59 protein-coding genes and 1 tRNA gene (2 of these 60 only partly in view) are annotated in these 54,949 nt (G+C 71.8%); 21 read left to right on the forward strand and 39 right to left on the reverse strand.

The genetic code is table 11. The features are described from left to right. Positions 1-40 carry the final stretch of a class I SAM-dependent methyltransferase gene (locus tag EUA06_RS13715; protein WP_129476747.1) on the forward strand. The gene continues 785 nt to the left of window position 1, outside the view, so 40 of the gene's 825 nt are visible here — the last part of the coding sequence; the start codon falls outside the window, past its left edge; it ends in the stop codon at positions 38-40. Here EUA06_RS13715 and EUA06_RS13720 read toward each other — a convergent pair. The 5 genes from EUA06_RS13720 to EUA06_RS13740 all read right to left on the reverse strand — a co-directional run bounded on the left by EUA06_RS13720 (position 21) and on the right by EUA06_RS13740 (position 4,553). Further along, the gene (locus EUA06_RS13720) at positions 21-1,337 is read right to left on the reverse strand and encodes a hemolysin family protein (protein ID WP_242498154.1); all 1,317 of its coding nucleotides are present in this window, start codon (positions 1,335-1,337) and stop codon (positions 21-23) included. The genes EUA06_RS13715 and EUA06_RS13720 overlap by 20 nt on opposite strands. 10 nt (positions 1,338-1,347) lie before the next feature. Next, a complete protein-coding gene (gene ybeY / locus EUA06_RS13725) occupies positions 1,348-1,809 on the reverse strand; it encodes an rRNA maturation RNase YbeY (protein ID WP_129476753.1) in 462 nt (153 codons plus the stop codon). After that, the gene (locus EUA06_RS13730; protein WP_129476756.1) at positions 1,806-2,849 is read right to left on the reverse strand and encodes a PhoH family protein; all 1,044 of its coding nucleotides are present in this window, start codon (positions 2,847-2,849) and stop codon (positions 1,806-1,808) included. Before EUA06_RS13730 ends, ybeY begins: the two co-directional genes overlap by 4 nt. Before the next feature lie 112 nt (positions 2,850-2,961). After that, positions 2,962-4,200 (reverse strand): hypothetical protein, encoded by a 1,239-nt coding sequence (locus EUA06_RS13735; RefSeq protein WP_129476759.1) that lies wholly within the window; start codon positions 4,198-4,200, stop codon positions 2,962-2,964. After that, positions 4,200-4,553, reverse strand: coding sequence for an HIT domain-containing protein (locus EUA06_RS13740; RefSeq protein ID WP_129476761.1), 354 nt, complete (start codon positions 4,551-4,553; stop codon positions 4,200-4,202). The genes EUA06_RS13735 and EUA06_RS13740 overlap by 1 nt, the downstream gene beginning before the upstream one ends. A gap of 74 nt (positions 4,554-4,627) precedes the next feature. On the opposite strand from EUA06_RS13740, the gene EUA06_RS13745 reads away from it, so the two are divergent. From EUA06_RS13745 to EUA06_RS13755, 3 genes are all read left to right on the forward strand, one after another. Beyond that, positions 4,628-5,569 (forward strand): Gmad2 immunoglobulin-like domain-containing protein, encoded by a 942-nt coding sequence (locus EUA06_RS13745; protein WP_165354394.1) that lies wholly within the window; start codon positions 4,628-4,630, stop codon positions 5,567-5,569. Positions 5,570-5,638: 69 nt separating this feature from the next. Continuing rightward, positions 5,639-6,181, forward strand: coding sequence for a SigE family RNA polymerase sigma factor (locus EUA06_RS13750; protein ID WP_242498155.1), 543 nt, complete (start codon positions 5,639-5,641; stop codon positions 6,179-6,181). Further along, positions 6,178-7,188, forward strand: a complete 1,011-nt coding sequence (locus EUA06_RS13755; RefSeq protein ID WP_129476769.1) for a GerMN domain-containing protein — start codon at positions 6,178-6,180, stop codon at positions 7,186-7,188. The genes EUA06_RS13750 and EUA06_RS13755 overlap by 4 nt, the downstream gene beginning before the upstream one ends. A 108-nt stretch (positions 7,189-7,296) precedes the next feature. On the opposite strand, the gene EUA06_RS13760 is transcribed toward EUA06_RS13755, so the two are convergent. From EUA06_RS13760 to hrcA, 3 genes are read right to left on the reverse strand one after another with little or no spacing between them, the layout of a single operon-like run. After that, positions 7,297-8,037 carry a 16S rRNA (uracil(1498)-N(3))-methyltransferase gene (locus tag EUA06_RS13760; protein WP_129476772.1) on the reverse strand — a complete coding sequence of 247 codons (741 nt, stop codon included), beginning with the start codon at positions 8,035-8,037 and terminating at the stop codon, positions 7,297-7,299. A 3-nt stretch (positions 8,038-8,040) separates the two neighbouring features. Further along, entirely contained in the window at positions 8,041-9,216 is a 1,176-nt protein-coding gene (dnaJ, locus tag EUA06_RS13765; protein WP_129476775.1) for a molecular chaperone DnaJ, read from the reverse strand. Beyond that, complete coding sequence (gene hrcA / locus EUA06_RS13770) at positions 9,213-10,235, reverse strand: heat-inducible transcriptional repressor HrcA (protein WP_129476778.1); 1,023 nt, start codon at positions 10,233-10,235, stop codon at positions 9,213-9,215. Before hrcA ends, dnaJ begins: the two co-directional genes overlap by 4 nt. Before the next feature lie 80 nt (positions 10,236-10,315). Here hrcA and EUA06_RS13775 point away from each other — a divergent pair, with 80 nt between their 5' ends. From EUA06_RS13775 to EUA06_RS13785, 3 genes are read left to right on the forward strand one after another with little or no spacing between them, the layout of a single operon-like run. Beyond that, on the forward strand, positions 10,316-11,179 hold the full coding sequence (locus EUA06_RS13775; RefSeq protein ID WP_129476780.1) for an MBL fold metallo-hydrolase: 864 nt from the start codon (positions 10,316-10,318) through the stop codon (positions 11,177-11,179). A gap of 46 nt (positions 11,180-11,225) precedes the next feature. Beyond that, entirely contained in the window at positions 11,226-11,909 is a 684-nt protein-coding gene (locus EUA06_RS13780) for a hypothetical protein (protein WP_129476782.1), read from the forward strand. Between the two features lie 53 nt (positions 11,910-11,962). Continuing rightward, positions 11,963-12,310: a hypothetical protein gene (locus tag EUA06_RS13785; protein WP_129476784.1), complete on the forward strand. Its 348-nt coding sequence runs from the start codon at positions 11,963-11,965 to the stop codon at positions 12,308-12,310. A 6-nt stretch (positions 12,311-12,316) separates the two neighbouring features. Here the strand turns inward: EUA06_RS13785 and EUA06_RS13790 are convergent, their stop codons facing one another. Continuing rightward, the gene (locus tag EUA06_RS13790) at positions 12,317-12,634 is read right to left on the reverse strand and encodes a hypothetical protein (protein WP_129476786.1); all 318 of its coding nucleotides are present in this window, start codon (positions 12,632-12,634) and stop codon (positions 12,317-12,319) included. 109 nt (positions 12,635-12,743) lie between these two features. Between EUA06_RS13790 and EUA06_RS13795 the strand changes: the two genes are divergently transcribed. Then, positions 12,744-13,592, forward strand: coding sequence for a DUF3097 domain-containing protein (locus tag EUA06_RS13795; RefSeq protein WP_242498156.1), 849 nt, complete (start codon positions 12,744-12,746; stop codon positions 13,590-13,592). Positions 13,593-13,605: 13 nt separating this feature from the next. Here the strand turns inward: EUA06_RS13795 and hemW are convergent, their stop codons facing one another. The 3 genes from hemW to EUA06_RS13810 all read right to left on the reverse strand — a co-directional run bounded on the left by hemW (position 13,606) and on the right by EUA06_RS13810 (position 17,818). Then, positions 13,606-14,823: a radical SAM family heme chaperone HemW gene (hemW, locus tag EUA06_RS13800; RefSeq protein ID WP_207208371.1), complete on the reverse strand. Its 1,218-nt coding sequence runs from the start codon at positions 14,821-14,823 to the stop codon at positions 13,606-13,608. A gap of 79 nt (positions 14,824-14,902) precedes the next feature. Then, on the reverse strand, positions 14,903-16,723 hold the full coding sequence (locus tag EUA06_RS13805) for an AMP-dependent synthetase/ligase (protein WP_129476792.1): 1,821 nt from the start codon (positions 16,721-16,723) through the stop codon (positions 14,903-14,905). A gap of 162 nt (positions 16,724-16,885) precedes the next feature. After that, the gene (locus EUA06_RS13810) at positions 16,886-17,818 is read right to left on the reverse strand and encodes an aminoglycoside phosphotransferase family protein (protein ID WP_129476793.1); all 933 of its coding nucleotides are present in this window, start codon (positions 17,816-17,818) and stop codon (positions 16,886-16,888) included. A gap of 23 nt (positions 17,819-17,841) precedes the next feature. Between EUA06_RS13810 and EUA06_RS13815 the strand changes: the two genes are divergently transcribed. Then, positions 17,842-18,294 carry an XdhC family protein gene (locus tag EUA06_RS13815; protein WP_129476795.1) on the forward strand — a complete coding sequence of 151 codons (453 nt, stop codon included), beginning with the start codon at positions 17,842-17,844 and terminating at the stop codon, positions 18,292-18,294. 12 nt (positions 18,295-18,306) lie between these two features. On the opposite strand, the gene EUA06_RS13820 is transcribed toward EUA06_RS13815, so the two are convergent. After that, positions 18,307-18,774 (reverse strand): SRPBCC family protein, encoded by a 468-nt coding sequence (locus EUA06_RS13820; RefSeq protein ID WP_129476797.1) that lies wholly within the window; start codon positions 18,772-18,774, stop codon positions 18,307-18,309. A 61-nt stretch (positions 18,775-18,835) separates the two neighbouring features. Between EUA06_RS13820 and EUA06_RS13825 the strand changes: the two genes are divergently transcribed. Next, a complete protein-coding gene (locus EUA06_RS13825) occupies positions 18,836-19,927 on the forward strand; it encodes a winged helix DNA-binding domain-containing protein (RefSeq protein ID WP_165354395.1) in 1,092 nt (363 codons plus the stop codon). Here EUA06_RS13825 and EUA06_RS13830 read toward each other — a convergent pair. From EUA06_RS13830 to lepA, 3 genes are read right to left on the reverse strand one after another with little or no spacing between them, the layout of a single operon-like run. After that, on the reverse strand, positions 19,908-20,762 hold the full coding sequence (locus EUA06_RS13830) for an alpha/beta hydrolase fold domain-containing protein (RefSeq protein ID WP_129476801.1): 855 nt from the start codon (positions 20,760-20,762) through the stop codon (positions 19,908-19,910). The genes EUA06_RS13825 and EUA06_RS13830 overlap by 20 nt on opposite strands. A 46-nt stretch (positions 20,763-20,808) precedes the next feature. After that, on the reverse strand, positions 20,809-21,300 hold the full coding sequence (locus tag EUA06_RS13835; protein ID WP_129476803.1) for a HutD/Ves family protein: 492 nt from the start codon (positions 21,298-21,300) through the stop codon (positions 20,809-20,811). After that, entirely contained in the window at positions 21,297-23,171 is a 1,875-nt protein-coding gene (gene lepA, locus EUA06_RS13840; protein WP_129476805.1) for a translation elongation factor 4, read from the reverse strand. Before lepA ends, EUA06_RS13835 begins: the two co-directional genes overlap by 4 nt. Before the next feature lie 119 nt (positions 23,172-23,290). On the opposite strand from lepA, the gene EUA06_RS13845 reads away from it, so the two are divergent. Then, positions 23,291-24,205, forward strand: a complete 915-nt coding sequence (locus tag EUA06_RS13845) for a DMT family transporter (protein WP_129476806.1) — start codon at positions 23,291-23,293, stop codon at positions 24,203-24,205. Here EUA06_RS13845 and EUA06_RS13850 read toward each other — a convergent pair. Next, a complete protein-coding gene (locus tag EUA06_RS13850) occupies positions 24,181-24,711 on the reverse strand; it encodes a GNAT family N-acetyltransferase (RefSeq protein ID WP_129476808.1) in 531 nt (176 codons plus the stop codon). The genes EUA06_RS13845 and EUA06_RS13850 overlap by 25 nt on opposite strands. A 140-nt stretch (positions 24,712-24,851) precedes the next feature. On the opposite strand from EUA06_RS13850, the gene EUA06_RS13855 reads away from it, so the two are divergent. The 3 genes from EUA06_RS13855 to rpsT all read left to right on the forward strand — a co-directional run bounded on the left by EUA06_RS13855 (position 24,852) and on the right by rpsT (position 27,183). After that, positions 24,852-25,814, forward strand: a complete 963-nt coding sequence (locus EUA06_RS13855; protein WP_129476810.1) for a phosphotransferase — start codon at positions 24,852-24,854, stop codon at positions 25,812-25,814. Continuing rightward, complete coding sequence (locus tag EUA06_RS13860) at positions 25,811-26,755, forward strand: aminoglycoside phosphotransferase family protein (RefSeq protein WP_129476812.1); 945 nt, start codon at positions 25,811-25,813, stop codon at positions 26,753-26,755. The genes EUA06_RS13855 and EUA06_RS13860 overlap by 4 nt, the downstream gene beginning before the upstream one ends. Before the next feature lie 167 nt (positions 26,756-26,922). Next, the gene (gene rpsT / locus EUA06_RS13865; RefSeq protein ID WP_129476814.1) at positions 26,923-27,183 is read left to right on the forward strand and encodes a 30S ribosomal protein S20; all 261 of its coding nucleotides are present in this window, start codon (positions 26,923-26,925) and stop codon (positions 27,181-27,183) included. Positions 27,184-27,252: 69 nt separating this feature from the next. Here the strand turns inward: rpsT and holA are convergent, their stop codons facing one another. Genes holA through leuS form a run of 5 tightly spaced genes read right to left on the reverse strand, consistent with a single transcriptional unit; the run spans position 27,253 to position 34,767 of the window. Then, positions 27,253-28,239 (reverse strand): DNA polymerase III subunit delta, encoded by a 987-nt coding sequence (holA, locus tag EUA06_RS13870; RefSeq protein ID WP_129476816.1) that lies wholly within the window; start codon positions 28,237-28,239, stop codon positions 27,253-27,255. Positions 28,240-28,251: 12 nt separating this feature from the next. Next, positions 28,252-30,516, reverse strand: coding sequence for a ComEC/Rec2 family competence protein (locus tag EUA06_RS13875; RefSeq protein WP_129476818.1), 2,265 nt, complete (start codon positions 30,514-30,516; stop codon positions 28,252-28,254). A gap of 3 nt (positions 30,517-30,519) precedes the next feature. Beyond that, positions 30,520-31,344 (reverse strand): ComEA family DNA-binding protein, encoded by an 825-nt coding sequence (locus tag EUA06_RS13880; protein ID WP_207208352.1) that lies wholly within the window; start codon positions 31,342-31,344, stop codon positions 30,520-30,522. Positions 31,345-31,384: 40 nt separating this feature from the next. Then, on the reverse strand, positions 31,385-32,257 hold the full coding sequence (locus EUA06_RS13885; protein ID WP_129476820.1) for a DegV family protein: 873 nt from the start codon (positions 32,255-32,257) through the stop codon (positions 31,385-31,387). A 26-nt stretch (positions 32,258-32,283) separates the two neighbouring features. After that, on the reverse strand, positions 32,284-34,767 hold the full coding sequence (leuS, locus tag EUA06_RS13890) for a leucine--tRNA ligase (protein WP_129476822.1): 2,484 nt from the start codon (positions 34,765-34,767) through the stop codon (positions 32,284-32,286). A 169-nt stretch (positions 34,768-34,936) separates the two neighbouring features. On the opposite strand from leuS, the gene EUA06_RS13895 reads away from it, so the two are divergent. Continuing rightward, positions 34,937-35,707: a hypothetical protein gene (locus tag EUA06_RS13895; RefSeq protein WP_129476824.1), complete on the forward strand. Its 771-nt coding sequence runs from the start codon at positions 34,937-34,939 to the stop codon at positions 35,705-35,707. Between the two features lies 1 nt (position 35,708). Here the strand turns inward: EUA06_RS13895 and EUA06_RS13900 are convergent, their stop codons facing one another. Beyond that, entirely contained in the window at positions 35,709-36,203 is a 495-nt protein-coding gene (locus EUA06_RS13900; protein ID WP_129476826.1) for a DUF4870 domain-containing protein, read from the reverse strand. 311 nt (positions 36,204-36,514) lie between these two features. On the opposite strand from EUA06_RS13900, the gene EUA06_RS13905 reads away from it, so the two are divergent. The 3 genes from EUA06_RS13905 to EUA06_RS13915 are packed head-to-tail and all read left to right on the forward strand — an operon-like array spanning position 36,515 to position 39,086. Further along, positions 36,515-37,087, forward strand: coding sequence for an ArsR/SmtB family transcription factor (locus tag EUA06_RS13905; protein ID WP_129476828.1), 573 nt, complete (start codon positions 36,515-36,517; stop codon positions 37,085-37,087). After that, positions 37,084-38,328, forward strand: coding sequence for an MFS transporter (locus EUA06_RS13910; RefSeq protein WP_129476830.1), 1,245 nt, complete (start codon positions 37,084-37,086; stop codon positions 38,326-38,328). The genes EUA06_RS13905 and EUA06_RS13910 overlap by 4 nt, the downstream gene beginning before the upstream one ends. Then, positions 38,325-39,086: an SDR family NAD(P)-dependent oxidoreductase gene (locus EUA06_RS13915; protein ID WP_129476831.1), complete on the forward strand. Its 762-nt coding sequence runs from the start codon at positions 38,325-38,327 to the stop codon at positions 39,084-39,086. The genes EUA06_RS13910 and EUA06_RS13915 overlap by 4 nt, the downstream gene beginning before the upstream one ends. A gap of 7 nt (positions 39,087-39,093) precedes the next feature. Here the strand turns inward: EUA06_RS13915 and EUA06_RS13920 are convergent, their stop codons facing one another. From EUA06_RS13920 to EUA06_RS13950, 8 genes are all read right to left on the reverse strand, one after another. Continuing rightward, the gene (locus EUA06_RS13920; protein WP_129476833.1) at positions 39,094-40,353 is read right to left on the reverse strand and encodes a VOC family protein; all 1,260 of its coding nucleotides are present in this window, start codon (positions 40,351-40,353) and stop codon (positions 39,094-39,096) included. 9 nt (positions 40,354-40,362) lie between these two features. Continuing rightward, a complete protein-coding gene (gene rocD / locus EUA06_RS13925; protein ID WP_165354396.1) occupies positions 40,363-41,601 on the reverse strand; it encodes an ornithine--oxo-acid transaminase in 1,239 nt (412 codons plus the stop codon). A gap of 265 nt (positions 41,602-41,866) precedes the next feature. Continuing rightward, a tRNA-Ala gene (locus tag EUA06_RS13930) sits at positions 41,867-41,942 on the reverse strand. 47 nt (positions 41,943-41,989) lie between these two features. Then, positions 41,990-42,613 carry a histidine phosphatase family protein gene (locus EUA06_RS13935; protein ID WP_165354397.1) on the reverse strand — a complete coding sequence of 208 codons (624 nt, stop codon included), beginning with the start codon at positions 42,611-42,613 and terminating at the stop codon, positions 41,990-41,992. Further along, positions 42,610-42,969 (reverse strand): ribosome silencing factor, encoded by a 360-nt coding sequence (gene rsfS, locus EUA06_RS13940; RefSeq protein WP_129476837.1) that lies wholly within the window; start codon positions 42,967-42,969, stop codon positions 42,610-42,612. The genes EUA06_RS13935 and rsfS overlap by 4 nt, the downstream gene beginning before the upstream one ends. After that, on the reverse strand, positions 42,966-43,583 hold the full coding sequence (gene nadD / locus EUA06_RS13945) for a nicotinate-nucleotide adenylyltransferase (RefSeq protein ID WP_277985673.1): 618 nt from the start codon (positions 43,581-43,583) through the stop codon (positions 42,966-42,968). The genes rsfS and nadD overlap by 4 nt, the downstream gene beginning before the upstream one ends. Positions 43,584-43,587: 4 nt before the next feature. Continuing rightward, positions 43,588-43,740, reverse strand: a complete 153-nt coding sequence (locus EUA06_RS22480) for a hypothetical protein (protein ID WP_165354388.1) — start codon at positions 43,738-43,740, stop codon at positions 43,588-43,590. A gap of 33 nt (positions 43,741-43,773) precedes the next feature. After that, complete coding sequence (locus EUA06_RS13950; protein WP_129476839.1) at positions 43,774-45,024, reverse strand: glutamate-5-semialdehyde dehydrogenase; 1,251 nt, start codon at positions 45,022-45,024, stop codon at positions 43,774-43,776. Between the two features lie 38 nt (positions 45,025-45,062). Here EUA06_RS13950 and EUA06_RS13955 point away from each other — a divergent pair, with 38 nt between their 5' ends. Beyond that, a complete protein-coding gene (locus EUA06_RS13955) occupies positions 45,063-46,595 on the forward strand; it encodes a hypothetical protein (RefSeq protein WP_129476841.1) in 1,533 nt (510 codons plus the stop codon). Between the two features lie 65 nt (positions 46,596-46,660). Here the strand turns inward: EUA06_RS13955 and EUA06_RS13960 are convergent, their stop codons facing one another. The 5 genes from EUA06_RS13960 to EUA06_RS13980 form a co-directional block, all read right to left on the reverse strand. After that, positions 46,661-47,614, reverse strand: coding sequence for an electron transfer flavoprotein subunit alpha/FixB family protein (locus EUA06_RS13960; protein ID WP_129476843.1), 954 nt, complete (start codon positions 47,612-47,614; stop codon positions 46,661-46,663). Positions 47,615-47,635: 21 nt separating this feature from the next. Beyond that, a complete protein-coding gene (locus EUA06_RS13965) occupies positions 47,636-48,418 on the reverse strand; it encodes an electron transfer flavoprotein subunit beta/FixA family protein (protein ID WP_242498157.1) in 783 nt (260 codons plus the stop codon). 130 nt (positions 48,419-48,548) lie between these two features. After that, complete coding sequence (locus tag EUA06_RS13970; protein ID WP_129476846.1) at positions 48,549-49,262, reverse strand: Ig-like domain-containing protein; 714 nt, start codon at positions 49,260-49,262, stop codon at positions 48,549-48,551. Between the two features lie 40 nt (positions 49,263-49,302). After that, positions 49,303-49,605 (reverse strand): hypothetical protein, encoded by a 303-nt coding sequence (locus tag EUA06_RS13975; RefSeq protein ID WP_129476848.1) that lies wholly within the window; start codon positions 49,603-49,605, stop codon positions 49,303-49,305. A gap of 59 nt (positions 49,606-49,664) precedes the next feature. Then, the gene (locus EUA06_RS13980; protein ID WP_129476850.1) at positions 49,665-50,441 is read right to left on the reverse strand and encodes an enoyl-CoA hydratase/isomerase family protein; all 777 of its coding nucleotides are present in this window, start codon (positions 50,439-50,441) and stop codon (positions 49,665-49,667) included. Between the two features lie 91 nt (positions 50,442-50,532). On the opposite strand from EUA06_RS13980, the gene glgX reads away from it, so the two are divergent. Next, on the forward strand, positions 50,533-52,716 hold the full coding sequence (gene glgX, locus EUA06_RS13985; RefSeq protein WP_242498158.1) for a glycogen debranching protein GlgX: 2,184 nt from the start codon (positions 50,533-50,535) through the stop codon (positions 52,714-52,716). On the opposite strand, the gene EUA06_RS13990 is transcribed toward glgX, so the two are convergent. Then, on the reverse strand, positions 52,713-53,624 hold the full coding sequence (locus tag EUA06_RS13990; protein ID WP_129476854.1) for a helix-turn-helix domain-containing protein: 912 nt from the start codon (positions 53,622-53,624) through the stop codon (positions 52,713-52,715). The two genes, glgX and EUA06_RS13990, sit on opposite strands and share 4 nt — an antisense overlap. Before the next feature lie 98 nt (positions 53,625-53,722). Between EUA06_RS13990 and EUA06_RS13995 the strand changes: the two genes are divergently transcribed. Further along, positions 53,723-54,088 (forward strand): hypothetical protein, encoded by a 366-nt coding sequence (locus EUA06_RS13995; RefSeq protein WP_129476856.1) that lies wholly within the window; start codon positions 53,723-53,725, stop codon positions 54,086-54,088. 2 nt (positions 54,089-54,090) lie between these two features. On the opposite strand, the gene EUA06_RS14000 is transcribed toward EUA06_RS13995, so the two are convergent. Continuing rightward, complete coding sequence (locus EUA06_RS14000) at positions 54,091-54,417, reverse strand: hypothetical protein (protein ID WP_129476858.1); 327 nt, start codon at positions 54,415-54,417, stop codon at positions 54,091-54,093. 143 nt (positions 54,418-54,560) lie between these two features. After that, positions 54,561-54,949, reverse strand: the 3' portion of a protein-coding gene (glgP, locus tag EUA06_RS14005) for an alpha-glucan family phosphorylase (protein ID WP_129476860.1). The gene runs 2,194 nt beyond the window's last position; the window shows 389 of its 2,583 coding nt (coding positions 2,195-2,583); its start codon lies off the right edge, out of view; it ends in the stop codon at positions 54,561-54,563.

The following is a 54,949-nucleotide window of genomic DNA, read 5'->3' on the forward strand; positions in this document are numbered from 1 at the left end:
GCGGTGGGAGTACGTCGTGGTCAGCGGCCGCCGGAGGTGACGTGGGAGGCGTCGTCGGCGTGCTCGCCCTCCGCAGGTAGCAAGGAGACCAGCACGGTCTCGATCTTGTTGCGGCGACCCGTCGCTCGCTCCGCCTCGAGCCGCAGGCCGTGGCACTCCACGACGGACCCGGGGATCGGGACCTTGCCGAGGTGCTTGGCCATCAGCCCGCCGACGCTGTCGACGTCGTCGTCCTCGACGTCGAAGCCGACGATCTCGTCGAGGTCGTCGACCGGGTAGCGCGAGGAGACCCGGATGGCGCCGCCCTCGAGGTGCTCGACCTCGACCTCGTCGACGTCGTACTCGTCGGTGATCTCGCCCACGATCTCCTCCAGCACGTCCTCGATGGTGATCAGCCCGGCGGTGCCGCCGTACTCGTCGATCACGACGGCGATGTGCTGGCGCCGGGCCTGGAGCTCGGTGAGCAGCGCGTCGACGGGCTTGGACTCCGGGACGTAGTGGACCGGGCGCATCACCTCGTCGACCCGCTGGGTGAACTCCACGTCGGGGGCCTCGAAGTCGCGGCGGACGAGGTCCTTGAGGTAGGCCATGCCGACGATGTCGTCGAGGTTCTCGTCGATCACCGGGATCCGGGAGTAGCCGCTGCGCAGGAAGAGCGAGAGCGTCTGGCGGATGTTCTTGTGGCGCTCGACGTAGACCACGTCGGGTCGCGGCACCATCACCTCGCGGGTCGTGGTGTCGCCGAGCTCGAAGACGGAGTGGATCATCCGGCGCTCGCCCGACTCGATCACCGCGGACGCCTCGGCGAGGTCGACCAGCTCGCGCAGCTCGGTCTCGGTCGAGAACGGGCCCTCGCTGAAGCCGCGACCCGGGGTGATGGCGTTGCCCAGCAGGATCAGCAGCGCGGGGATCGGGCCGAGGATGGTCGTCACCAGCGAGAGCGGGCCGGCGGACAGGAGCGCGACGCGCGCGTCGTGCTGGCGGCCGAGGGTGCGCGGGGCGACGCCGATCACGACGAAGGACACGACCAGCATCACGCCGATCGTGGTGAGGACGCTGGGCACGAGGACGTCGCTGTAGGCGTCGCGCGACCAGATGCTGACGAGCACGATCGCGCTGATCTCGCAGAGCAGGCGCAGCAGGAGCGCGGTGTTGAGGTAGCGCGGCGGGTCGTCGAGGATCTGGAGGAGCCGCTTGGCGCCGGGGCGCCCCTCGGCCCGCAGCTCCTCCGCGCGGGCGCGGGAGAACCCGTTGAGCGCGGCGTCGGCGGCGGAGAAGAGCCCGGCGAGGACGACCAGCAGCGCCGCGGAGCCGAGCTGCCAGATGTCGGCGGTCACGTCTCCCACGTCAGTCGGCGTCTGGGGCGGCGCGCCACTTGTCGAGCAGCTCGCCCTGCAGGTCGAACATGACCGCATGCTCCTCCGGCTCGGCGTGGTCGTAGCCGAGGAGGTGCAGGATGCCGTGGACGGTCAGCAGGTCGATCTCGGCCTCGCGGCCGTGGCCCGCCTCCTCGCCCTGCCGCTCGGCGATCGTCGGCGCGAGGACCAGGTCGCCGAGCACGCCCTCCTCGGGCTCCTCGTTGACCCGGCCCGGGCGCAGCTCGTCCATCGGGAAGGCCAGCACGTCGGTCGGGCCCTCCTTGTCCATCCACTGCTCGTTGAGCTCGGCGATGGTGTCCTCGTCGACGGCCTTGATGCAGAGCTCGGCCTGCGGGTGGACCCGCATCTGGTCGATCACGAAGCGGGCGAGCCGGGACAACCGGCGTACGTCGACGTCCTGGCCCGACTCGTTGAGGACCTCGATGCTCATCGCGGCCCCCGCTCGGCCTTCTTCGGGCCTGTGTGCGGGCGCTCGTCAGCGGCATCGAAGACCTCGTAGGCCTCGACGATGCGACCAACGAGGCGGTGGCGCACGACGTCGGTGCCGGTGAGCCGGCAGAAGGTGATGTCCTCCACGCCGTCGAGGATGCCCTCGACGACCCGCAGCCCGGACTTGGTGCCCGACGGCAGGTCGACCTGGCTGGTGTCACCGGTGACGACGATGCGCGAGCCGAAGCCGAGACGGGTGAGGAACATCTTCATCTGCTCGGGCGTCGTGTTCTGCGCCTCGTCGAGGATGATGAAGGAGTCGTTGAGCGACCGACCGCGCAGGAACGCGAGCGGCGCCACCTCGATGGTGCCGGCGGCGAGGAGCTTGGGGATCGTCTCGGGGTCGACCATGTCGTGCAGCGCGTCGTAGAGCGGGCGCAGGTAGGGGTCGATCTTCTCGCTGAGCGTGCCGGGCAGGAAGCCGAGCCGCTCCCCCGCCTCCACCGCCGGGCGGCTGAGGATGATCCGGTTGACCTCCTTGTTCTGCAGCGCCTGCACGGCCTTCGCCATCGCGAGGTAGGTCTTGCCGGTGCCGGCGGGGCCGATGCCGAAGGTGATCGTGCTGGTGTCGATCGACTCGACGTAACGCTTCTGGTTGAGCGTCTTGGGACGGATCGTGCGGCCGCGGTTGGAGAGGATGTTGAGGCTCAGCACGTCGGCCGGCCGCTCCTGCGTCTCCGTGCGCAGCATCTGGATGATCCGCTCGACGGTCTCGCCGGTCACGCCCTGCCCGGTGCGCACGAGCGTGACGACCTCGTCGAGCAGCCGCTCGGCCATCGCGACCTCGGCGGAGTCGCCGGTCAGCGTGATCCGGTTGCCGCGGACGTGGACCCCTGCCGCGAAGGTGCGCTCGATCAGCCGGAGGTGCTCGTCGCCCGGACCCAGGACGGAGACCATGTCGATGCTGTTGGGGACCACGACGGTGTGCGTCGGCTTGTCCTGCTCGCTGGCGGAGCGCGGGCTGCGGGTGGTGTCAGACATGGATGCCCGTGACGGGCGGCCTTCCGGGTCGGTGGCAGAGCCCTTCCATGCTACCGAGCGAGCGGCGGCGGGCACACCTGAGTAAGGGTGGTGACCCTCCAGCGACGACGGCTCAGGGGCGGGTGACCTGCAGCATGCCGAGGCACATCTCGTCGGTGGTGCCCTCGCCCCACACGACGTAGCGGTCGGGCTGGCCCTCGAAGGCCGGGAGCTTGTCGCGCAGCCACTGGACGTGGGTGCACGTGACCTTGACCTGCTCGAACGGCTGGAGCGTGATCGGCTCGATGGGGCGGCTGCCCTGGTCGTCGAAGTCCCAGACCGGGATGTCGAGGACGGTCTGCGCCTGCGGCGTCCCCGGTCGGACCTCGATCTTGATCGAGCGGCCGAGCAGGTGCATGTGGCCCGCGACGCCGTGGATGGTGATCGGCTCCGACAGGGTGCGGAGGCACGACTGCGTCTGGCCGGGCTCCGGCCTGCCGCCGCACAGGAGGTGGAGGAGGTCGGCGGTGTTGCCCTCGGCGCCGAAGCGCTCCTTGACGTCGGCCACGGCCGCGTCGCGGTCGCACAGTTCGCCGTCGTCGTGCTTCGGGCGGCACGGCAGCTCGACGGGCGCCGGCAGGAGCATGGTGCTGAGGGCCTCGTAGTTCCGGTTCGCGGGTGCGAGACGCAGCTGCGCGGCGGAGGTGTCGGGCTCCTGCCCGGCGAGCAGGTTGTAGTGGACCTGCATGACGATCCGGCTGCCCGTGGCGAGACGGATGCCGAAGCCGGGCTTGGTCACCGACTCCTTGCCGCCCGGTGCCCAGGCGCCGATCCACGGCGACTGGTCGACGTTCTGGAAGCGGTCGAGGCCGGTGCCGCCGAAGCACGTCCAGCCCTCGCCGTCCTCGGCCTCGTCCTTGGCCTCCGCCGCCGCGACCTGCTCGGGCGGGACCTGGAAGAGGATGACGTGGTGCACGACCTCGGGATTGCCGGGCAGGATCTGGGTCCCCGTGAGCCAGGCCGGCTTGGCGAGCTCCGGGTCGAGCAGGAAGCACCGGTAGTCGTCCGTGCCGGTGCCGTAGGGCGCGGACGGCGTGTAGCTGCCGGGCATCGCGATCGTCGTACGCGTCTCGCCCGCACGCAGCGGACGCGCCTTGGCCGGCTTCACCCGGTGGCCGTCATGACCCTGGGTGACCTGCTCGTCGGGGCTGGCCTCGGCGCTGCTGTCTGCGCTCTGCGAGGCGTCGGGAGGCTGGGTGGCGCTGTCGTCGTCGGAGCCGCCTCCGCCCGCGCACGCCGACAGGGTCAGCAGTCCGGTGGCGAGGAGCGCTGCGACGGTGCGGTGGATGGCGGTGCGACGGGTGCGGGACATCAGACCAGGGCCTCCGTCATGCCGGTCGACCCGGCGAGCACGTGGACATGGGTGTGGAACACCGTCTGGCCGGCACCCGCGCCGGTGTTGACGATCATCCGGTAGTCGGCGTTGCCGGCCTCCTGCGCGACCTCGTCGGCGAGCGCCACGACGTGGCCGAGGCTCGCCGGGTCGGCGGCGGCGGATGCCGCGGCGTTCTCGTGGTGGTCGAGCGGCGCCACGAGCACGTGGAAGGGCGCCTGCGGGTTGAGGTCGCGGAAGGCGATGGCCTCGGCGCTGCGACCGAGCACCTCGGCCGGGATGTCGCCCGCGACGATCTTGCAGAAGACGCAGTCGGGCGCAACGGTGCTCATCCTCTCAGCCTAGGGCGTGGGCGCGCGGCGTGTAACCGAATGACTGGCCCGCTCGTCCAACTACCGTGATGAACATGACCTTCCCCGCTCGCCGCCCGTCCGTACGCCGACGGGCGGGCGCGTCCGCCGTCGTCGTCCTGCTCTGCACCCTCGCCCTCGCTGGGTGCGGCAACGACGACACGGTGCCGGCCTCGGGCGACACCAACGAGCCCGCCACCCAGGGCACGGACAAGCCGAAGCCGTCGGCCGAGCCGAGCGAGACTCCCACGTCGTCGCCGACCGACGACGACGGCACCACTGTCCCGATCTACTGGGTCGGCGACGGTCCGGGCGGGGAGCCGCGGTTGTTCCGCGAGTTCCACCGGGTGCAGGGCAACCCGCTGACCGAGGCCGCCCGGCTCGTGATGGGCGACGGCCAGCCCGACGACCCCGACTACCGCACCCTCTGGCCCCAGATGGAGGTCGCCGACGTCGGCGCGACCGACGGGATCCTGCTGGTGCAGGTCCCGGGCGACGGCTTCACCGAGCGCCCGGACGGGATGACGAAGCGCGACGCCGAGCTGGCGATGCAGCAGCTGGTCTACACGCTGCAGGGCGTGCAGCAGGAGCGCATCCCGATCCAGTTCCAGCGCGAGGGCTCGGACGTCCCGCTCCTCGGGCTGGCCTCCGACGTGCCCTACGAGCAGGCGAGCGCGCTCGAGACCCTCAACCTCGTCAACATCACCTCGCCCGAGGAGGGCGCCACCATCACCGACGGCACGTTGACCGTGACCGGGGTGGCCAACTCGTTCGAGGCCGCCGGGCCGTGCCGGCTGCTGGTCGACGGCGTCGAGATGGTGCTCCAGGGCTACCAGTCGGAGGGCTGGATGGAGGACCGGCTCTTCCCGTTCGAGGTGGACTTCCCGCTCGAGGGCATCAGCGGCGAGGTCGTCGTCCAGTGCGAGACCGACGACCCGTCCGGCGGCGCCGAGGGCAACGGACCGGCGATCGACACCAAGACGATCACCGTCGAGTAGCCGTCAACCGGCGGGCTCCCTGGGGCGTCCCACTGCATGACCATCCTGACCGGACGACGAGGGAGGCCCGTGGCCGAGTCCCCGCCAGCGATCGTCCGCCTCGTCGGGGCCGACGCCGACACGGCGGTCGAGCAGCTGTACGCCGCCCACTGGCGCCAGCTCGTCCGCCTCTCCGTCCTGCTGGTGCACGACCAGGCGTCCGCCGAGGACGTCGTGCAGGACGCGTTCGTCGCGATGCACGGCAAGTGGTCGCGGCTGCGCGACCCCGACAAGGCACTCGCCTACCTCCGTCAGGCCGTGGTGAACCGCTCGCGCTCGGCGCTGCGGCACCGCGTCGTCGTGGAGCGGCACGCACGGAACACCGCGCACGCCGACGTCGTCGCCGACGGCCCGAGCCTCGTCGGCTCCCGCCGCGACGCGGTGCAGCAAGCGCTGCTCCAGCTCTCGGACCGGCAGCGCGAGGTGCTCGTGCTGCAGCACTACCTGGACTGGTCGGAGACGCAGATAGCCGACGCGCTCGGCATCAGCCGCGGCGCGGTCAAGGCACACGCACACCGGGGACGCGCCGCGCTGCGCGACCTCCTCGGCGACTGGTGGGAGGACCCGTCATGAGCAGCCCCTCGAACTCGGCCACGATCAGGGACCTGCTCCACGAGGTCACCGATGGCGTCGAGCCCGAAGACCGGCTCGACACGATCCGCGCCGCGACCGCGGACAGCGGACGGCGTACTCACCGGGGGTGGTGGACCGCCGGCGGCGTCGGGCTCGTCGCCGCGTCGGTGGTGACGGCGCTGGCGCTGAGCACCGGAGGTGGACCCCGCGGTTCCGAGCCGGGCCCGGCGGATGAGTCGACGGCCACGTCCACACCGACCGAGCCGAACCCGGCCACGTCGCGTGCCGTGCCCGTCTACTTTGTCGGCGACACCCCGTCGGGGCCGCGGCTCTACCGCGAGTTCCAGCGGGGCACCGGCCCGATGTCGGCGGAGACCTTCGCCCTCGACGCGGCACTGAGCGGCACGTCGCAGGATCCCGACTATCGCTCCCTGTGGCCTGCGGGTGCCGTGTCCGGCGCGTACGAGATGCACGAGGAGCTCATCACCGTGACGCTCGAGGGAGACCTGCACGACCGGCCGGCGGGGATGACCGAGGCCGAGGCCTGGCTGGCGATCGAGCAGGTCGTCCGCACCGCGCAGGGCTCGTTCGGCCAGGGCCGGATCCCTGTCCAGCTGCTGCTCAACGACGCCCGCACCGACCAGGTCCTCGGCGTGCCGACCTCCGAGCCGCTGGCGGCAGGGTCAGACCTCGAGGTGCTGGCCCACGTCTCCCTGTCCGAGCCGTCGGAGGGGCGGACGATCCGCGTGGGGAGGGCTCTCACCATCGCCGGCGTCGGCCTCAGCGAGGACGATCGCATCTCGGTCCGGGTCAAGCTGCGGGAGGGCACCCCCGTGCTGCGCGACGTGAAGTTCGACCTCGACCCGGCCGACTCCACGCTCTCACCCTTCAACGTGGACCTCTACCTCGGCGACATCCAGCCGGGCGTCTACGACGTCGTCGTCTCCGTGACCAACCCCGACGGGACGTTCGACACCGACACCCGGCGGATCACGGTCGTCGACTGACCCGCTCCTCGGTGGTTGAGGTGCGAGCGCAGCGAGCCTCGAAACCACGGCCGGCACTGGTTTCGAGGCTCGTCGCTGGCGCTCCTCGCACCTCAACCAGCGAAGTAGTCAGCGCCAGCGGTCGGTGCGCGAGAGCAGCGCGGCGACGGCGACGACGCCTGCGGTCGACGTGCGCAGCACCTCGGCGCCCAGTCGTACGCTCCGCGCTCCCCCAGCCGTGAGGGCCTCGAGCTCCGCGGGCGAGATCCCGCCCTCGGGGCCGACGACCACGACGATCCGGCCGGAGGTCGGCACGTCGACCGCGCTGAGCGGGTCGGTGGCGTCCTCGTGCAGCACGACCGCGAGGTCGGCCGCCTCGACGAGCGGTGCGAGGTCGGCGGTCGAGGCCAGGGTCGTGACGGTCGGCAGCCACGACCGGCGCGACTGCTTCGCCGCCTCGCGCGCGGTGGCCTGCCACTTCGCGTGCGACTTCGTGGCGCGCTCGCCCTTCCAGACCGCCACCGAGCGCGACGCTGCCCACGGCACGATGCGGTCGACGCCGACCTCGGTCAGCACCTCGACCGCGAGCTCGCCGCGGTCGCCCTTGGGCAGGGCCTGGACGACGGTGATCGCCGGTGCGGGACGGTCGTCGTGCGTCACCGACTCGACGGTGACGGTGAAGACGCGCTTGCCGGTCGACGCGACCGAGCCGGTGACGGAGGTCCCGAGCCCGTCGGTCAGCACGACCTGCTCGCCCTCGCGCAGCCGGCGTACGGCGACCGCGTGGTGCGCCTCGTCGCCGGTGACCTCCACGACCGAGCCGGGCGCGACGCCGGCCAGGGACTCGACGAGGTGGACCGGCAAGGACATGGCTCAGCCCTGGAAGGCGTCGCGGAGCCGGCCGAACATCCCCCTGGTCGGTGCCTCGTTCTGGCCGTCCGGCGACTCCTCGCCGCGGATCGCGGCCAGCTCGCGGAGGAGCTCCTCCTGGCGCGGGTCGAGCCGCGTCGGGGTGTCGACCTTGATGCTGACCACGAGGTCGCCACGACCACCGCGGAGGCTCGGCACGCCGAAGCCGCGCTTCACCTGCTCGCTGCCCGACTGGGTGCCGGGACGGACCTCGAGGTCGTACGTCGTCACCGGCTTCTCGCCGTCGGGGGTCTCTGCCGACGACGCCAGGTCGGCCTCGAGGAGCGGGAGCGTCAGCTGGGTGCCCAGCGCGGCGGCCGTCATCGGCAGCGAGACCGTCGTGTGGAGGTCGTTGCCGTGGCGGGTGAAGGTCGGGTGCGGCTCGACGTGGATCTCGACGTAGAGGTCGCCGGCGGGACCGCCGCCGGGGCCGACCTCGCCCTGGCCGGCGAGCTGCACCCGCGTGCCGTGGTCGACGCCGGCCGGGATCTTGACGGTCAGCGTCCGACGCGAGCGGACCCGGCCGTCGCCCGAGCACTCGCGGCACGGGTCGGGAATGATCGAACCGTAGCCGCGGCACGCCGCGCATGGGCGGAGCGTGCGGATCTCGCCGAGGAACGAGCGCTGCACGACGGCGACCTCGCCCTGGCCGTGGCAGGTCTCGCAGGCGATCGGCGAGGTGCCGGGCGCGGTGCCCTCACCGTGGCAGGCCTCGCAGGTCAGCGCCGTGTCGACCTTGAGGTCGCGGGTGACGCCGAAGGCCGCGTCGGCCAGCGCGACGTCGAGGCGGACGAGGGCGTCCTGGCCGCGACGGGCCCGCGAGCGGGGACCGCGCGAGGCGCCGCCGGCGGCCGCACCGCCGCCGAAGAACGCGTCCATGATGTCGGTGAACGAGAAGCCCTGGCCGGCACCGCCGAAGCCCTGGCTGAAGGCGTCGCCGCCCCGGTCGTACGCCGCTCGCTTCTGCGGGTCGCTGAGCACCTCGTAGGCGCGCGAGACGTCCTTGAAGCGCTCCTGCGTGTCCGGATCCGGGTTGACGTCGGGGTGCAGCTGGCGGGCCAGCTTGCGGTAGGCCTTCTTGACGTCGTCGGCGCTCGCATCGCGGGAGACGCCGAGGATCTCGTAGGGGTCCTGGGTCACTGGTTTCCTTCATCGAGGATCCGGGAGACGTAGCGCGCGACGGCGCGTACGGCAGCCATGGATCCGGGGTAGTCCATGCGGGTCGGTCCGACCACGCCGAGCGAGCCGAGGTGCAGCTCCTGCGGTCCGTAGCCGGTGGCCACGACGCTGTTAGAGGCGAGCTCGGAGTAGGGGCCCTCGTGCCCGATGCGCACCGTGACGGCGTCGACGCCCGACTCCCCCAGCAGCTTGAGCAGCACGACGTGCTCCTCCAGCGCCTCGAGGAGGGGGCGCACGGCGGTGTCGAAGTCGCCGTAGCGCGCGAGGTTGGCGGTGCCGCTCACGGCGACGCGCTCGTCGCTGCGGTGGTCGGACATCGCCTCGGCCAGCACGGTCACGACCGCGCGGGTGGTCTCGCCCTGCTCGGGGCGTACGACGTCGGGCAGGTCAGCGAGCGCGGCCGCGGCGGCGGCGATCTGGACGCCGGCCGTGGCGCGGTTGACCGCGACCCGGAGCTCGGCGAGGTCGGCCTCGGCGAGCGCCGACTCGAGCTCGACGAGGCGCTGCTCGACCCGGCCGGTGCTGAGGATCAGGATCAGCATCACCCGCGTGGGCGTGAGGGCGACGAGCTCGACGTGGCGGACCGTCGAACGGGACAGCGTGGGGTACTGGACGATCGCCACCTGGCGGGTCAACTGGCTGAGCAGCCGGACCGACTTCTGCACGACGTCGTCGAGGTCGACGGCGCCGTCGAGGAGGGTCGAGATCGCGCGGCGCTCCGCCGTGCTCATCGGCTTGAGGGTGGCGAGCTTGTCGACGAAGAGCCGGTAGCCCTTGTCGGTCGGCACCCGCCCGGCGCTGGTGTGGGGCTGGTGGATGTAGCCCTCCTCCTCCAGCGCCGCCATGTCGTTGCGGACGGTGGCCGGCGAGACACCGAGGCCGTGCCGCTCCACGAGCGCCTTGGAGCCGACGGGCTCCTCGGTCGCGACGTAGTCCTCCACGATCGCGCGCAGCACGTCGAGCTTGCGGTCGTCGACCATGGGAACCCTCCTTGCTCGCGATCGCTGGCACTCGTGTGATCGGAGTGCCAACTCTACAAGCAGCCCGTAGGGTCCGACGCATGCCCGACACCAGCTCCCGGTTCACCGAGGTCGCGCCGCGGGTCTGGGTGGCCCACTACGACTGGATGCACGTCAACATCACCCTGGTCGGCGGCTCCGACGGGCTGCTGATGGTCGACACGCACGGCTCGGCCGAGGCCGCACGCGTCGTGGCGGACGACGTACGACGACTGGGCGCAGGCCCGCTCACCGGGCTGGTCAACACCCACGAGCACTGGGACCACCACTTCGGCAACGCGACGATGGTCGAGCAGTTCGGCGAGATGCCCATTCACGCCACCGAGTGGGCGCGCGACCACATCGAGGCCTCCGCCGGCCGCACCTTCGAGCACTACGAGCAGGCCACCGACCACCCCCGTCGCGAGGAGATCCTGGCCACGACGCTCCACCTGCCGACCCACCCCTTCTCCTCGGCCGTCCAGCTCGACCTCGGCGACCGCGCGGTCGAGCTGATCCACCCCGGCCGCGGGCACACCTCGGGCGACCTCGTCGTGAGGATTCCCGACGCCGACGTGCTGCTCGGTGGCGACCTCGTCGAGGAGTCGGACCCGCCGTTCATCGGTGACGACTCGTGGCCGCTCGAGTGGCCCACGACCCTCGACCTGGTGATCAGCCTGATGACCGACGCGACCGTCGTGGTCCCGGGCCACGGGCAGGTCGTCGACAAGGACTTCGTGCAGGCCCAGCGGGTCGAGCTGGGCGTGATCGCCGAGACCATCCGCGACCTCGCCTCCCGCGGCGTGCCCCAGTCGCAGGCCCTGGCCGAGGGTGAGTGGCCGTGGGACCGCGCCCTGCTGGAGAGCGCCGTACGCCTCGGCTACGAGCACCTCCCGCGCAGCCAGAAGCGGTTGCCCCTCATCTGAACGAGCACCATGAGTTAGGGTTGCCTTACCTAACCATGGAGGATGCATGATCCCCGTCGACGCGGCCCGATACGCCCGCAGCGTGCTGTCCTGCCCCGAGGCGATCACCCTGCGGGTGAGCAGCCAGGCCCGGACGCTGGACGACGAGGACTACGAGGTCACGTGCGACGTCCACGGCTCCCCGGTGTTCAGCGCCTCCGACACGTCCGCCCTGCTCACGGCGACCCGCAGCGGCGCGACGGGGGTGGTCGAGGTGACCAGCGCGCTCGCGACCGCGGCCTCCGGAGGACGCCGGCTCGAGCTCTACCTGCAGGGTGCGCTGGTCCGGCGCGGCACCGGCTGCACCTGCTGCGGCGACCCGCGGTCGCTCGTCGCGCTCGAACCGTCACGGGTGACGCTCTTCTGTGACGACCGACCGGTGACCGTCGAGGTGGCGAGGTACCGCGACCGCGAGCACGTGCTCAACCCCGGCTACCTCCAGCGCACGGCGGAGCACGCCAGCGACGCGCACGAGCAGGAGCTGCGCACGGCCCTCACCGCCACGCTGGGCCTTCCGCTCCAGACCCTGCTCGCGGCCAGCCTGGTGCGGATCGACCCGTCGGGGGTCGACGTGTCCTGGCTCGACGACGCCGGCGCCCACGTGCAGCGGCTCGACTTCCTCCGCACGGCCTCCTCGCCCGAGGAGCTCGGCGCTGCCCTGCGGTCCCACCTGCACGCGGGCCTCTGCTGAGCCACACCCGGAGGGGGCTGGACGCCCCTTGCGGGGGTCGGTAGGACTGGTGCATGAGCGAGAACCCCCAGGATCCAGACAGCCAGTCGACCGACACCCCGACGTCCTCCAGCACCACCAGCGAGGCCGACGCCGACCACTCCGGTGGCACGCAGTCCCCCGACGAGGCGACGCTCGGCGGGATCTCCGACGACCAGCTGCCCGAGGACCTCCAGCCGGGCGAGGACAACCCGCTGGCCGAGCCCCTCGACCCGGACGCGGAGGAGACCAAGGACCGCGACGAGCTCGAGATGGACGCGACCCAGGAGGACCTGGGGAACCCGCCGGTCGAGTCGTCGAGCGACTCGGACGAGGACGTCGACGACGAGTCTGACCAGTCCGACGGACCTCCCGCCGGCTGACCCGCGTCAGCGCGTCAGGGCGAGGAAGGCGATGAACGCCGCGTAGCCGCCGACGAAGACGAGCACGATGGCGATCGCGACGAGGAGCTCGTAGGACGGCAGCAGCCGCCCGACGCGGAAGCGGTTCTCGTCGGCGTACTCCTCGTAGTGGTTCGAGGCGTCGTCCCACGACTGCCGGGCAGCGGACCGCTCCCAACGGCTCATCGACCGGCCCTGCGGATCCGACCGGTCGCGGCGGTCGAGCTCCTCGGACACGAAGCCGCTGCGACCCCCGAACGCTTTGCCGATCGCGGACTGCTGGGTGGGTCGTCCAGTGCGCGCCACGGGTCAGCGCCCCTGAGTCGTGGTGCGGTGCGTGGTGTCCTGCATGGTCGCGCGCGTGGTCACGGCGTGGCCTCCCCCGAGATCGTGTGTGGATCCCTACCGTAGTGCGGTGCCTCTCGATCGCTACGGAACCGACGTCCTCTCGGGTGACTGGAAAGCCCCGCGCAACGGTCGTGCCGTGGAGGTGCCGACCGCGATCGGCATGGTCGTCGAGGAGATCACCACCGACTGGTGCGGCGAGGTCGTCGCCGTCGACCGCGACATCGACACCCTCACGCTGGAGGACCGCCGCGGCAAGCGGCGTACGTTCCCGCTCGGGCCGGGCTTCCTGCTCGAGGGCAAGCCGGTGATCCTCACCCGACCGGTCCGCTCGGGCGCACCTGCGGCGCCCACCCGTACGGCGTCGGGGTCGGTCGCCGTGCACGGCGCAAAGGCACGCGTCGCCCGCGCCAGCCGGATCTTCGTCGAGGGCCGCCACGACGCCGAGCTCGTCGAGAAGGTCTGGGGCGACGACCTGCGGATCGAGGGCGTGGTCGTGGAGTACCTCGGCGGCGTCGACGACCTCGCCGACCACCTGCGCGACTTCAGGCCCGGCCCGCAGCGGCGCGTCGGCGTCCTCGTCGACCACCTCGTGCCGGGGTCGAAGGAGGCGCGCATCGCCCAGGGCATCGCCCGCTCCCCCGTCGGCAAGCACGTCCTGGTCGTCGGGCACCCGTTCATCGACGTCTGGCAGGCCGTGAAGCCCGAGCGGCTCGGCATCGCGCAGTGGCCGGCGGTGCCCAAGGGCATCGACTGGAAGACCGGCACCTGCCAGCAGCTCGGCTGGCCCCACCGCAACCAGGCCGACATCGCCCGCGCATGGAAGCACATCCTCGGCCGGGTGACCTCGTTCGCCGACCTCGAGCCCGCCCTGCTCGGTCGGGTCGAGGAGCTCATCGACTTCACCACCGCGCCCTGACGGGCGCGCTGGTTCAGTCGACGAGGTCGCGGACGATCGCGTCCGCGAGGAGCCGCCCACGCAGCGTGAGGACCAGCCGCTCGGCGACGAGGTCGACGAGGCCGTCCGCGACGAGGCGGGCGATGTGGGAGCGGCCGGGGGCGTCGAGCGCGGTGACCGGCAGCCCCTCGACGAGGCGGATCTCGAGCAGGATGCGCTCGACCTTCTGGTCGCGGTAGCCGAGGACCTCGCGGGCCAGGGCGGGCGAGACGCCGCGGGCCAGCCGCTCGGCGTAGGCCGCCGGGTGCTTGACGTTCCACCAGCGCACCCCGCCGACGTGCGAGTGCGCGCCCGGGCCGACGCCCCACCAGTGGCCGCCGGTCCAGTAGAGCTGGTTGTGCCGGCACCAGTGGTCGGGCGAGGTCGCCCAGTTGGACACCTCGTACCACTCGAGCCCGGCGGCCGAGAAGCGCTCGTCGGCCAGCAGGTACTTGTCGGCCAGGTCGTCCTCGTCGGGCATCGGCAGCTCGCCGCGCGCGACCTGCCGGCCCATCGCGGTGCCCTCCTCGACGATCAGGGAGTAGGCCGACACGTGGTCGGGCTTGCACGCCAGCGCCGCCTCGACGGAGGTCTCCCAGTCGGCGACCGACTCGCCGGGCGTGCCGTAGATGAGGTCGAGGCTGACGTCGTCGAAGCCCGCCTGCCGCGCCCAGTCGACGACGGCAGGGACGCGCATCGGGTCGTGGGTGCGGTCGAGGGTGCGCAGCACGTGGTCGACCGCCGACTGCATGCCGAAGCTGATCCGGTTGAAGCCGGCGCTCCGCAGCTCCTGCAGGTCCCACGCGGCAACGCTGTCGGGGTTCGCCTCGGTCGTGATCTCGACGTCGTCGGCCAGGCCGAACTCGGCCGCCGCGCTCGCCAAGACCGCGCCGAGGTCGGACGGCTTCAGCAGCGTCGGCGTACCTCCTCCGAAGAAGATCGTGTCGATCTTGACGTCGCGGTGGCCCAGCACGTGGCGGGCGAACCGGATCTCGCGGATCGCCGCCTCGGCGTACGACGACCGGCTGGCGCCGACCTCGTCGCCGAGCTCGTGGGCGGTGTAGGTGTTGAAGTCGCAGTAGCCGCAGCGCACGCTGCAGAACGGCACGTGCACGTAGAGGCCGAAGGGCCGACGGCCGAACTCGGCCCACGCCTCGTCGGGGAGCAGGCCGTCCTCGGGCGCGACGTCGCCGTCGGGTTGGGCGGGGGGCACGGTCGTCATCCAACCACGCAGACGCGCAGCGGGGGCCGGTGGTCACCCACCGGCCCCCGCGCGTGTCGTACGTGGTGCGTCAGGCGTACATCCCGTCGATCAGCGCCTTGTGGTTGTCCTCCACGACGTTGCGCTTGACCTTCATCGAGGGGGTGAGCTCACCGGACTCGATGCTGAGGTCGTGGTCGAGCAGCTTCCACTTCTTGATGGTCTCCCAGCGGTTGAGCCGGCCGTTGAGCTCGTCGACGTAGTCGCTGACCATCTTGTGCACCTCGTCGCTCTGGACGACCTCGGTGTAGGACTTGCCCTCCATGCCGTTCTCGGCGGCCCAGCCGGCCATCGCGTCGGGGTCGAGCGTGATGAGCGCGACGACGTAGTTGCGCTCGCTGCCGAAGACCATGAACTGGCCGGCGTAGGGGCAGATCGCCTTGAACTTCGACTCGATCGCCGGGGGGGCGATGTACTTGCCGCCGGAGGTCTTGAAGAGCTCCTTGATGCGACCGGTGATCGTGAGGTAGCCGTCGGCGTCCAGCGAGCCCTTGTCTCCGGTGTGCAGCCAGCCGTCGGAGGTCAGCGTCTTGGCCGTCTCCTCGGGCAGGTTGTGGTAGCCCTCCATGACGTGCGGGCCGCGGAGCATGACCTCGTCGCCCTCACCGATCTTGACCTCGGCGCCGGGAAGCGCCGGTCCGACGGTGCCGATGCGGTTGCGGTCGGGGTGGTTGACCGTGGCGCCCGCGGAGTTCTCCGTCATGCCGTAGCCCTCGAGGATCACGATGCCGGCGGCGTTGAACCACTCGGCGATCTCCCGGTTGAGGGCGGCGGAGCCGGAGATGAAGAAGCGCACCCGTCCCCCGAAGCGCTCGCGCACCTTGCTGAAGACGAGCTTGTCGAAGAGGCCGTGCTGGAGCTTGAGCGGCAGCGGCACCGACTTGCCCTCGCGCTTGAGCCGGTCGACCTCGAGGCCGACCGCGAACGCCTTGTGGAAGATCTTCTCCTTGGCGCCACCCTCGGCCGCCTGCATGGTCTGGATCCGGCCGTAGGCCTTCTCGAAGATGCGCGGCGCGGCACCCATGAACGTCGGCTTCACCGCGGCGCAGTTGTCGACGATCTTCTCGACGCGACCGTCGACGGCGGACGCGAAGCCGCAGGCGAGCTGGGTCGAGAGGAGCACCTTGCCGAACGAGTGGGCCATCGGCAGCCACAGGAACTGCAGGTCGGACTCGTCGAGGATCTTCTGGGCCTTGATGGCCTCGCCCTCGTAGACCCACGACTTGTGGCGCAGGCGGACGCCCTTGGGGCGGCCGGTGGTGCCGGAGGTGTAGATCAGGGTCGCGAGCTGGTCGGGTGTGACCGCCTCCGACGCCGCCTTGACGACGTTCGGCTCCTCGGCGAGCTTCGCCGCACCGAGCTCGGCCAGGTCGTCGAGCGTGATGACCCAGTCGCCGTCACCCTTGCCGTCGAAGGTGACGACCTTGGAGATGTGCGGCAGCTCGGCGCGGTGGTCGGTGAGCTTCTTGATCTGGTCGTCGTCCTCGGCGAAGACCACCCGGCTCTCCGAGTCGCCGAGGATGTAGGCCACGTCCTCGGCGTTGGTGCTCGGGTAGACGGTCGTGGTGGCGCCCGCGGCGCACATCACCGCGAGGTCGGCCAGGATCCACTCGTAGCGCGTGCCGGAGGCGATCCCGACGCGCTGCTCGGGCTCGATGCCCAGCGCGATCAGGCCTGCGGCGAGTGCCTCGACCTTGTCGCCGACCTGCTTCCAGGTGACGGACTCCCATGCCTCCCCACGCGGGAAGCGGAAGGCCTCGGCGTCCGGCGTCTTGGCGACGCGGTCGAAGAACTGGACGGCCACGTTGGCCGGCATCGTGTCGAGGAAGGCCGTGTCGATTGTGGTCGGCATCTGTTACCTACTCATTCGTCGGAGCGTGGCGCGACAGCGACACACAGCGGGGGCGTACTGCTGACTTGGCTGTAACCTAGATCACTAGCGTTACCGGGTGGTAGCAATCGCCGCCAATTGGCTCGAAACACGTCGAAGGTTGCGACTTTCGGCCCAGCCGACCTAGTCCTGCACGGCCTTGGTGATCGCGATGCACTTCGTGATCCAGTCGCGCTCGTCGGCGTCCAGCGGGCGGTCCGCGCGCCTGGCGTCCTGCACCGACCAGCCGGCGTTGACGACCATCCGTACGACGACCCAGTCCCGCGCCCGGTCCTCGTCGAGGCCGGCCGCGTCGAGCAGCGCGTGGAAGCGGCGCCTCAGCCCGTCCCGCACCGAGCCGACCGCGCCGGGGCCACTGAGCTCGTCCATCCGGTTCCAGAGCATCGGCGCCGGCTCGTAGTGGGCATCGCCCGCCATCGGCTTGGGATCGATGGCCAGCCACTCCCCTGCTGCGTCGGCCATCACGTTGGCGTAGTGCAGGTCGCCGTGCACCACCACCGACGGTCCGGGGTCGGCCAGCAGGTCGGACCCGAGGCCCAGCGCCTGCTCGACGTAGCGTCGCGGGATCGGGATGTCGCGGCCCAGCTCGTCGAGCTCGCGCAGCCACCGTTCGACGTACGACGCGACGGTGGCCAGCTGCGGGAGCGCCGGGAGGTGGAGACGGGGGTAGAGCGAGCCGACGACCTCGCAGGCCTCGACGTCCCACGCGTCGCCGAGGTCGGGCCCGGGCAGCCAGTCGAGGAGCAGGGCGCGGCGATGCGGGTCCGAGCGCCGCAGTCGCACGGCACCGCGCCCACCCCAGTGCTGGAGCGCCAGGCCCTCGTGCAGCGACTCGTCGTCGCCGTCGAAGGTGACCTTGAGACCACCCGGCACCCCGTCGGCGTCCACCACCGGGACGACCAGCGAGCAGTACCCGTGCAGTGCGTCGGCAACGGCCGTCAGCCGCCAGTCGGCGAGCAGGTCGTCGGCCAGGCGCGGGAGCCCGTGCAGCCAGCGCGCCCAGTCCTCGCCGAGGGCCTGCTGGGCGAGGAGGCCCGGAGGGATGGTGACAGGCACGCCCTGACCCTAGGCTGGCACGCATGACGGAACGTCAGCAGGCGTGGATCCCCGAGCCGGTGCAGCGGGGGCGGGTGCTGGTCCTCAGTGACAACCCCATCGCCCGGTGCATCGCCGCCATCGCCTCGACCGTCGGGCGCACCGTCCTGGTCGAGTCGGCCGACGACGGCGGCCCGGGGCTGCACGTCCAGCAGGGCGACGCCGTCGTCCTCTGCGACCACGACGCCCCGGACGCGCCGGCGGTGCTCAGGGCCGCCCTGGCCTCGGAGGCGGTCTACGTCGCGATGATGGCGAGCCGGTCCCGTGCGGCCGGCCTGGTCGAGGAGCTCGTGGCCGAGGGCGTCGACGTCAGCACGCTGCACGTGCCGGCCGGCCTCGACCTCGGCGGCAAGGCCCCGGGCGAGATCGCGCTGTCGGTGGTCGCCGAGATCGTCGCCGAGTCCTACGGCCGCTCCGGCGGCGCGATGCGCGGCTGACCCGCTCTCCGCTCAGCCGGCGAGCAGTGCCTTCTCGACCTCCTCGAGGGCCTGACGCGCGTAGCCCTGCCACATACGGCCCAACGCCGGCATCACCAGGACGCCGGCCCGTGTCGGTTCGAGGATCCACTGCCAGGACACCTCGACCCCGTTCCCGGCCGGGGCGAACGACCACAGGCCCTGCGCCGCGACGACGAGCGGCTTCAACGGACCGGTGACCGGGGTGATGTCGTAGCCGAAGCTGGCGCCGGGCGTGACGCTCGTCAGGGTCTCGCGCATGGTGCCGCGGTCGGCCAGGACGATCGTGCGGGTCTGGCCCACCGTCCCCCACTCGCCGTCCTGGTCGCGGACCTCCTTGATCGGCGGCAGCGCCAGGTAGCGACGACTGAAGACCATCGGCAGGGGCATCGGCAGCACGGCGGCGTACGCCTCACCGACGGGGACGGGGATGCTGCGGCTCGCGCGCAGGGTGAGGGCCATGTCCCCAGTCAACCGCTACCGGGGGTGTCCCCACCATCCTCGTGCCACTAGCGTGCAGCGGGTGGTGCTCTCGTGGGACGACCTGGCCGGGCGGGCCCTGGGGAGGCAGTTCCCGGAGGCGGTACTCGACGTCACGGCCGCGGTCGGCGCCGTCGGCCCCATGCAGACCCAGACCGCGCGCTCGGCGTTCCTCGGCCTGGCCGCCCGCTTCCCCGGCACGACCCATGCGCAGGTCACCGAGGCGTACGCCGCCGGGGCGATCGTGCGCGGCAGCACGATCCGCGGCACCGTCCACACCGCGAGCCCGGAGCACTACAGCGTGCTGGCCGAGGCCACCCGCGTCGGGCAGCACCCGCGCTGGGCGCGGGTGCTCGGCATCACCGACGACCAGATCGCCGACCTGTGGGACTCGATGGAGGACCACGCCCGTGAGTGGCGCACGCCCGAGGAGCTGCGGCTGCACCTCGTCGCGTGGCTCGGCGAGCACTCCCCCGCGACCCAGGACGCGGCGGAGACCGCACCCGGCCGCTACCTCGCCTTCGGCCACGGCGGGCTCGTCCGGCGCCCGGCGTCGGGCGAGAAGTGGGAGGGGCAGGGCAAGCCGCTCTACGCCACCTTCGACCGCACGCGAACGGCCACGATGGCCGACGTGGTCCGCCTCCACCTGGCCAGCCACGGACCGTCGTCGCGCCAGGACGTCGCCTGGTGGTCGGGAGTGCCGCTGCGCGTCGTCGAGGAGGCCCTCGACGGCCTCGACCTCGTCGAGGAGGACGGACCCGAGGGGCGCGCGTACGTCGACCTGCCCGGCGCGCCGCCGCCGCGGGACCTCCCCGGCGTACGCCTGCTGCCGGAGTTCGACGCGCTGCTGTGCGGCTACGACTCCAAGGCGCGCGACCGCTTCGCGACGCCCGAGCACCACCGCCGGCTGTGGAACGAGACCAACGGGATGCTGCTGCCGCCGATGCTCGTCGACGGGCGGATCACCGGCTACTGGCGGGCCGCCGGCACCGCACGCACGCGACCGCTCGACGTCACCTGGTTCTCCCGCACCCGCCGGCCCCGCAAGGACGAGCTCGACGAGCCCGTAGCCGCGCTCGAGGCCGTCCTCGGCATCACCGTCTCGTCGGTGACGATCACCCGCGAGCTGGTGTAGTCGCGCGGATCTCGGCGGCGACCATCGCCATCGTCGTGCGGGCCCGGACCGGGTCCTCGGTGAGGAAGTAGTGGTCGACGCCGGGGGTCACGTCGTGGACCACGCGCACGCCCGCGGCGCGCAGGCGGTCGGCGTACGCATCGCCCTCCGCCCGCAGGACGTCGCGCTCCGCCGTGAGCACCACCGCCGGCGGCAGACCGTTGAGGTCCGGCGCGAGCAGCGGCGAGGCGTACGGCTCGAGGCGGGTCGCCGGGTCGGGGAGGTAGACCCGGCGCACCAGCCGGCGCAGCGCGGGCGAGATCATCCCGGGGTCGCCGTCGCGCGGCTCGGCCGACAGGTCGAGGGCCGGGATGCCGAGCACCTGCAGCGTCGGTGCGAACGACCCGGAGTCGCGCGCCTGCAGCGCCACCGAGGCAGCCAGTCCGCCGCCCGAGCTGAAGCCGCCCACCGAGACGGGCGTGCCGTCGGCGGCCAGCGCCGCCGCGACGTCGTGCGCCTGGTGCTGCGCGACGGGGTAGGTCACGCGCGGCGCGACCTCGAAGTCGACGTTGGCCACCACCACGCCGGCCGTCGCGGCGACGTAGCGGCACCACCAGTCGTCCATGGCCGGGTGGCGCATCAGGAACGCGCCCCCGTGGAGGTGCACGTGGACCGGGAGCGGGCCGGGCGCCGGACGGTAGAGGAAGACCGTGACCCTGCCGTGCCGCGTGGGCACCCGGATCCGCTCGGGCGCCGGCAGCTCGCGGCCGGCGAACCCGAGGTCGTCGCCGTACGACACCGTGAAGCGCGCGGTGGCACGCATCAGCTCCACCCGCAGCCGGTCGTCGAGGCGCATGCCGGTGCTTCGCTGCCGCCGCGGCAGCGGATGGGTCAGGGACAGGTCAGGCGCGCTCGAGCGTGACCACGGCGACCGTGCAGCGCCCGACCACCTCGCCAGGCCCCTGCAGCAGGCAGCCCGCCTGCTCGCCCGTGAGGACGTACGACGCCTGGTCGGTGGCGAGCGGCAGCGCCGAGCCGCGGCCGAGCTCGAGGACCGTCACGAAGGGCCGCACGACCGCCGGGTCGACGACGACGTTGAGCGCCTGCACCGGCCCCTCGGGCACCGATGCGACGACTCTGGCGTCACCGGAGAAGGCGAAGGGTCGCTGCGGCTCGACGACGTGGGGCTCGCCCTCGACGTCGAGGTCGAGCACCGGGCCGTCGACGACCGTGAGCACGCGGTGCCGGCCGGCAAAGACGGAGAAGGGACCGTCCGAGCCGATGTCGGTCAGGCTGATCCGCCACGAGCCGTCGTCGGCGCGCGCGAGCTCCCGCGTCGTGCCGCCGCCGTTGGCCCAGGGCTCCGCACGCACGTCGGCGGCGCGGACGATCACTTCTTTCCGGACTTCTCCGCCGGCTGCGTGGTCGCGAGCGCGGCGACGAACGCCTCCGGCGGGACCTCGACGGAGCCGATGTTCTTCATCCGCTTCTTGCCGGCCTTCTGCTTCTCGAGCAGCTTGCGCTTGCGGCTGATGTCGCCGCCGTAGCACTTGGCCAGGACGTCCTTGCGGATCGCGCGGATCGTCTCGCGGGCGATCACGCGCGCACCGATGGCGGCCTGGATCGGCACCTCGAACTGCTGGCGCGGGATGAGGTCCTTGAGCTTGCCGGCCATCATCACGCCGTAGGAGTAGGCGGCGTCCTTGTGCACGATCGCGCTGAACGCGTCGACCGGCTCGCCCTGGAGCAGGATGTCGACCTTGACCAGGTCGGCGGCCTGCTCGCCCGAGCGCTCGTAGTCGAGCGAGGCGTAGCCCTTGGTGCGCGACTTCAGCTGGTCGAAGAAGTCGAAGACGATCTCGCCCATCGGCAGCGTGTAGCGCATCTCGACTCGGTCCTCGGAGAGGTAGTCCATCCCCTTCAGGTTGCCCCGCTTGAGCTGGCAGAGCTCCATGATCGTGCCGATGTAGTCGGACGGGGCGAGGATCGTCGCCTTCACGACCGGCTCGCGCACCTCGGCGACCTTGCCGTCGGGGTACTCGCTCGGGTTGGTCACGACGTGCTCGGTGCCGTCGTCCATGACGACTCCGTAGACCACGTTGGGCGCGGTCGAGATCAGGTCGAGGTTGAACTCGCGTTCGAGGCGGTCGCGGGTGATCTCCATGTGGAGCAGGCCGAGGAAGCCGCAGCGGAAGCCGAAGCCGAGTGCGCTGGACGTCTCGGGCTCGTAGGTCAGGGCGGCGTCGTTGAGCTGGAGCTTCTCCAGGGCGTCGCGGAGCGTCGGGTAGTCGTCGCCGTCGATCGGGTAGAGCCCGGCGTAGACCATCGGGTTGGGGTGCTTGTAGCCGCCGAGCGGCTCCGTCGCGCCGTGGTGCTGCGAGGTGACGGTGTCGCCGACCCGCGACTGGCGGACGTCCTTCACCCCGGTGATGAGGTAGCCGACCTCGCCGACACCGATCTCCATCGCCTTCACCGGCTCCGGGCTGATCACGCCGACCTCGAGCATCTCGTGCACCGAGTTGGTCGACATCATCTTGATCCGGTCACGGTGGCTGAGCTTGCCGTCGATCACGCGGACGTAGGTGACGACGCCGCGGTAGGTGTCGTAGACCGAGTCGAAGATGAGGGCCCGCGGGGGCTTGTCGGCGTCGCCGACGGGCGGCGGGGTCTGCTTAACGATCTCGTTGAGCAGCGTCTCCACGCCGACGCCGGTCTTGGCGCTCGTGAGGAGGACATCCTCGGGCTCGCAGCCGACCAGGCCGGCGAGCTCGGCGGCGTACTTCTCCACGTTGGCGCTCGGCAGGTCGATCTTGTTGAGCACCGGGATGATGTGGAGGTCGGCGCCCATGGCGAGGTAGAGGTTGGCGAGGGTCTGTGCCTCGATGCCCTGCGCGGCGTCGACCAGCAGCACGGCGGCCTCGCACGCCTCGAGGCTGCGCGACACCTCGTAGGTGAAGTCGACGTGGCCGGGGGTGTCGATCATGTTGAGGACGTACATCCCGGCCTCGGCGCCCTCGGCGTTGTCCGCCGGGACGGTCCACGGGAGGCGCACGGCCTGGCTCTTGATCGTGATGCCGCGCTCGCGCTCGATGTCCATCCGGTCGAGGTACTGCGCGCGCGACGACCGCTCGTCGACGACGCCGGTGAGCTGGAGCATGCGGTCAGCCAGCGTCGACTTGCCGTGGTCGATGTGCGCGATGATGCAGAAGTTGCGGATGATCGACGGGTCGGTCGAGCCAGGCTGCGGCGCGTTCTTGAGGCTCACGGACTGCTTTCAGCTGTACGGCGGCGGGGTCTCGGCATTCTCCCACGCGGGTCGTGGCTCACCGAACCGGCGACGGCGCCGCCGGTCGGTCGCTCGTGGCCGGACGCTAGCGTGCAGCGGTGGCCCCTCGGACCGGAATGACCCTTCCCCTGGTCCCCGCAGCGGCCTTCGTGCTCGTCTGGTCCTCGGGCTACATCTCCGGCCCGGCGGCCGTGCACGCCGCGGCCCCCTTCTCCGTGCTGGGCTGGCGCTTCACGATCGCGGCGGTGCTCGCGGCCGGACTGGCGATCGCGCTGCGCCGGCCGTCCCGGATGGACCGCGCCACGCTGGTCCGCGTCGCCGCGGTGGGGCTGGTGATGAACGCGCTGATGTTCGGGATGATGTACGTCGCCTTCGACCTCGGCCTCGGCGCCACCCTCGCCTCGCTCTTCCACGCCCTCAGCCCGGTGCTGACCGCGCTCTTCGCCGCGGTCCTGCTCGGCGAGCGCATCTCGCCGCTGCAGGTCGGCGGCTTCGTCCTCGGCGTCGTCGGCGTGCTGATCGTCCTCGGCTCCGACCTCGGCCACGCCGGCGGCCCGTGGGCGGTCCTCATCGGCGTGCTCAGCATGCTCACGCTGAGCCTCGGCACGCTCGGCCAGCGGTGGATCGGTGCGCAGCCCGACCTGCTGTGGTCGGCGGCCGTGCAGTTCGCGGTGTCCGCCCCTCCCCTGCTCGTCCTCGGCTGGACGACGGAGGGCGCGTGGCCGGTCACCGACACCCGCCAGGCGGTCGTGTCGGTGCTCTTCCTGGCGATCGTCAACTCGATCGTCGGCCTCGTGCTGCTCGCCCTGCTGGTCCTGCGCGGCGGCTCGGGCGCCGCGGCGAGCCTGTTCTTCCTGAGCCCGCCAGTGACGGCCGTGCTCGCGTGGGTGGTGCTCGACGAGACGCTGTCGATCACCCAGCTGGTCGGCCTGGTCGTGGCGGTGATCGGCGTGGGTGCCGCGACCCGGACCCGGCGTACGCCCGTCCCTCAGGAGCCGGTCGGCACCCAGTAGCGCCGCTTGGTGCCGCGGACGTCCTCCATCACGCCGCTGGCGGCCTCGATCACCAGGATCGAGCCCACGTTGTCGTCGTCGCACGTCACCAGGGCGGGGTCGATGCCGAGGTCACGCGCCCACGGCAACGCTCCCCGCAGCATCGCGGTCGCGTGGCCCTCGCGGCGCCGCGTGGGGCGGACGTCGTACCCGATGTGCCCGCCGACGTCGAGGAGGAAGTCGTTGAGGGTGTGGCGGATCGCGATGCGGCCGAGGTAGTCCTCCCCGTCGACCCACCAGAGCGTCGTGCACGGCACGTGCCAGTCCGGTCGCGGGTTGTCCAGCAGCGCGTCGGCCTTCACGGCCTCGACGAAGGTCTCGAACGCGGCCGGGTCCTGCCACCCGGGCGCGTTGTGCTCGATCCACGCGGCGGTCTGGCTGTTCTCCGCACCCTCGGCGACGAACTCGTCCATCGCCCCCAGGAAGGACTCGTGGACGGACGTGGTCGGCAGGACGAGCTCGGGCATGGCGCCATCCTGCACGGTCGCTCCGGTCGGCTTCCACGCGATATCTGAGGACGGCATGAACGGGATCGGGGTGAAGTCCGACCACGGCGTCCTCAGATATCGGGTCGTTGTCGTCGTGGCGCGTGGGGAAGGATGCCGCCATGTCCACGACCCCGCGCGTCGCGCCGTACCCGCCTCCCCACGGGAAGACCGCGCGACGGCTGGAGTGGCCGTTCCTCCCGCCGCACCTGCGGGCGTGGATCGAGCGCCGGTGCGGTTCCCCGGTGGTGTCAGCGCTCACGCAGAACAGCGGCTTCACGCCCGGCTTCGCGTCGGTGCTGGTGTGCGAGGACGGCTCGCGCCACTTCGTGAAGGCCGCATCGGTCAAGGCCCAGCGGGTGTTCGCCGACTCCTACCGCGAGGAGGCCCGGAAGCTCGCCGCCCTCCCGCCGGAGGTCCCCGCCCCCCGCCTGAAGTGGCACCTCGACGACGACTGGGTGGTCCTCGGCATCGAGTACGTCGCCGCCCGCACGCCGCAGCGACCCTGGGTGCTCGAGGAGCTCGACGCCCTCCTCGACTCGCTCGAGGAGGTCGCCGACGCGGTCACTCCTCCGCCGGACGGGCTCGCGCTCGAGACCGCGGAGTCGGAGTTCGCGCCGCTCGTCGAGGGGTGGCCCGCGATCCGGTCCGCCCGCACCGACCTCGACGCCGCCCACCTGGCCGAGGCCGAGGCGCTCGCGCGCCGCTACGCCGAGGTGGTCGGCGGCGACACGCTCGTCCACACCGACATCCGCTCCGACAACGTGCTCATCGACCCCGAGGGCCGCGCCCTCGTCTGCGACTGGAACTGGCCGGTGCGGGGGGCGGCGTGGTTCGACTCCCTCGCAGCCCTGATCGCACCGCGCGGCGAGGGCATCGACGTCGATGCGGTCATCGCGTCGCGCCGACTGCTCCGCGACGTCGCGCCGGAGACCTTCGACATCAACCTCGCGCTCTACGTCGGCTACTTCTTCGCCCAGGGCGAGCTGCCCTCGCCACCCACCTCGCCGCACCTGCGCGACCACCAGCGCTGGCAGGGCGAGGTGTGCTGGGCCTGGCTGGCGGAGCGCCGGGGCTGGTCGTGACCGCTCCGCGCGCCGTCGGCGTGCGGATCGGGTACGCCGCCGTGCCGGCCGCCGTGCGCGCCTGGGTCGACGAGACCCTCGGGTCCCCCGTCGTCGCGACCGCCGAGCAGGTGGGCGGCATGTCGCCGGGCTGCGCGACGCGGGTGACCTGCGCCGACGGCACCCGCGCCTTCGTCAAGGCGGTCGGCGCCGAGCTCAACGCGGAGAGCCTGCGCCTCTTCCGGCGAGAGGTGGCCGTCCTCGGCCACCTCGGCGAGCACGACCTGTGGGCCCGCCTGCTGGCGTCGTACGACGACGGCGCGTGGGTCGCGCTGCTGATCGAGGACGTGGAGGGCCGGCACCCCGACTTCGCCGACGACGCCGAGCTGGAGGCCGTGCTCACCGGGGTCGACCTCCTATCGGGAGTGCTGCGCGAGCGCGGCGTTCCGGCCGCAGTCGACCTCATCGGGGTGTCCGACGTCTTCCGCAAGTGGGCGGCGTCCCTCGAGGCGCTGGCCGACGCCCCGCCCGGGACGCCCGTGCCCGGCTGGCTGCGGACCGACCCCCACGACTGGGCAGGCGTGCTGCGCGAGCACGCCGAGCGGCCGATGCCGGACCCCGTGCACTGGGACATCCGCGTCGACAACCTGCTGCGGCGTCCGGGCGGCGAGATCGTCTTCCTCGACTGGGGCACCACGGCCCGGGGTCCCGCCTGGGTCGATGCGCTGCTGGCACGGCTCGAGCGGGTCGACGAGCCGTGGTTCGACGTCGCCACGAGCTCGTGCCCCGCGCTCGCGGAGGCGGGCGACGACGCGGTCACCGCCTTCCTCGCCGGCTTCGGCGCACACATGGCGGTGCGGACGGTGATCGCCGTCGACGTCAACCTGCCCACCCTCAACGATTTCCGGATCACGGAGTCGCGGCGCATGCTGGCCGCAGTCACCCGTCGCACCGGTCGATGAGGGCATCACCACGACCATCAGACGATTTGGGCGCTCAGCGCGCCTGCCGGTAGTGTTTATCCCTGCGTGTCCGGCACCCGACCCTCTCTGCTCCGACTGAGGGGTTGCCAGGCAGCCGACAGCACCAGACTTCCATTCCAGACCAGTTCGAGCATCCGAGGATCAACGTGGCGAACATCAAGTCCCAGATCAAGCGCAACAAGCAGAACGAGAAGGCGCGCCAGCGCAACGCGTCGGTCAAGTCGCGTCTCAAGACTGCCGTGCGCAAGTTCCGCGAGGCCGCTGAGGCCGGCGACAAGGACACCGCCGTGACCGCCGGTCGCGACGCGATGAAGGCGCTCGACAAGGCCGCCTCGAAGGGCGTCATCCACGCCAACCAGGCTGCCAACCGCAAGTCGTCGATCGCCAAGAAGGCCGCGTCGCTCTGACCCCGCCCTGATCAACGCTTCACCAGCAAGCACCCGCCCACGTGGCGGGTGTTTCGCATTTGAGGAGAGTCAGCGGCTGTCGCGCAACCCCGCCACGGTGAGCACCAGCCGCTCGAGCGTGTACGACGCGTCGTGGGCCTGGCCCTTGATGTCGGCGTCGGCGTTCGCGACCGCGCGGACGGCCGCGGCGATGCCGTCGGGGCTCCACGAGCGCGACTGGTCGCGGACGGTGCGCACCTTCCACGGCGGCACGCCGAGGTCGCGGGCGAGGTCGGCCTCTCGTGCCCCCCGGGGCGAGCCGAGGTAGCGCGCCAGGCTGCGCGCGGAGGCCGCCATCGCCGAGGTCACCAGCACCGGCGACGTACCGGCGTCGAGGGCCCAGCGGAGCTCCTCCAGCGCCACGGCCCGCTTGCCGGCAAAGGCCGCGTCGGCGACCGTGAACGACTTCGCCTCGGCGCGGCCGCCGAAGTACCGCTGGACCTTCTCGACGGTGAGCTGCTCGCCGTGGAAGTCGTTGGTGAGCTGGTCGGCCGCCGCGGCGAGCGACCGCAGGTCGTTGCCCACCGCCTGCACGAGGAAGGCCGCGGCGTCGGCGTCGATACGCGCGCCGTGGGAGGCGACCTCGGAGCTGACGAAGCCCGGCAGCTCGCTGGCCCGGACCTCCTCGGACTTCACCTCGGTGACGGCGGCGAGCTTGCGGAGCTTGGTGAGCACACCGCTCCCCTTGGCGCCGCCCGAGTGCACCAGCACGAGCGCGACGTCGTCGGCCGGAGCGCCGCAGTAGGCCAGCAGGCCGTCGACGGACTCGTCGGGGAGGTCCTCGAGACCGCGCACGACGACGCAGCGGATCGAGGAGAACAGCGAGGGTGCGGACATCTCCCCCAGCGAGGCGAGGGTGAGGTCACCGCCGGCCGACTCGGCGATCTCCGCCTCCGCGTCGTGGGCGCGCACGGCGTCACGCACCGACGCGACGGTGCGCGCGGAGACGAACTCCTCCTTGCCCGTCACGAGGACGACGTGGCCGAGGACCTGAGCGGCGGAGGGGGTGCGTGCCATGGTGCGGCAACCCTAGTCGCGTGCGACGACACCGACCTCTCCCTCCCGCACCACCACCACGACGTCGCCGGACGTGTCGGTGCGCCACGTGCGGACCCCCGCGGCGTCGAGGGCGGCGAGCAGGTCGGGAGCGGGGTGGCCGTAGTCGTTCTCCGCGCCCACCGACACCACGGCCACCCTGGCGCCGAGCGAGGTCAGCCAGTCGAGGTCCTGGTGGCGGCTGCCGTGGTGGGGCACCTTCAGCACGTCGACCCTCAAGCCCGCGAGGTCACGCGCGAGCGCTGCCTGCGCTGACGGCTCGACGTCGCCGGTCAGCAGGATCCGTACGCCGCCCACCTCGGCGAGCAGGACGACGCTGGCGTCGTTGGGCGCGCTCTCGTCAGGATCGATGCGCATGCCGGGTCGCGGCCACACGACCTGGAGCGTGACCTCGCCCACCGTCCGCGTGCTGCCGTACGCCGCCAGCCCTGGGTCGCGACCGAGCGCGTCCCCGACGTCCCGCACCCCGTCGACCGGCTCCAGCAGTCCGGTGCCCTCGACCGCGCCGACCTCCCGGCCCTCGAGCACGCCGGCGACCCCGTCGACGTGGTCGGCGTGGAAGTGGGTCAGCACCAGCAGCGGCACCTCAGCGATCTCGAGGCGGTCGAGGCAGGCGTCCATCGCGGCAGGGTCGGGCCCGGCGTCGACCACCACGCCGGCGTGCAACCCGGCACGCAGCACCAGTCCGTCACCCTGCCCGACGTCGCACGCCACCAGCACCCATCCCGCCGGCGGCCAGCCGGGCGACGGCGGTCGGACGAGCATCACCACGACCAGCAGGCCGGTGCAGGCGAGCGCCGAGCCGGGCCGGCGCAGCACCCGCGGTGCCAGCGGGACGGACGCCACGCAGGCGAGGGTCAGCAGGATGAGCGGGACCGGCCCGGTCCCCCAGTCCACGGCAGCGCCCGGCACGTCGGCGCCCCACCGGGCGACAGCGATGATCCACTGCGCCGACCACGCCGCCGGTGCCGCGACCGCCACTCCCGCCGGCGACCAGACGAGCCCGGCCAGCCCGCCGCCGAGGCCCAGCACGGTGGCGGGCGCAACGGCAGGCGCGGCCAGCAGGTTGGCGGCGACGGCGACCAGGCTGACCTGGCCGGAGAGGGCGGCGACGACCGGCGTGCAGGCGACCTGCGCCGCCAGCGGGATCGAGACCGCCTCCGCCACCCACCGCGGCATCCAGTGCAGCATCGCGTCGCGCCAGACGGGCGCGAGGAGCAGGATCCCGGCCGTCGCAAGGACCGACAGGGCGAAGCCCGCCGTGGTCGCGAGCCGCGGCCACAGCAGCAGGAGGCCGAGCACCGCGACGCCGAGACCACGGGTGCCGCGCGAGCGACCGTTGCTGCCCATCCCGACCAGCGCGACGGTGCCCATCGCTGCCGCGCGTACGACGCTGGGCTCGGCGCGGGCGGTGACGACGAACCCGACGATCCCGGCCGCCGCCAGCAGGCGGAGCCAGCGACCGCGCACGCCGCACCAGCGGCCGAGGACCAGCAGGAAGCCGACGACGAGCGTCAGGTTCGTGCCGCTCACGGCGAGGAGGTGGGTGAGCCCGGTCGTCCGGAAGTCGTCGGCGAGTGCGGGGTCCAGCCCGCCGTCGTCGCCCACCACGAGCGCCGGCACCAGCTCGCGCGCATCCGCGTCCCGGCCGGCGACCGCGGCGCGCACCGAACGGCGTACGGCAGCAGCGGCGTCCCACCACACGTCCGGCTCCGCGACGACACGGGGCTCGCCGGTCGGCCGGACGAGCGCGGCGACCTCGTCGTCGCCCGGCACCAGCCGGGCGGTGGTCTCGATCGTCGTGCCGAGCGGCACCCGCGGCCAGTCGGCGTCCGCCATCAGCACGACCGGCGCGTCGAGCGACCACGCACTCCCCCGGCCCTCGACCCGCGACACGTCGGCCTCCGCCACCTGGAGGTCGCCGTACTGTCCGGCCACGGTGCGTACGTCGCTGGTGATCTCGAGCCGGAGATCGACGACCGCGCCGTCCCCGGCGAGCGCGGCGAGCGGCGAGGTCGCGACAAGGGTCTGCTGGAGCGCGGCCACGCCCGCAACGGCCACGAGGGCGGCAAGCGGGCCCAGCCAGCCGGGCGCGACGATCCCTCGCGCGACCAGGCCGGCGCCGACGACGGCCCCGAGCAGGACGAGTGCCAGCGCAGGGCGACCCGGCAGCACGAGCACCAGCAGCGCGCCCACCCACGCACCGGCACCCAGGGCGAGTGCACGCAGGTCCGGCACGGGTCAGAGCGTCACGAGCGGCGCGAGGTCGTCGAGGGTGGCCTCGCCGATGCCGTCCACCTCCAGCAGCTCGTCGACGGAGGTGAAGCCGCCGTTGTCGGTGCGCCACGCGAGGATCGCCTCGGCGGTCACCGGCCCGACGCCCGGGAGGGTCTCGAGCACCGTCTGGTCGGCGGTGTTGAGGTTCACCAGAGACGCACCCTGCGGCGGCGCGGTCCCGAGGTCGCCCGCGACGCCCGGTGCCGGCGCGACCCCGACGAGGATCTGCTCACCGTCGACCACGAGCCGGGCGAGGTTGAGCGCGGTGAGGTCGACGCCGCGCCGCGGTCCCCCGGCCGCGTCCAGCGCGTCGACCACCCGCGAGCCCGCGGGGAGCACCGCGATGCCCGGACGGCGCACCTTGCCGGCCACGTCGACGACCAGGTCGGCGCCGTCGTCGGCGGCCGGGGACGACGACGGCAAGGGTGCCAGCGGTGCGGCTCGTTCAGAGGTGACCGGCGTGGCCGGCACGATCTCGGCCTGGTCGCGGACCGCCCACCACGCCGCGAGCCCGACCGCGGTCGCGGCCACCACCGCAACGACGGCGAGGTGCACCGGCCCGAGGTGCAGCCCGCCGATCCGCATCCGCCGTGATGCATGGCGGCCCGGCACCGGCAGCACCACCGGCACCGGTACGTCGTCGGGGCGGGCGCGGACCCGGGTGTGGGCCGAGTCGTCCCAGCCGTCGCCCGACGGCTCGCCGCGGACCGCCGCCAGCTCGGCGCTCAGCGTCGCCAGCCGCCGCGACACCGCCTCGGCGTGCTCGGACGAGGACTGGGATCGGCGCATCCCTCCACGCTAGGAACGCGCGACACCCTCCCGACAGGGGTCAGGAGCGATCTGTGGACAGCCGGGGCGAGACGCAGACCGCCACCATCCCCGGGCCCACGTGCGCGCCCAGCACCGCACCGAGCTCGCCGCACATCACGTCGCGGCCCTCCAGCCCAGCGGCCAGCCGCTCGGTCAGCGCGGCAGCGAGCTCCTCGGCGCGGGCGGAGTTGGCCAGGTGGGAGACGCAGACGTCGACCGGCTGGTCGCCGGCGGCCTCGACCGCGAGGTCAGCGAGCCGGGCGAGGGCACGCGAGGCCGTACGCACCCGGTCCCGCGGCTGGACGCGGCCGTCGACGATCTCGAGCAGCGGCTTCACCGACAGGGCACTGCCGAAGATCTTGGCGGCGGCGCCGATCCGGCCGCCGCGGCGGAGGTACTCGAGGGTGTCGACGTAGAAGAGCGAGGTCGCGGCCTCGCCCCGCGCGAGCGCGGCCTCGGCGGCCTCCTCGGCCGTGCCGCCCGCGTCGAGCACGTCGCAGGCGGTCAGCGCCGCGTAGCCCGTGGCGATCCCGACCTGGCCGGAGTCGACGACGTGCACCGGCATCTCGAGCTCGAGCGCGGCGAGCTGGGCGGACTCGAAGGTGCCGCTCATCTCGCCCGACAGGTGCACCGAGACGATCTCCTCGACGCCCTCCGCCTCGAGGGAGCGGTAGAGCTCGGCGAAGAGCGCGGGCGCCGGCCGGGACGTGCTGACGGGCACGAAGTCGCGCAGCGCCTCGGCGACCACCTCCGGCGTCGCACCGTCGGGCCCCTCGTCCAGGACGCGGGCGCCGATCACGACCTGCAGCGCCACGACCCGGATGCCGCGAGCCTGCGCCACCTCGGTGGGCAGGCTCGCGGTCGAGTCGGTGACGACGACCACGCGAGGCATGGAGCCGACCCTATAGAGACGAGCGATCAGACGACGATGTTGACCAGCTTGGGCGCGCGGACGATCACCTTGCGCACCTGCGCTCCGTCGATCGCCCGCTGCACGCCCTCGTCGGCCAGCGCGGCGGCCTCCAGGTCGGCGTCGGACACGTCCGGCGAGACCTCCAGGCGCGCGCGCACCTTGCCCTTGACCTGCACGACGGCGGTGACGGTCTCCTCGACCAGCAGCGCCTCGTCGACCTCGGGCCACCCGATGCGGGAGACCGTGGGCTCGTGTCCCAACCGCTCCCACATCTCCTCCGCCGTGTAGGGCGCGACCAGCGACAGCAGGATCGTGACGGCCTCGGCCGCCTCACGCACCGCCGGGTCGGCGGGGCCGACGCCGGAGTCGATGGCCTTGCGGGTCGCGTTGACCAGCTCCATCACCCTGGCGACCATCACGTTGAAGCGGTAGACCTCGACCAGCTCGGCCGCGTCGTGCACCGTGCGCGCGGTCGTACGCCGCAGCGCCTCGTCACCGGTCGTCACGTCGACGCCCGGGGCGGAGGTGACGTCGCCCGACAGCCGCCAGGCCCGCTGCAGGAAGCGCAGCGACCCCTCCGGCGACATGTTGGCCCAGTCGATGTCGTCCTCGGGCGGGCCGGCGAAGACCAGGGTCAGCCGCACGGCGTCCACGCCGAAGGCGGACAGCTGCTCGCCCAGGTTGACGCCGTTGCCCAGCGACTTGCTCATCTTCTTGCCCTGGTTGATCACGAAGCCCTGGTTCAGCTGAGCCGACCACGGCTCGCGGAAGTCCACCAGGCCCATGTCGTTGAGCACCTTGGTGAAGAACCGGCCGTACAGCAGGTGCAGCACGGCGTGCTCGACGCCGCCGACGTACAGCTGCGAGGGCATCCACGCGTTGACCAGGTCGCTGTCGAACGGGCGCTCGGCCTCGTGCGGCGAGCAGTAGCGGAACATGTACCAGGACGAGTCGACGAAGGTGTCCATGGTGTCGGTGTCGCGCGTGGCCGGGCCGCCGCACGTCGGGCACTCCACGTTGACCCAGTCGGTCGCGCCACCCAGCGGCGAGGTGCCCTTGGGCTTCAGGTCGCTGCCCTTCAGCATCGGCAGCGTCACCGGCAGCTGGTCCTCCGGCACCGGCACCTCGCCGTCGACCGGGCAGTGGATGATCGGGATCGGCGCGCCCCAGTAGCGCTGGCGGCTCAGCAACCAGTCGCGCAGCCGGAAGTTCACCGTGCCACGGCCCACGCCCTGGCCCTCCAGGAAGGCGATCGTCGTCGACTTCGCCTCGGCGACGCCCATCCCGGACAGGTCGATCTCGTCGTTGGCGGAGTTGATCGCGGGGCCGTCGCCGGTGAAGGCGTCGCCGTCGAAGTCCTCCGGCGGCTGCACGGTGCGGATCACCGGCAGGTCGAAGACCTGCGCGAAGTCCCAGTCGCGCTGGTCCTGCCCCGGCACGGCCATGATCGCGCCGGTGCCGTAGTCGGCCAGCACGTAGTCGGCGGCGTACACCGGGATCTGCGTGCCGGTCAGCGGGTTGGTGGCGTGCACGCCCAGGAAGACGCCGGTCTTGGGCCGGTCGGTCGCCTGCCGCTCGATCTCGCTGCTCCTGCGCACCTCCTCGCGGTAGCCCTCGAACGCCTCGCGCTGCTCGTCGGTGACCAGGTCGGCGGCCAGCGCGGCATCGGCCGCGACGACCATGAAGGTCGCGCCGAACAGCGTGTCAGGGCGCGTCGTGTAGACGGTGATCGGCTCGTCACGGCCCTCGATGACGAAGTCGACGTGGGCGCCCTCGGAGCGACCGATCCAGTTGCGCTGGGCGGTGACGACGCGGTCGGGCCAGGTCTTCTCCAGCTCGTCCAGGTCGTCCAGCAGCTCCTGGGCGTAGTCGGTGATCTTGAAGTACCACTGGGTCAGGTTCTTCTTGGTCACCTCGGCCCCGCACCGCTCGCAGGCGCCGTTGACGACCTGCTCGTTGGCCAGCACCGTCTGGTCCTGCGGGCACCAGTTGACCGGGCTGTTCTTGCGATAGGCCAGGCCCCGCTTGAAGAACTCCAGGAACAGCCACTGCGTCCAGCGGTAGTACTCCGGGTCGCTGGTGTTGAACGTGCGCGACCAGTCGAACGAGGCGGCGTACTTGCGGCACGACTCGATCGACTTCGCGATGTTGGCTCGCGTGTAGGTGTCGGGGTGCTCGTCGTTGCGGATCGCCGCGTTCTCCGCGGGCAGGCCGAAGGAGTCGAAGCCCATCGGGTTCAGCACCTCGTAGCCGCGCTGCCACCAGTAGCGCGCCACCACGTCGTGCAGCGCGAACACCTCGGCGTGGCCCATGTGCAGGTCGCCGCTCGGGTAGGGGAACATCGTCAGTGCGTAGCGCTTCTCGCGCGGGCTCGCGTCGTCGGCGCGGAACTGGTCGAGCTCCTCCCAGACCCGCTGCCACTTCGTCTCGGTGGCGGCGATGTCGTACGTCGCGCGCTCTCCGTCGTGGGCTGCTGCGTCCTGGCTCATGATTCTGTCCTCGGTGCTGGGTGTGCGGTTCGGGCATGAAAAAACCCCTCGCATGGAGGGGTGGCCGCGTGTCGGTCCTCGTGGGTGGAGGACTCGATCAGCGCGGCTGACGAAGAAGGAGCTGCTTCTGCACGGGAGCAGCATAACGCCTTTCGTCGATACTGCTCGGATGGCCGCTGACCTGACCAGGTACGACGACGTCCTCGCCCTCCTCACCGCGCTCCCCCGGCGGGTGCCGGCGCTGCAGGTGGTGGTGGTGAACGGGTCCGCGGTCACCGGCGGCTGGGACGACCACTCCGACCTCGACGTCGAGGCCTGGTGCAGCGGCGACGCCGCGACGACGTACGCCGCCGTGCTGGCGCTGCTGCGCGACGAGCTCCCGGTCGACAGCGTCTGGGAGCTGCCGGAGGCCACGTGGCCCGAGGGGCGGCAGTGCTTCGTCCACCTCCAGCCCGACGCCGCCGACCTCGGCCGGCCCACCCGGCTGCTCGACCTCGTCATCCTGACGACGCCCGAGCGGCTGACGATGGACACCCGCCGGCACGGCACACCGATCGTGCTGCACGACCCGGACGGTCTGCTCCACCTCGAGGACGACGACGAGCGCGAGATGGAGGCGGGGCGCCGACTGGCCGTCGAGCAGACCGCAGCCCGCCGGCAGACGGCCGCGTGGCTGGTCGAGCGGGCGATCGCCCGCGACGACCTCGCCGAGGCGACGCTCCTCCACCTGCGTTTCGCCGTGGAGCCACTGGTGAGGCTGCTGCGGATCAAGCACTGCCCGGCCCGCTGGGACTTCGGGCTGCGCTACCTGCGCACCGACCTGCCCGACGGGTTCGCGGAGCGGGTGGAAGCAGTGCTGCCCGGGCCGGACCTGGCGGTCCGGTCCCGGACAGCGTTCGCCTGGCAGGACGAGGTGCTGGCTCAGCTCACTTCACGCTGAGTCACTTCACGAACTGAGGCGTGAAGGGCGGGTTCCACCACTCGCCGTTGTAGGCCTTGATCGCGCCGACGACGTGCAGGATCCCGGCCACGACGAAGGCCGCCACGAGGGCCGGCACCATCACGATCAGGCCGAGGCCGAGGGTGAGCAGCGCGATCGGGATCGTCAGGATGCCGAGCACGACCAGCCAGATGAACATCGTGATCTGGATGTTGAGCGAGTTGGCCGCGTGCGCCCGGACGAACGGTCCGCGGTCCTTGTGGACCACGTAGACCGCGACCGAGGCGAGGAAGCCGAGGAACCCGGCCGAGCAGATCATCGCGACGACGGCGCCGGCGTGGCTGACCGCTCCCCAGGTGCGCTCGTCCTCGGCGGACATCGTCGACGGCTGCGCCGGGTAGGCCTGCGTGGGGTGCGGCTGCGTCCCGTAGCCGGGCTGCTCGTACGCCTGGGTCGGGTCCGCGCCCTGCGGGTGCTGCGGGTACTGGTCGGACATCTCACTCACTCCTCGGTGGGCACTGTTCTCGGGCCCGGGCCCTGTCGATGACACCTACTCAAGCACGCCGCGCGCGCCCGATCATCCCGTTCCGGGGTCGAGTCAGGGTCGGGTCAGGGACCGTTCCGGGGCGGTGCCGGGCGGACCTCTCCCCCGCCCTCCCGGGGTAGTCCAGTGGGCAATGGCTGTCTGGAAGCGCTCCCAACAACCAATTCCCACTGGACTACCCCGACAGCCGACTGCCCAATAAGTGTTTGACAGTTGCGGAGATGCTAGGCACACTCACTCCCCAAGAACTCTTGGAGGGTGAGATGGCGGACGACACGAGCGACCCGGGCGACGTGGCCCGGCTGCGGGCGACCGCCCACCCGGTGCGACTGCGGATCATGTCGCTGCTGACCGCGGAAGCGATGAGCGCGGCGGAGGTGGCCCGCTCGCTGGGCATCACGCACGCCAACGCGTCGTACCACCTGCGCCAGCTGCACGACATCGGCGAGCTGGTCGTGGAGAGCGAGGAGAAGATCCGAGGCGGCGTGGCCAAGCGCTACCGGTACGACGCCACCCGCGAGGTGGCCGACCGCTCCCATGCCATCGACGACCGGATCGCCTACGCCCGGGCCAACGCCGTGGAGGTCGAGCGACGGCTGCGCGACGCCGCGCGGGGTTCGGGCTCGTCCAGCGACCTCGAGGCCTGGGTGCCGGTCGAGGCGTGGCACCGCGCGCTCGACCTGCTCCACGAGGCCTCGCACCTCCTCCACGCCGCCGCCCTCCCTGCCGGCACGCCCGACACGGTGCACATCAGCGCCACCACCAACGCCTTCACGATGGAGGGCGGGCTCACCGGCGACGCCGCCCGCTGGATCCCCGCGGAGGTGGCGCGATGAGCCGCAGCACCTCCCTCGCCCCGCTCGGCGAGCGCAACTTCGCGTGGTACTTCTCCTCGCGCCTGGTCAACACCCTCGGCGTGATGATGGCGAACATCGCGCTGACCTTCGCCGTGCTCGACATCGATGGCCGCGCGATCGCGATCGGCTACGTGCTCGCCGCGCACACGATCCCGATGATCCTGCTGCTGCTCTGGGGCGGGGTGCTCGCCGACCGGTTCCCGCGCGCCCTCGTGCTGCAGGTCTCCAACGTCGCGTCCGCCCTGTCCCAGGGCGTCATCGCCTACCTCGTGCTCTCCGGGCGGGCCGAGCTCTGGATGATCGTCGTGCTGACCGCCTTCCACGGGGCGGTGTCGGCGGCGTCGATGCCTGCGATGGCCGGGATGGTCCCCCAGCTCGTGCCGCGCGAGTCGCTCCAGCAGGCCAACGCGCTGCTGTCGCTGACCCGCAACGGCCTCATGGTGCTGGGCCCCTCCCTCGGCGCCTTCCTCGTCGTGACGGTGGGACCGGGCTGGGCCCTGGCGGTCGACGCCCTCACCTGGGCGCTCGCCGCGCTCCTCCTGCTCCCGATGCAGATCCCGCCGCGCGCCCCGCGGGCAGAGGCGACCTCGACCTGGGTGGACCTCCGCGAGGGCTGGACGTTCTTCCGCAGCGTCACCTGGCTCTGGGCGGTGGTGCTGGGCTTCAGCGCGCTCAACATGATCCACAACGGTGCCCTCTTCACCCTCGGCCCCGTGGTCGCGGAGGACACGATCGGCCGCCAGGCGTGGGGGTTCGTGCTCTCCGCCGAGGCCGCCGGACTTCTGCTGATGGCAGTCATCCTGCTGCGCTTCCGGCTCGAGCGTCCCCTGTTGTGGGGCATGGCTGCGATCGCCCTCAACGCGCTGCCGATGCTGATGCTCGGCATCGACCCCGTCGTCGTGGCACTCGTCGCCGCCGCCTTCATCGGCGGGATGGGCATCGAGGTCTTCTCCCTCGGGTGGAACCTCGCGATGCAGGAGAACGTGGACGACGACATGCTCAGCCGGGCATCGTCCTACGACATGCTCGGCTCGTTCATCGCGATGCCGGTCGGCCAGCTCGCGTGGGGACCGCTCGGCCTCGCCTTCGGCAACGAGCGCGTGCTCGTCGCGTCCGGAGTGGCGTACGTCGTCATCTGCGGGCTCGTGCTCTGCTCCCGCTCGGTCCGCACCCTGCCGCGCGCCCCGGTCGAGCCAGCCGCGGCTACTGTCTCGCCATGACCCTCATGGACCTCTTCCGACTCGACGACAAGGTCGTCATCGTCACCGGCGCCTCGAGCGGGCTGGGCGTCGCGTTCGCCCACGCGTTCGCCGAGGCCGGCGCCGACGTGGTGCTCGGCGCCCGCCGGGTCGAGAAGCTGGAGCAGGTGGCCGAGTCCGTCCGCTCCACCGGCCGGCGGGTGCACACGGTCGCCACCGACGTGGCCGACCCCGAGCAGTGCCAGCGGCTGGTCGACGAGGCGATGGCGACCTTCGGCCGGGTCGACGTGCTCGTCAACAACGCCGGCATCGGCACCGCCGTCCCGGCCACGCGCGAGACGCCCGAGCAGTTCCGCGGCGTCATCGACGTCAACCTCAACGGCTGCTACTGGATGGCCCAGGCGTGCGGCCGGGTGATGGAGCCCGGGTCGAGCATCGTCAACATCTCCTCGATCCTCGGCATCACGACCGGCGGCCTGCCGCAGGCGGCGTACAGCGCCTCCAAGGCCGGGCTCGGCGGCCTCACCCGCGACCTCGCGCAGCAGTGGACGGGCCGCAAGGGCATCCGCGTCAACGCGCTGGCACCGGGGTTCTTCGAGTCGGAGATGACCGACAGCTATCCCGAGGGCTACCTCGACCTCGCGATGATGCGCGTGCCCGCCGGCCGCAAGGGCAACCCGCGCGAGCTCGCCGCGACCGCCGTCTGGCTGGCCTCGGACGCCGGTGGCTACGTCACCGGGCAGATGATCCCGGTCGACGGCGGCCTCACCATCGCCTGACGTCGCGTCAGAGCCAGGCGTCCCCGGCGACGACCCCGTCCGTACGTCGTCCGGCGGCGGCCTGCTCCAGCCACTGCTCCTGCTCGCCGTCGGCGAAGCGGCCGTGCGAGGACAGGCCGTTGAAGTGCCGGACCACTGACCGGCGTCGGCCGCGCACGGCGTAGACCCCGCCGCTCAGGGCATGCACGAAGGCGTCGTCCACGAACCCGACCTGGCGCACCCGGCTCTCCGGGCGCAGGCCGACGGGCTGGCGCTCGATGACCTCGACGGGGTGACCGACCCCGATGACGACGACGTCGCGGTCGTCCACCGGGTGCCTCCCGCGCACGACCGTCACGGGCTGCGTCCCCGGCGGGCCGTCGAGCCGGGTGGCGCTCACCACCTCGAGCGCGGGGACGTCCGCCCAGGTGACCTCGACGTCCCTGGCGGTGCCGATCCCCGCACCGACCACGGCGCGCACCCAGGCGTCGGCACGCTCGGTCGCCGAGCCGGGGCCGTCCTCGGGGCGCAGTGAGGCAGCCGTGAACTGCCGGCGATCCGGCCACGTCAGCACACCGACGCCGTCGAGGTCGTGGTGGGTCGTCGCGCCGGACGGCGTCCGCAGCACCAGGGAGGCCGCCGGCTCGTCGGGCGTCTCCCAGCCCATCGTCCACGAGACCTTCCCGACGGGCCGGCCGACGGGAGCGACAGTGACGCGGACCCCCGCGGAGTCCTCGAAGACCCGCCGCGGCCAGAGCGGATCGGGCTCGAACCCGAGCGCGAGGAGCAGGTCGGCGACGCGCTCCGGGTCGGGCGGGACGATCGTGAAGCCCTCCACGACCGGCCCGTCGCCCGGCCCTGCCGGCATCGGCGTCGTCCACTCGATGAGGAACGGGAGCGAGCCGTCGTACGGCCCCGGGCCGACGTCGCACACGCGCCAGGCGACCTCGTCACCGTCCGGGGTGCGGCGCGATCCCGGCACCGGCTCGTCGGGCTCGAGACCAGCGGCCACGAGGGCCGTACGCGCCGCGTCGAGGTCGTCGACGGCGACCGCCCACGAGATCGGTCCGCGCGCCGAGCGAACGCGGTCCAGCCACGGGTTGGAACGATCGCTGCCGGCGGCGATCAGCTCGACGTAGGCCGGCTCCGGGCCGCGGATGAGGACGTTCTCGGTGCCGACCGGGTGCCGTCCGCCGCGCTCGGCGGGGATGCCGGCCGCGCGCCAGCGCACGGCCGCCTCGTCGAGGTCCTCGACCGCGACGACCAGGTGGTCGAACCGGGCGCCCACGGGCTCAGCTCAGCGGCCGGCGAGGATCTCGGTGACCGCGGTGACCAGGCCGGCGATGTCCTCGTCGCTGGCGACCAGCGGCGGGGCGAACCGGACGGTCGAGCCGTGGGTGTCCTTGGCGAGGATCCCGCGCGCCATCAGGGCCTCGGACATCTGGCGGCCGGACATCAGCGTCGGGTCGATGTCGATGCCTGCCCAGGCACCGCGGACGCGTACGTCGGAGAGGCCTTGGCCGACGAGCGGCGAGAAGCCGGCCTCGAGCTGGCGGCCGATCTCGGTCGAGCGAGCCTGGAAGGTGCCCTCCTCGAGCATCGCGACGACCTCGGTGCCGATCGCGGCGGCGAGCGGGTTGCCGCCGAAGGTCGAGCCGTGCGAGCCGGGCGTGATGACGTCCATGATGTGGCGGTCGGCAGCGATCGCGGAGACGGGGTAGATGCCGCCGCCAAGGGCCTTGCCCATGATGTAGATGTCGGGGACGACGTCCTCGTGGTCGCAGGCGAAGGTCTTGCCGGAGCGGGCCAGGCCGGACTGGATCTCGTCGGCGATCATCAGCACGTTGCGCTCGGTGCAGAGCTGGCGCAGGTCCTTGAGGAAGCCCTCGGGCGGCATGACCACGCCGCCCTCGCCCTGGATCGGCTCGAAGAGCACGGCGACAGTGGTCTCGTCGATCGCGGAGGCGACGGCCTCGACGTCGCCGTACTTCACGCCGCGGAAGCCCGTGGTGAAGGGCGCGTAGCCCGAGGTCGCGACGTCGTCGTCGGAGAAGCTGACGATCGTGGTCGTGCGACCGTGGAAGTTGCCCTCCATGGTGATGATCGTGGCCTGGCCGGCGGGCACGCCCTTGACCTCGTAGCCCCACTTGCGGCTGACCTTGATGGCGGTCTCGACGGCCTCGGCGCCGGAGTTCATCGGCAGGATCATGTCCTTGCCGGTGAGCCGCGTGAGGGCCTGCGCGAAGCCGCCGAGCTGGTCGTTGTAGAACGCCCGGCTGGTCAGCGTGAGCTTGCCGAGCTGCTCGCGCGCGACCGCGACGAGGCGCTCGTTGGTGTGACCGAAGTTGAGCGCGGAGTAGCCCGCGAGGCAGTCGAGGTAGCGCTTGCCGTCGACGTCGATGACCCACGCGCCGTCGCCCTGCGCCAGCACCACCGGGAGCGGGTGGTAGTTGTGCGCGGCGTACTTCTCGGTGGCCTCGATGTGCGCCTCGGTGCCCTCGAGGATGGTGCGGGGGGTGCTGTCGGTCGCGGTCATGAGCACATGGTGCCACCGGCCCTCGCCGAACGCCGATTTCGCCCGTGGTGGGTGCTCTGGACCGGAGATCCTCCGGCATCCACCCGCGAGCGGGGCGCGAATGCGAGAAGCCCGGTGCAGTGCACCGGGCTTCTCGTTGGTGGAGCTGAGGGGACTCGAACCCCTGACCCTCTGCATGCCATCGCCCAGGAATGATCGAGCCGCTACCAGCTGCGCCACGGCGCACACACGAAAGAGGCCCGGTGCAGTGCACCGGGCCTCTCGTTGGTGGAGCTGAGGGGACTCGAACCCCTGACCCTCTGCATGCCATGCAGATGCGCTACCAGCTGCGCCACAGCCCCAACAGCCGAGAACATTAGCCGACCGGATCGCGCAGGTGAAATCGGGGTCAGGCGATGCGGTTCCAGGCGATGAGACGCCACTGCTCGACGCCACCGGTCCACGTCGAGGAGGAGTGCTCGAGCACCACCCAGCCGCAGTTGGCGAGCACTCCGAAGGACTCGCCGGGGTCGCCCTCCCACCCGAGGAACGCCGGCACGGACACCCGCAGCGCGGCACCGTGGGAGACGACCAGGGCGGTCTCCCCCTCCCCCAGCGTGTCGACGTACGACGTCAGCGCGGGGACGAAGCGCGCGAGCACGTCGTCCCGGGACTCGCGGCCGGGGATGCCGGCGATGTCACCGGCGAGGAGGGCGGCGTGCTCGTCGGGGAACTGCTCGGCGTACTCGTCCGAGGTCAGTCCCACCCGGTTCGGGCCGATGTCGAACTCCCGCAGCCGGGGGTCGCGGACGGCCTCCAGGCCGCACTCGGCGGCGACCGCGTCGGCCGTCTGGGAGGCGCGGGCGAGGTCGGAGGTCCACATCGCGATCGGCGCGAACGCCGCCATGAGCGGCGCGACCTCCTTGGCCTGGGCCAGCCCGATGTCGTCGAGCGGGACGTCTGCATGGCCCTGGGCCCTGCCGGTGTCGTTCCAGGCGGTGCGCCCGTGGCGCAGGAGGACCAGGCGCCTCACGTGAGCGTGAGGGGGATGACCGGGCAGTCGCTCCAGAGTCGCTCGAGCGCGTAGAACATCCGCTCCTCCTCGTGCTGCACGTGGACGACGATCTCGCCGTAGTCGAGCAGCACCCAGCGCCCCTCCTTGTGCCCCTCGCGACGGATCGGCTTGGCGCCGGCCTCGCGGAGCTTCTCCTCGATCTCGTCGACGATCGCGCCGACGGCACGCTCGTTGCTGGCGCTGGCCAGCAGGAACGCGTCGGTGATCGCGATCTGCTCGCTCACGTCGAAGGCCAGCACCTGGTCGGCCTTCTTGTCGTGGGCGGCCTGGGCCGCCACCTCGACGAGCTCGACGGCGTGGTCGGTGGCAGTCATGAATCGTCCTTGCTGGTTGCGGGTGAGGCATAGAGGTCGTGCTTGGCGATGTACTGCACGACGCCGTCGGGCACGAGGTACCAGACGGGTTCGCCGCGGCGCTTGCGGTCGCGGCAGTCGGTCGAGGAGATCGCGAGGGCCGGGATCTCGACCATCGTGATCCGGTCGGACGGGATCTTGGCGAGCGCCTCCGGGTCCATGGTGTAGCCGGGGCGCGTGCAGCCGACGAAGTTGGCGAGCTCGAAGAGCTCGTCGGCGGCGCGCCAGGTGAAGATGTCGGCGAGTGCGTCGGCGCCGGTGATGAAGAAGAGCTCCGCGCCGGGCATCTCGGCCTTCAGGTCGCGCAGCGTGTCGATCGTGTACGTCCTGCCCTCGCGGTCGATGTCGACGCGCGAGACGTTGAAGCGCGGGTTGGCCGCCGTCGCGACCACGGTCATCAGGTAGCGGTGCTCGGCCTCGGTGACGTCGCGCTCGCTCTTCTGCCAAGGGTCGCCGGTGGGGACGAACAGGACCTCGTCGAGGTCGAACCACGACTGGACCTCGGAGGCGGCCACGAGGTGGCCGTGGTGGATGGGGTCGAACGTGCCGCCCATCACCCCGACGCGACGCACCACGGGATCAGCTGTGCTCGCGTCCGCCACCGAAGGAGACGACTGCGGCGAGGAGGACGAGCAGCAGGGCGAGCGCGATGGCGCCGATCACGTAGGGGTGGACGGCGGGCTCGCCGTGCTCGGAGGTCTCGGCGGCCAGCGTGATGGCGGTGCTCAGCATGTCGGCGATCCTATCGCCTGCGTGCGGCCGGGCTCACCGCACGTGCCCGTCACCGACGACGACGTACTTGCTGGAGGTCATCTCGGGCAGGCCCATCGGTCCCCGGGCGTGCAGCTTCTGCGTCGAGATGCCGATCTCGGCGCCGAAGCCGAACTCACCGCCGTCGGTGAACCGGGTCGAGGCGTTCACCACCACGGCGGCCGAGTCGACGGCCGCGACGAAGCGCCGGATGGTGGCCTGGTCGCGAGCGAGGATCGCCTCGGTGTGGCCGGACGAGAAGCGCCGGATGTGCTCGATCGCGCCCTCGACGTCGTGCACGACGGCCGCCGAGATCTCCCTCGCCAGGAACTCCGCCCTGTGGTCCTCGTCGGTCGCCGGCACCACGTCGTCGTACTCCGCGAAGGCAGTGTCACCGTGCACGAGCACGCCGGCGGCCTGCAGCGCCTCCACGACGATCGGCAGGAACTCGTCGGCCACGTCCTCGTGCACGAGCAGCGACTCGGCGGCGTTGCACACGCTGGTGCGCTGGGTCTTGGCGTTGAGCACGATCGCGAGCGCCTGCTCGAGGTCGGCCGACGCGTCGACGTAGACGTGGCAGTTGCCCACGCCCGTCTCGATCACCGGCACCGTCGACTCCTCGACGACGCTCCGGATCAGGCCGGCGCCGCCCCGCGGGATGAGCACGTCGACCAGCCCGCGTGCACGCATCAGCGCCTTGACGCTGTCGTGGGTCTCCCCCGGCACGAGCTGTACGACGTCCTCCGGCAGGCCGCTGCCGGCCAGCGCGCCGCGCATCGCCTCGACGATCGCGGCGTTGCTCGACCGCGCGCTCGACGAGCCACGCAGGAGCACCGCGTTGCCGGCCTTGACGCAGATCCCGGCCGCGTCGGCGGTGACGTTGGGACGCGCCTCGTAGATCATCCCGACGACCCCGAACGGCACCCGCACCTGTCGCAGCTCGAGGCCGTTGGCGAGCGTGCTGCCCCGCAGCACCTCCCCCACCGGGTCGGGCAGGCCGGCGACGTCGCGCAGGCCCTGCGCCATGGCGGCGAGCCGGTCGTCGTCGAGCCGCAGCCGGTCGACGATGTTGGCGGGCGTGCCGCCCGCCTCCGCCCGATCGACGTCGTCGGCGTTGGCCGCCAGGATCGCCTCCGACGAGGCGAGCAGGGCGTCGGCCATCGCGTGCAGCGCGGCGTCCTTGGTCGCGCGCGTCGCGGTCGCCAGCTCGTGGCTGGCGGTGCGTGCCCGCCCGGCGACCTCACGCACCGTCTCCTCGCTGCTCATGCGGTCCAGCGTAGGTCCGGCTGACCTAGGGTGGCTCCATGTCTCGCATCACGGGGGTGATCGTCGCGCTGGCGACGGCAGCGGCTGTCCTGTCCGGCTCGACCGTGAGCGCGGAGCCCGCGCCGGCTGCACCGCCCGCGGCCGAGCTGCCGAAGGAGATCCCCGGCGGGGTCGAGCTCACCCTGGCGGATGGCGACCTGCTGCGGGTGTGGGCGGCGGACAACTACCGCGCGGTCTTCTCCAGGCGGCTCGACGCCGCCACGGGTGCGTGGGGGCCGCGACTCGAGGTGCTGCGCCGCCGGAACCTCTACTGCGGAGAGGTCGAGGGCCGCACCGCCAACGGCGCGGTCGCCCTCCTGGCGCAGTGCGACGAGGGCGGCTACTACGAGGACACCGCCCCGGTCTCCTCGCAGGCCATGTGGTCGCCCGACGGCGTCACCTGGACGTCGTACACCCTCGACGGGGAGGCGTACGAGGAGCCCGGCATCTCTCCCGACGGCCAGAACGCCGTGTGGCCGATGCACCAGCGCTACACCATGCGGACCGCGGCGGGCTGGACCGACCACTCCCTCCGGGCCGACGGCCAGGAGTACTCGGTCACCGCGACCATCACCGACACCGCACAGGTCTCGTTCGTGTACGGCACCTGCGCCGGTCGTCCGTCGCGACTCGTGGTGCAGACGCGCACCGGCGATGCCGCACCGACCCGGCAGGAGGTCCGGGTCCCCTTCTCCTGCACCGAGGGCGACCTCGCCAACGTCGACTCCGACACCGTCTGGCTGGGCACTCTCGGCGAGCCCGCGGGTCGGGCGGTCGTCTCCCGCCCGGACGGCGCATCTCCTTGGGCCGTCACGCGCATCGCACCCGTCGACGCACCCGGGCTCTTCCAGACGTGGCGCGCCCTCGACCGGCAGTTCGTCACCGCGCCGGGTCGTCCGCTCTACGCTCTCGGGTCCAGGAGCCGTCGCCGGGTGCTGGCCCAGTCCTACGACCCGGAGGCGCAGGCGTGGCGCCCGCCCACGACGGTGTTCTCCGCACGTGAGCGGTGCAGCTGGTCGGACAACTGGACGGCCGAGCCGCTCGGCGTGCTGGCCATCGGTCTCGTGTGCGGTGACAACGAGGTCGTCCTGACGACGCAGGACGGCGCGACGTGGCGCGCGGTGCGCGGCGACTGGCACAGGCGGGGGCTGTCGCCAGACGGGACGTACGTCGCCCTGCCGTCGCGCACCAGGACCTACGTCATCTCACCCGAGCGGGGCGTCGTCACGTTGCCCGGCGGAGTGCCCGGCCGCTGCGACGTGGTCGTCCCGGACGGACCGGGCGCCGCCGTGCTGCTCACCGCGGGTGGCCGCCACCGCGGCTGGCCCACGGTCCTCCAGCACTCGTCGCCCGACGGCTGGACCCGGTTGTCCACGACGTCGCTCCCGACGCCACCCCCGGTCTGCCGCGCGGCCCGCGCATCGACGTACGACCTGCCGTTCCGCTTCGACATCCGCAGCGGGCAGCAGGGCTACACGGTGCAGGTCGTCGAGCGCGACGGCGCGTGGACGGTCCGTCGCAGCCGCTACTGACCCCTCACGACGTACGAACGCCCCCGACCGTGGTGGCCGGGGGCGTTCGTACGTCTTGCAGGGTCTCAGCCCTTGCGCTCCTTGACCTTCTCGGTCGCGGCGGGCAGGACCGTGTGCAGGTCGCCCACGACGCCGAAGTCGACGAGCTCGAAGATCGGCGCCTCGGGGTCCTTGTTGACCGCGACGATCGTCTTCGACGTCTGCATGCCGGCACGGTGCTGGATCGCACCGGAGATGCCGTTGGCGACGTAGAGCTGCGGGGAGACCGTCTTGCCGGTCTGGCCGACCTGGAACGCGTGCGGCATCCAGCCCGAGTCGACCGCGGCGCGCGAGGCACCCACGGCTGCGCCGATCGAGTCGGCGAAGCCCTCGACGGGCTCGAAGTTGCCGCCCGTGCCACGACCGCCGGAGACCACGATCGCGGCCTCGGTCAGCTCGGGGCGCCCGGTGGACTGGCGCGGCTGGGTGGCCACGATCTGCGCACCCTTGGCGGCATCCGAGATCGTCGCGGCGAAGGCCTCGACGGTGCCGGCGCCCTCGGACTCCTCGGGAGCGGCCGAGTTGGGCTTGACCGTGATGATCGGCGTGCCGGTGGTGACCTTGGCCTGCACGGTGAAGTTGCCGGCGAAGACCGACTGGGTCGTGACACCACCCTCGGCGACGTCGACGGCGTCGGTGATCAGGCCGGAGCCGATCTTGATCGCCAGGCGGGCCGCGACCTCCTTGTTCTCGAAGGTCGACGGCAGCAGGATCGCGGCCGGGCTGCTCTTCTCGGCCAGCTGCTGCAGCGCCTCGGCCTTCGGCGCGACGAGGAAGCCCTTGATCGGTGCGTCGTCGACGACGTAGACCTTCGCGGCGCCGTACTTCTTGACCTTCTCGGCCACGGCGTCGCCCTGCTCGGGCGAGCCGAAGAACACGGCCGACGGCTCGCCGAGACGCTTCGCGATCGTGAGCAGCTCGTAGGTCGGCTTCTTGACCTCGCCGTCGGCGTGGTCGATGACAACAAGAACCTCAGACATCTCTACAGCTCCTCAGCCGACTCAGATGAACTTCTTGGACGCGAGGAAGTCGACCAGCGCGCCGGCGCCGGATCCGTCCTCGTCGGTGACGATCTCGCCGGCAGTGCGCGGCGGGCGGGCCTCGGTGTCCTCCACCTGCGTGTAGGCCACCGAGAGGCCGACCTGGTCGGCGTCGAGACCCAGGTTGGTCAGCGACCACGTCTCGAGCGGCTTCTTCTTCGCGGCCATGATGCCCTTGAACGACGGGTAGCGGGCCTCGCCCGACTGGTCGGTCACGCTCAGCACGATCGGCAGCGTCGCGCCGATGACCTCGGTCGAGCCCTCGTTGTCGCGCTTGATGCGGACCTGGTCGCCCTGCGACTCCACGACGGAGGCCAGCGTGACCTGCGGCAGCCCGAGGCGCTCGGCGAGCATCGCCGGCACGACGGAGCCGGAGGCGTCCGTCGAGGCCATGCCGCACAGCACGAGGTCGACGCCGGCGTCGGCCTTGATCTTCTCGATCGCCTTCGCGAGGACCAGCGAGGTGCCGAGGTAGTCGGAGCCCGCGATCGCGTCGTCGACGACGTGGACACCGGAGTCGGCACCCATCTGGAGCGCCTTGCGCACGGCGTCGACGGCCTTCTCCGGCCCGACGGTCAGCACCGTGACGGTGATCTCCTCACCCTCACGCTTCTCCCGGAACTGCAGGGCCTGCTCGACGGCGTACTCGTCCAGCTCGGACAACAGGCCGTCGACCCCGACGCGGTCGACGGTGTTGTCGTCCTCGAACTTGCGGTCGGCCGTGGCGTCCGGCACGTACTTCACACAGACAACAATGTTCATGGTGGTGTGGCCTCGCGGCCCCTCCTGTGGACTCGGATGTGCGTTCGAGGTTACTAGCCAGTCACCCCGGACCGGAATGCCGTTCCGGGTGGAGTGGCTCACAGGCAGCGGGTCAGCGCTGGCGGACCGTGAACTTCTCGGTGTAGCGCGCCGCGAGGTGCTGGGCGTCACCGGCGTACGTCACGCGCAGGCGGTAGCGGCCCGTCCGCAGGACGCCGAGCCGCGCCGTCGCAGCGCCGGGCGGGTCGAGCGTCCGCTCCCGGCGGGTGACCTTGCCCGTGCGCAGGTGACGCGCCGTCACGGTCACCGGGCCGGTGGGCCGGGTGCCCCAGTCGCCGATCGCGCCGATCACGACGCCTGTCGGGACGTGCGCACCGCGGCCCGTGATCCGCGCCTGCAGGAAGGTCTGGGCCTTCGAGACGACCCAGGTGGTGGTCGCGGACGTGCTCGGGTCCTGACCCGGGAGGCGCGGGACGAACGACGCCGTGACCGCGTGCTCGCCGACCGCCGTCTGGCGCGGCAGCGTGACGCGCGCCATGCCGCCGCTGATGTTCGCTCTCACGGAGAAGCCGTCGACCGAGAAGACGACGTCGCCGTCGGCCGGGCCGGCGGTGGTGACCTGCGCCGTGGCCGTCACGGAGTCACCGTAGGACGAGGTCGAATCGCTGAGCACGAGCGTCGTCTGGGACGGAGCGGCGGCGTGCGCCGGCACCGCCCACCCGCCGCCGGCGAGGGCGACGAGGGCGGCGACCGCGGCTGCAGTGACGCGGGAGTTCAGCGCTGCTTGCCCAGGCCGGGATCTCGTGGGCGCCGAGTGCGTCGTCATGCCCCGACGATAGAGGCTCCGGCGGCGCGCCGAGGCCTGTTCAGGGCTTGATGATGCGATCGAGCAGACGACCGACGACGAGGTACGCGATCGCGCCGAGGCCCCAGTTGAAGAGGGCGTTCTTGACCTGTGCACCGTCACCCTTGAACTGCTTGATGCCGTCCTGGCGCGAGAAGATGTCGAGGTCGATGTAGTCGGCGGTGCGGAGCACGAAGTCCACCAGCGAGTTGCTCCGGTTGGCGTCGAGGGCGATCAGCAGCGCGCCGACGGCCAGGACGAGGGCAGCCAGCGCCGCCAGCAGCCAGATCAGCTGCGCCAGTCGGGCCCGGATCTTCGTCACCACGGTGGTTCTCCTAGTTCATTCGGTCTGGTCGTCGAGGTCGCTGTCGGTCGGGGCGTGGGTCAACGTCCCACGAATGTTGCCTTGCCCGGTCCGTTCTCAACGAACGAGGACATGCCGTGGGTACGGTCCTCGGTCGCGAAGATCGCGGCGAACTGCTGGCGCTCGATGGCGAGGCCTGTGTCGAGGTCGGTCCCGACGCCTGCGTCGATGCACTCCTTGGCCGCACGGATCGCGAGCGCCGCGGCACCGCTGAACTGGGCGGCGTACGCCACCGCCTCGTCGAGCACCTGCTCGGCGGCGACGACGCGGTCGACCAGCCCGATGCGCAGCGCCTCGTCGGCCTTGACGAACCGGCCGGTGAAGATCAGGTCCTTCGCGGTCGACGTGCCGACCAGCCGGGCCAGCCGCTGCGTGCCGCCGGCGCCGGGAATGATCCCGAGCAGCACCTCCGGCTGGCCGAACACCGCGTCCTCGGCGGCGAAGCGGAGGTCCGCGGCCAGCGCGAGCTCGCAGCCCCCGCCGAGGGCGTAGCCGTTCACGGCGGCGATGACCGGCTTGGGGATCCGCGCGATCGCCGTGGTGGCGGAGCTGGCGGAGTCGGCGATCCGCACCATCTCGGCGTAGGAGACCTCGGCCATCTCCTTGACGTCGTTGCCGGCGGCGAAGACCCGCTCGCCGCCCCACACCACCACGGCGCGCACGTCGTCGCGCTCGGTCAGCTCGGCAGCCGCCTCCCGGAGGTCGGCCTGCACCTGGAGGCTGATGGCGTTCATCTTGGGCCGGTCGAGCCGCAGCACGGCCACCCCGTCGGTCACGTCGATCGAGACGAACTCCATGGTGTGCTCCTCATCGTGGGGTCGCCGCGCGGACGCGACACGGTGTGGGCGCATTGTGCCGTGACGTCCCGGCTCGACCACAATGACCCGGGTGACCCCGCCCCCTGACACCGCATCCGTCTGGAACCACGACGGCGAGACGCGTCAGGTGTGGCCCGGTCGCCACTTCCCCCTGGGCGCCACGTGGTCGCGCGAGGCGACGAACTTCGCGGTCTACGCCCCCGCCGCCCGCCGGGTGTGGGTCTGCCTGTTCGACGACGACGGGACCGAGGAGCGCCAGCTGCTCACCGAGTCGACGCTCGGCGTCTGGCACGGCGCGATCCCCGGCGTGGCCCCCGGCCGTTGCTACGGCTACCGCGCCGACGGGCCGTGGGACATGGCGACCGGCATGAGGTTCAACGCGGCCAAGCTGCTCCTCGACCCCTACGGCAAGGCCGTCTCCGGCGACCTGGTCGTCGACGACGCCATCTTCGACCACGACCGTGACGACCCGACGGTGCGCAACGACCTCGACTCGGCGGCGTACGTGCCTCGCAGCGTGGTCGTGCACGACGAGTTCCAGTGGGGCGCCGACACCCCGCCGCGCCGACGCTGGCGCGACACCGTGATCTACGAGATGCACGTCAAGGGCATGACGGCGCTGCACGATCGCGTGCCCGAGCACCTGCGTGGGACGTACGCCGGACTCGCGACGCCCGCCGTCACCGACTACCTCAAGGACCTCGGCGTCACCGCCGTCGAGCTCCTGCCGGTCCACCAGTTCTTCTCCGAGACGGCGCTGCTGGCCAACGGGATGACCAACTACTGGGGCTACAACTCGATGGCGTTCTTCGCGCCCCACAACGCCTACAGCGCGTCGGGCGACCGCGGCCAGCAGGTCACCGAGTTCAAGGAGATGGTGAAGGCCTTCCACAAGGCGGGGCTCGAGGTCATCCTCGACGTGGTCTACAACCACACCGCCGAGGCCGGTCCGCTCGGCCCGACGCTGAGCTTCCGCGGCCTCGACGACCTCGGCTACTACCAGCGGGTCGTGCCGCCGCCCGTCGACGAGGACGTCGACGCCGAGCCGGCGGTCGACACCTACTGGGACGTGACCGGCTGCGGCAACACGGTCGACGCGACGCACACCCAGAGCCTGCGGATGATCCTCGACTCGCTGCGCTACTGGGTCAACGAGATGCACGTCGACGGCTTCCGCTTCGACCTGATGAGCGCACTCACCCGCACCAACCAGGTCGTCGACATGGGCAGCCACCTGATCACCGCCATCGGGCAGGACCCGGTGCTGCGCCACGTCAAGCTCGTCGCCGAGCCGTGGGATGCCTCGATGGACGGCTACCGGGTGGGCGAGTTCCCGCCGCCGTGGATCGAGTGGAACGACCAGTTCCGCGACACGATGCGCGACTTCTGGCGCGGCCACGCGGCCGGCGTACGCACGGTGGCGACGCGTCTCGCCGGGTCGAGCGACCTCTACGCGGACGACGGCCGTTCGCCCTACGCGTCGGTCAACTTCGTCACCGCCCACGACGGCTTCACCCTGCGCGACCTCGTGTCCTACAACCACAAGCACAACGAGGCCAACGGTGAGGACAACCGGGACGGCACCGACAACAACCGGTCGTGGAACCACGGCGTCGAGGGCGAGACCGACGACGAGGCGATCATCGCCCTGCGCCGTCGCCAGGCCGCGAACCTGATGGCGACGCTCTGCTTCTCCAGCGGCGTGCCGATGCTCACCGCCGGCGACGAGCGCGGTCGCACCCAGGGCGGCAACAACAACGCCTACGTCCAGGACAACGCGACGTCGTGGATCGACTGGCGCCCCGACGACGCGTGGCTCGACGTCTACGAGATCACCAAGACGGCGCTGCGGCTGCGGCGCGAGCATCCCGCGCTTCGGCAGCGGCACTGGTTCGAGGGCCGACCGACCATCAAGGGCGGCATCAAGGACCTGGTCTGGGTGCACCCCGACGGCCGCGAGATGTCGACGGACGACTGGAACGACGACTCCTGCCGCACGGTCGGGATGTTCCTCAACGGCGCTCCCCTGCGCTACCCCGGGCCCCACGGCGAGCAGGTGCGTGACAAGTCCTTCATGATCTGGCTCAACGCGGGGCACGACGACGTGAAGCTCACGCTGCCGGACAACCAGTGGGTGCACCACGGCGAGGTGGTGCTCTCCACCAACGCCGAGATCACCGTGGGCACCTCGATCCTGGCCGGCAGCTCGCTGGAGCTGCAGGCCCAGTCGGTGCTGGTCCTGCGCCAGACCTAGCCCGACTGCGCGGCCACCCACTGTGCCGGGTCACCGGCGTCGAGGTCGGTGATGCCGAGGGTCTCGTAGGCACCCAGGACCACGAGTCGGCGTACGGCCGCGAAGGTCAGCACGTGCGCGATCATCCCGCCGTAGGTGACCACCGTCGGCGGGTCACAGGTGACGTCGACGAAGGTGTCGTCGAGCCGCCCCTCCGCGACCGTCGTGCGGACCTGCCCGAGGAAGGCCGGGCCCTCCTCGGCCAGCTCCCGTCGCAGCGTGCTGACCGACTTCCCGCGCTCCTGGTCCCAGTCGTAGGTCCGCTGCGTCCCGGCCGCGTTCCACTGGGCGAGCTGGCCGACCAGCCGGCCCAGCACTGAGCGGATCGTCATGTCGTCGTCGATGGTGCCGATCGGGATGTCGATCGGGGCGTCGAGCTGCGCGTCGGTGAGGCGGGCGGCCCGCTCGAGCAGCTCGCCGGTCAGCCAGACGTGGTGCTCGACCATGCGTGTCATCAGGTCCATCGGGGTCACCTCTCGGGTGGTGGGCAGCCTGAGGCTGCCCGGCGGGTGGAAGTGCACGCCGCTCGGACCCTCGATCTGGGTCCGGGTCGGCTGCCGACGCCAGTGGCTGGGGGCGCTGCCGTACTCCCGCGCGAACGCCCGGGTGAACGCCTCGTGCGAGCCGAACCCCGCCTCGAACGCGATGTCGACGACCTGCCGCTCACTGGTCACGAGGCGGTACGCCGCCCGCTCCAGCAGCAGCCGTCGTCGCATCCGCTCCGGTGGCTCGCCGCCCGTCGCCGAGACCACCCGGTCGAGGTGGAAGCGGGACAGGTGGAGCCGCCGCGCCCGTTCGTCGGCACCGAGGTCGAGGGTCTCGCCCAGGGCGTCGAGGAACGCGGCGAAGGTGTCGGCCGCTGTCGTCATGTCCACCACCTTGGTGCGGCGTGGGCCTCCCGGCTTGATCTCACTTGCGCAGTGTGCACCGAATCGTCGTACGCAGTGGGGGGTGGGAGAATGGCTGCATGGCCAGCAGTGTCCCCGCGCGGCGCCAGGAGAAGGGCCGCAGCCACCTCCTCGACATGAACGCGCCGCGACAGGTCGTCAAGGACCCGGAGCAGGACGCCCGCGACCTCGCCCGCGTGCAGCGCTGGGTGATGTCGGTGCTCGCCGTGACGACGATCATCCACCTCGTGGTCGGCATCCTCGTCGCGGCCGTCATGCTCGACGGCCCGACCAGCTCACGCGTCGGCCTGGCCGTCATCTCGGGCATCTTCGGCGCCGGCGCCGTGGCCGCCGGGCTGGCCATCCACGGCAAGCGCGTGGTCTCCCCCTGGCTCCTCCTCGGTCTCGTGCCGACCGCGATCGGCCTCTGGCTGATCCTCGCCTGAGGTCAGAGCCCGAAGACCTGCATCACCACGAGGTACGCCCCGTGCACGCCCTCGGGGTCGTGGAGGGCCGCGTCCTCGGCGATCGTCGTGGCGCGTGCTCGTACGGCCTCGGTCGGGTCGGGCGCCGTGAGGTCCGCCGCTAGAAGGGCGACCGCGAGGGCGTGGTCGTGCTCGTCGAGGTGGTCGAGGGCGAGGCTGTTGTGCAGCATCGCCGCCGCCTCGGCCATCAGCTCGCGGGCGATGTCGCCGTCGACCTCGGGCCGACTGGACGCGGCCGCATCGGCCGCGTCGAGGAACGGCTGCAGGATGGTGGGCGGCACGGTGACCATCGCTCGATCCTCGCGAGGACCGCACCACTCGGCAACGGCATTACGACACGACCTGTCAGGCGTTCGCTGAACTTGTCAGGCCGTGCACGGGCCGACATGTTCAGTGATCCCCGGTCAGCCGGGGATCACTGAGGACGGACCTGTCAGGCCGGCTCGGCCACCAGCCCGAGCTCGGCGACCGAGGCGAGGGCGTCGTTGCGCGGGACCACGCGGACCGTGTAGCCGAAGGGGCCGGAGGTCGCGAGCGGGACGGTGGCGTCGAAGCGGTGGCGGTTGCCGTCGTAGGACTCCCCCACCGACATCGGCGCGACGGTCGTGCCGGTCAGCACGTCGTCGGAGCCGATGCGGCCGTGGACGACCTGCACCTCGACGTCGTCGGCCGAGAGCGAGCCCAGGGCGATCCAGGCGCGGACGGCGAGCGTCGCGCCGACCTCGGCCTGGTCGCCGACGCCCTCGGAGTCGATGTGCTCGACCCGGACGCCGGGCCACGCGGCGCGGACGGTCTGCTTCCACGACGACAGCTCGTGCGCGC

Origin of the sequence: Nocardioides glacieisoli (genome assembly GCF_004137245.1) — a bacterium.
Taxonomy (GTDB): Bacteria; Actinomycetota; Actinomycetes; order Propionibacteriales; family Nocardioidaceae; genus Nocardioides; species Nocardioides glacieisoli.

Bases quoted from the DNA above. Each gene is read 5' to 3' on its own strand.
- EUA06_RS13900 (WP_129476826.1), bottom strand. From the start codon at position 36,203: ATGTCCGACCAGTACCCGCAGCACCCGCAGGGCGCGGACCCGACCCAG.
- holA (WP_129476816.1), bottom strand. From the start codon at position 28,239: ATGGCACGCACCCCCTCCGCCGCTCAGGTCCTCGGCCACGTCGTCCTC.
- EUA06_RS13730 (WP_129476756.1), bottom strand. From the start codon at position 2,849: ATGTCTGACACCACCCGCAGCCCGCGCTCCGCCAGCGAGCAGGACAAG.
- EUA06_RS13880 (WP_207208352.1), bottom strand. From the start codon at position 31,344: ATGCGCCGATCCCAGTCCTCGTCCGAGCACGCCGAGGCGGTGTCGCGG.
- EUA06_RS22480 (WP_165354388.1), bottom strand. From the start codon at position 43,740: ATGCTGAGCACCGCCATCACGCTGGCCGCCGAGACCTCCGAGCACGGC.
- EUA06_RS13955 (WP_129476841.1), top strand. From the start codon at position 45,063: ATGTCTCGCATCACGGGGGTGATCGTCGCGCTGGCGACGGCAGCGGCT.
- EUA06_RS13915 (WP_129476831.1), top strand. From the start codon at position 38,325: ATGACCCTCATGGACCTCTTCCGACTCGACGACAAGGTCGTCATCGTC.
- EUA06_RS13990 (WP_129476854.1), bottom strand. From the start codon at position 53,624: ATGACGACAGCGGCCGACACCTTCGCCGCGTTCCTCGACGCCCTGGGC.
- EUA06_RS13910 (WP_129476830.1), top strand. From the start codon at position 37,084: ATGAGCCGCAGCACCTCCCTCGCCCCGCTCGGCGAGCGCAACTTCGCG.
- EUA06_RS13815 (WP_129476795.1), top strand. From the start codon at position 17,842: ATGACGGAACGTCAGCAGGCGTGGATCCCCGAGCCGGTGCAGCGGGGG.
- EUA06_RS13830 (WP_129476801.1), bottom strand. From the start codon at position 20,762: ATGCGCCTCGACGACCGGCTGCGGGTGGAGCTGATGCGTGCCACCGCG.
- EUA06_RS13895 (WP_129476824.1), top strand. From the start codon at position 34,937: ATGGCCGCTGACCTGACCAGGTACGACGACGTCCTCGCCCTCCTCACC.
- EUA06_RS13820 (WP_129476797.1), bottom strand. From the start codon at position 18,774: ATGGCCCTCACCCTGCGCGCGAGCCGCAGCATCCCCGTCCCCGTCGGT.
- rocD (WP_165354396.1), bottom strand. From the start codon at position 41,601: ATGACCGCGACCGACAGCACCCCCCGCACCATCCTCGAGGGCACCGAG.
- EUA06_RS13905 (WP_129476828.1), top strand. From the start codon at position 36,515: ATGGCGGACGACACGAGCGACCCGGGCGACGTGGCCCGGCTGCGGGCG.
- EUA06_RS13855 (WP_129476810.1), top strand. From the start codon at position 24,852: ATGTCCACGACCCCGCGCGTCGCGCCGTACCCGCCTCCCCACGGGAAG.
- hrcA (WP_129476778.1), bottom strand. From the start codon at position 10,235: ATGGTCGACGACCGCAAGCTCGACGTGCTGCGCGCGATCGTGGAGGAC.
- leuS (WP_129476822.1), bottom strand. From the start codon at position 34,767: ATGAGCCAGGACGCAGCAGCCCACGACGGAGAGCGCGCGACGTACGAC.
- EUA06_RS13970 (WP_129476846.1), bottom strand. From the start codon at position 49,262: ATGACGACGCACTCGGCGCCCACGAGATCCCGGCCTGGGCAAGCAGCG.
- EUA06_RS13960 (WP_129476843.1), bottom strand. From the start codon at position 47,614: ATGTCTGAGGTTCTTGTTGTCATCGACCACGCCGACGGCGAGGTCAAG.
- EUA06_RS13780 (WP_129476782.1), top strand. From the start codon at position 11,226: ATGATCCCCGTCGACGCGGCCCGATACGCCCGCAGCGTGCTGTCCTGC.
- EUA06_RS13740 (WP_129476761.1), bottom strand. From the start codon at position 4,553: ATGAGCACCGTTGCGCCCGACTGCGTCTTCTGCAAGATCGTCGCGGGC.
- EUA06_RS13760 (WP_129476772.1), bottom strand. From the start codon at position 8,037: ATGTCCTTGCCGGTCCACCTCGTCGAGTCCCTGGCCGGCGTCGCGCCC.
- EUA06_RS13805 (WP_129476792.1), bottom strand. From the start codon at position 16,723: ATGCCGACCACAATCGACACGGCCTTCCTCGACACGATGCCGGCCAAC.
- EUA06_RS13745 (WP_165354394.1), top strand. From the start codon at position 4,628: ATGACCTTCCCCGCTCGCCGCCCGTCCGTACGCCGACGGGCGGGCGCG.
- EUA06_RS13995 (WP_129476856.1), top strand. From the start codon at position 53,723: ATGGCCAGCAGTGTCCCCGCGCGGCGCCAGGAGAAGGGCCGCAGCCAC.
- EUA06_RS13885 (WP_129476820.1), bottom strand. From the start codon at position 32,257: ATGCCTCGCGTGGTCGTCGTCACCGACTCGACCGCGAGCCTGCCCACC.
- EUA06_RS13755 (WP_129476769.1), top strand. From the start codon at position 6,178: ATGAGCAGCCCCTCGAACTCGGCCACGATCAGGGACCTGCTCCACGAG.
- ybeY (WP_129476753.1), bottom strand. From the start codon at position 1,809: ATGAGCATCGAGGTCCTCAACGAGTCGGGCCAGGACGTCGACGTACGC.
- EUA06_RS13775 (WP_129476780.1), top strand. From the start codon at position 10,316: ATGCCCGACACCAGCTCCCGGTTCACCGAGGTCGCGCCGCGGGTCTGG.
- EUA06_RS13785 (WP_129476784.1), top strand. From the start codon at position 11,963: ATGAGCGAGAACCCCCAGGATCCAGACAGCCAGTCGACCGACACCCCG.
- rsfS (WP_129476837.1), bottom strand. From the start codon at position 42,969: ATGACTGCCACCGACCACGCCGTCGAGCTCGTCGAGGTGGCGGCCCAG.
- EUA06_RS14000 (WP_129476858.1), bottom strand. From the start codon at position 54,417: ATGGTCACCGTGCCGCCCACCATCCTGCAGCCGTTCCTCGACGCGGCC.
- EUA06_RS13980 (WP_129476850.1), bottom strand. From the start codon at position 50,441: ATGGAGTTCGTCTCGATCGACGTGACCGACGGGGTGGCCGTGCTGCGG.
- EUA06_RS13735 (WP_129476759.1), bottom strand. From the start codon at position 4,200: ATGTCCCGCACCCGTCGCACCGCCATCCACCGCACCGTCGCAGCGCTC.
- EUA06_RS13850 (WP_129476808.1), bottom strand. From the start codon at position 24,711: ATGCCCGAGCTCGTCCTGCCGACCACGTCCGTCCACGAGTCCTTCCTG.
- EUA06_RS13950 (WP_129476839.1), bottom strand. From the start codon at position 45,024: ATGAGCAGCGAGGAGACGGTGCGTGAGGTCGCCGGGCGGGCACGCACC.